General features: G+C 72.3%; 49 protein-coding genes. 30 read left to right on the forward strand and 19 right to left on the reverse strand.

All coding sequences use genetic code 11. From position 1 onward, the window contains the following. Window positions 1-160: 160 nt before the first annotated feature. Both ACIBO1_RS11330 and ACIBO1_RS11335 read right to left on the reverse strand, forming a co-directional pair. Complete coding sequence (locus ACIBO1_RS11330) at window positions 161-715, reverse strand: methylated-DNA--[protein]-cysteine S-methyltransferase (RefSeq protein WP_396744201.1); 555 nt, start codon at window positions 713-715, stop codon at window positions 161-163. Next, on the reverse strand, window positions 712-2,196 hold the full coding sequence (locus ACIBO1_RS11335) for a DNA-3-methyladenine glycosylase 2 family protein (RefSeq protein WP_396744203.1): 1,485 nt from the start codon (window positions 2,194-2,196) through the stop codon (window positions 712-714). The genes ACIBO1_RS11330 and ACIBO1_RS11335 overlap by 4 nt, the downstream gene beginning before the upstream one ends. Window positions 2,197-2,428: 232 nt before the next feature. On the opposite strand from ACIBO1_RS11335, the gene ACIBO1_RS11340 reads away from it, so the two are divergent. The 4 genes from ACIBO1_RS11340 to ACIBO1_RS11355 all read left to right on the forward strand — a co-directional run bounded on the left by ACIBO1_RS11340 (window position 2,429) and on the right by ACIBO1_RS11355 (window position 5,775). Next, window positions 2,429-2,914, forward strand: a complete 486-nt coding sequence (locus tag ACIBO1_RS11340) for a hypothetical protein (RefSeq protein WP_396744205.1) — start codon at window positions 2,429-2,431, stop codon at window positions 2,912-2,914. A gap of 47 nt (window positions 2,915-2,961) precedes the next feature. After that, window positions 2,962-4,047: a redox-regulated ATPase YchF gene (ychF, locus tag ACIBO1_RS11345; RefSeq protein WP_396744208.1), complete on the forward strand. Its 1,086-nt coding sequence runs from the start codon at window positions 2,962-2,964 to the stop codon at window positions 4,045-4,047. Between the two features lie 35 nt (window positions 4,048-4,082). Further along, window positions 4,083-4,694, forward strand: a complete 612-nt coding sequence (locus ACIBO1_RS11350; protein ID WP_396744211.1) for a hypothetical protein — start codon at window positions 4,083-4,085, stop codon at window positions 4,692-4,694. Window positions 4,695-4,836: 142 nt separating this feature from the next. Continuing rightward, window positions 4,837-5,775 carry a hypothetical protein gene (locus ACIBO1_RS11355; RefSeq protein WP_396744214.1) on the forward strand — a complete coding sequence of 313 codons (939 nt, stop codon included), beginning with the start codon at window positions 4,837-4,839 and terminating at the stop codon, window positions 5,773-5,775. A gap of 35 nt (window positions 5,776-5,810) precedes the next feature. Here the strand turns inward: ACIBO1_RS11355 and ACIBO1_RS11360 are convergent, their stop codons facing one another. The 3 genes from ACIBO1_RS11360 to ACIBO1_RS11370 form a co-directional block, all read right to left on the reverse strand. Then, complete coding sequence (locus tag ACIBO1_RS11360; RefSeq protein ID WP_396744217.1) at window positions 5,811-6,533, reverse strand: vancomycin high temperature exclusion protein; 723 nt, start codon at window positions 6,531-6,533, stop codon at window positions 5,811-5,813. A gap of 637 nt (window positions 6,534-7,170) precedes the next feature. Beyond that, window positions 7,171-7,908 carry a methyltransferase domain-containing protein gene (locus ACIBO1_RS11365; protein ID WP_396744220.1) on the reverse strand — a complete coding sequence of 246 codons (738 nt, stop codon included), beginning with the start codon at window positions 7,906-7,908 and terminating at the stop codon, window positions 7,171-7,173. 504 nt (window positions 7,909-8,412) lie between these two features. Then, window positions 8,413-8,829, reverse strand: coding sequence for a GntR family transcriptional regulator (locus ACIBO1_RS11370; protein ID WP_396744222.1), 417 nt, complete (start codon window positions 8,827-8,829; stop codon window positions 8,413-8,415). 329 nt (window positions 8,830-9,158) lie between these two features. On the opposite strand from ACIBO1_RS11370, the gene ACIBO1_RS11375 reads away from it, so the two are divergent. The 3 genes from ACIBO1_RS11375 to ACIBO1_RS11385 are packed head-to-tail and all read left to right on the forward strand — an operon-like array spanning window position 9,159 to window position 11,742. After that, the gene (locus ACIBO1_RS11375) at window positions 9,159-9,452 is read left to right on the forward strand and encodes a DivIVA domain-containing protein (RefSeq protein ID WP_396744775.1); all 294 of its coding nucleotides are present in this window, start codon (window positions 9,159-9,161) and stop codon (window positions 9,450-9,452) included. After that, window positions 9,452-9,703 (forward strand): hypothetical protein, encoded by a 252-nt coding sequence (locus ACIBO1_RS11380; RefSeq protein WP_396744225.1) that lies wholly within the window; start codon window positions 9,452-9,454, stop codon window positions 9,701-9,703. Before ACIBO1_RS11375 ends, ACIBO1_RS11380 begins: the two co-directional genes overlap by 1 nt. Further along, window positions 9,700-11,742, forward strand: a complete 2,043-nt coding sequence (locus ACIBO1_RS11385) for a hypothetical protein (RefSeq protein ID WP_396744228.1) — start codon at window positions 9,700-9,702, stop codon at window positions 11,740-11,742. The genes ACIBO1_RS11380 and ACIBO1_RS11385 overlap by 4 nt, the downstream gene beginning before the upstream one ends. On the opposite strand, the gene ACIBO1_RS11390 is transcribed toward ACIBO1_RS11385, so the two are convergent. Both ACIBO1_RS11390 and ACIBO1_RS11395 read right to left on the reverse strand, forming a co-directional pair. Further along, complete coding sequence (locus ACIBO1_RS11390) at window positions 11,735-12,097, reverse strand: PH domain-containing protein (RefSeq protein ID WP_117226445.1); 363 nt, start codon at window positions 12,095-12,097, stop codon at window positions 11,735-11,737. The genes ACIBO1_RS11385 and ACIBO1_RS11390 overlap by 8 nt on opposite strands. Window positions 12,098-12,142: 45 nt before the next feature. Continuing rightward, on the reverse strand, window positions 12,143-13,039 hold the full coding sequence (locus ACIBO1_RS11395; protein ID WP_396744231.1) for a LysR family transcriptional regulator: 897 nt from the start codon (window positions 13,037-13,039) through the stop codon (window positions 12,143-12,145). An 87-nt stretch (window positions 13,040-13,126) separates the two neighbouring features. Between ACIBO1_RS11395 and ACIBO1_RS11400 the strand changes: the two genes are divergently transcribed. Continuing rightward, entirely contained in the window at window positions 13,127-13,558 is a 432-nt protein-coding gene (locus ACIBO1_RS11400) for a VOC family protein (RefSeq protein WP_396744234.1), read from the forward strand. 22 nt (window positions 13,559-13,580) lie between these two features. Here ACIBO1_RS11400 and ACIBO1_RS11405 read toward each other — a convergent pair whose 3' ends face one another. Then, window positions 13,581-13,904: a 4a-hydroxytetrahydrobiopterin dehydratase gene (locus tag ACIBO1_RS11405; protein ID WP_131052714.1), complete on the reverse strand. Its 324-nt coding sequence runs from the start codon at window positions 13,902-13,904 to the stop codon at window positions 13,581-13,583. 182 nt (window positions 13,905-14,086) lie between these two features. On the opposite strand from ACIBO1_RS11405, the gene ACIBO1_RS11410 reads away from it, so the two are divergent. Both ACIBO1_RS11410 and ACIBO1_RS11415 read left to right on the forward strand, forming a co-directional pair. Next, window positions 14,087-14,560: a (deoxy)nucleoside triphosphate pyrophosphohydrolase gene (locus ACIBO1_RS11410; RefSeq protein ID WP_396744237.1), complete on the forward strand. Its 474-nt coding sequence runs from the start codon at window positions 14,087-14,089 to the stop codon at window positions 14,558-14,560. A gap of 102 nt (window positions 14,561-14,662) precedes the next feature. After that, window positions 14,663-15,943 carry an ATP-grasp domain-containing protein gene (locus tag ACIBO1_RS11415; protein ID WP_396744239.1) on the forward strand — a complete coding sequence of 427 codons (1,281 nt, stop codon included), beginning with the start codon at window positions 14,663-14,665 and terminating at the stop codon, window positions 15,941-15,943. A gap of 103 nt (window positions 15,944-16,046) precedes the next feature. On the opposite strand, the gene ACIBO1_RS11420 is transcribed toward ACIBO1_RS11415, so the two are convergent. The 5 genes from ACIBO1_RS11420 to ACIBO1_RS11440 all read right to left on the reverse strand — a co-directional run bounded on the left by ACIBO1_RS11420 (window position 16,047) and on the right by ACIBO1_RS11440 (window position 23,013). After that, window positions 16,047-17,117, reverse strand: a complete 1,071-nt coding sequence (locus ACIBO1_RS11420) for a succinate dehydrogenase/fumarate reductase iron-sulfur subunit (RefSeq protein WP_396744241.1) — start codon at window positions 17,115-17,117, stop codon at window positions 16,047-16,049. Window positions 17,118-17,120: 3 nt separating this feature from the next. Next, window positions 17,121-19,070, reverse strand: a complete 1,950-nt coding sequence (locus ACIBO1_RS11425; protein ID WP_396744244.1) for a fumarate reductase/succinate dehydrogenase flavoprotein subunit — start codon at window positions 19,068-19,070, stop codon at window positions 17,121-17,123. Window positions 19,071-19,081: 11 nt separating this feature from the next. Then, window positions 19,082-19,894 (reverse strand): hypothetical protein, encoded by an 813-nt coding sequence (locus ACIBO1_RS11430; RefSeq protein ID WP_396744247.1) that lies wholly within the window; start codon window positions 19,892-19,894, stop codon window positions 19,082-19,084. A gap of 270 nt (window positions 19,895-20,164) precedes the next feature. After that, window positions 20,165-21,580: a TldD/PmbA family protein gene (locus tag ACIBO1_RS11435; RefSeq protein ID WP_396744250.1), complete on the reverse strand. Its 1,416-nt coding sequence runs from the start codon at window positions 21,578-21,580 to the stop codon at window positions 20,165-20,167. Continuing rightward, window positions 21,577-23,013: a TldD/PmbA family protein gene (locus ACIBO1_RS11440; RefSeq protein WP_396744253.1), complete on the reverse strand. Its 1,437-nt coding sequence runs from the start codon at window positions 23,011-23,013 to the stop codon at window positions 21,577-21,579. The genes ACIBO1_RS11435 and ACIBO1_RS11440 overlap by 4 nt, the downstream gene beginning before the upstream one ends. Window positions 23,014-23,172: 159 nt before the next feature. Here ACIBO1_RS11440 and ACIBO1_RS11445 point away from each other — a divergent pair, with 159 nt between their 5' ends. The 5 genes from ACIBO1_RS11445 to ACIBO1_RS11465 are packed head-to-tail and all read left to right on the forward strand — an operon-like array spanning window position 23,173 to window position 28,951. Then, window positions 23,173-24,204, forward strand: a complete 1,032-nt coding sequence (locus ACIBO1_RS11445) for an ABC transporter ATP-binding protein (protein ID WP_396744256.1) — start codon at window positions 23,173-23,175, stop codon at window positions 24,202-24,204. After that, complete coding sequence (locus ACIBO1_RS11450) at window positions 24,201-25,223, forward strand: ABC transporter ATP-binding protein (protein ID WP_396744259.1); 1,023 nt, start codon at window positions 24,201-24,203, stop codon at window positions 25,221-25,223. The genes ACIBO1_RS11445 and ACIBO1_RS11450 overlap by 4 nt, the downstream gene beginning before the upstream one ends. After that, complete coding sequence (locus ACIBO1_RS11455; RefSeq protein WP_396744262.1) at window positions 25,220-26,158, forward strand: ABC transporter permease; 939 nt, start codon at window positions 25,220-25,222, stop codon at window positions 26,156-26,158. Before ACIBO1_RS11450 ends, ACIBO1_RS11455 begins: the two co-directional genes overlap by 4 nt. Before the next feature lie 14 nt (window positions 26,159-26,172). Continuing rightward, window positions 26,173-27,159, forward strand: coding sequence for an ABC transporter permease (locus tag ACIBO1_RS11460; protein ID WP_396744265.1), 987 nt, complete (start codon window positions 26,173-26,175; stop codon window positions 27,157-27,159). Between the two features lie 49 nt (window positions 27,160-27,208). Beyond that, window positions 27,209-28,951, forward strand: coding sequence for an ABC transporter substrate-binding protein (locus tag ACIBO1_RS11465; RefSeq protein ID WP_396744268.1), 1,743 nt, complete (start codon window positions 27,209-27,211; stop codon window positions 28,949-28,951). A 53-nt stretch (window positions 28,952-29,004) separates the two neighbouring features. Here the strand turns inward: ACIBO1_RS11465 and ACIBO1_RS11470 are convergent, their stop codons facing one another. Next, the gene (locus tag ACIBO1_RS11470) at window positions 29,005-31,152 is read right to left on the reverse strand and encodes a prolyl oligopeptidase family serine peptidase (protein WP_396744271.1); all 2,148 of its coding nucleotides are present in this window, start codon (window positions 31,150-31,152) and stop codon (window positions 29,005-29,007) included. Window positions 31,153-31,238: 86 nt separating this feature from the next. Between ACIBO1_RS11470 and mshB the strand changes: the two genes are divergently transcribed. From mshB to ACIBO1_RS11485, 3 genes are all read left to right on the forward strand, one after another. Next, window positions 31,239-32,165, forward strand: a complete 927-nt coding sequence (gene mshB, locus ACIBO1_RS11475) for an N-acetyl-1-D-myo-inositol-2-amino-2-deoxy-alpha-D-glucopyranoside deacetylase (protein WP_396744273.1) — start codon at window positions 31,239-31,241, stop codon at window positions 32,163-32,165. 14 nt (window positions 32,166-32,179) lie between these two features. After that, a complete protein-coding gene (locus ACIBO1_RS11480; protein WP_396744778.1) occupies window positions 32,180-32,617 on the forward strand; it encodes a hypothetical protein in 438 nt (145 codons plus the stop codon). A gap of 78 nt (window positions 32,618-32,695) precedes the next feature. Further along, window positions 32,696-33,160, forward strand: coding sequence for a hypothetical protein (locus tag ACIBO1_RS11485; RefSeq protein ID WP_396744276.1), 465 nt, complete (start codon window positions 32,696-32,698; stop codon window positions 33,158-33,160). A gap of 32 nt (window positions 33,161-33,192) precedes the next feature. Here the strand turns inward: ACIBO1_RS11485 and ACIBO1_RS11490 are convergent, their stop codons facing one another. Next, entirely contained in the window at window positions 33,193-34,164 is a 972-nt protein-coding gene (locus ACIBO1_RS11490) for a GNAT family N-acetyltransferase (RefSeq protein WP_396744279.1), read from the reverse strand. A 79-nt stretch (window positions 34,165-34,243) separates the two neighbouring features. Here ACIBO1_RS11490 and fdxA point away from each other — a divergent pair, with 79 nt between their 5' ends. The 5 genes from fdxA to ACIBO1_RS11515 all read left to right on the forward strand — a co-directional run bounded on the left by fdxA (window position 34,244) and on the right by ACIBO1_RS11515 (window position 38,026). Beyond that, window positions 34,244-34,570 carry a ferredoxin gene (fdxA, locus tag ACIBO1_RS11495; RefSeq protein WP_007464872.1) on the forward strand — a complete coding sequence of 109 codons (327 nt, stop codon included), beginning with the start codon at window positions 34,244-34,246 and terminating at the stop codon, window positions 34,568-34,570. Further along, a complete protein-coding gene (gene dapC / locus ACIBO1_RS11500; protein ID WP_396744781.1) occupies window positions 34,567-35,676 on the forward strand; it encodes a succinyldiaminopimelate transaminase in 1,110 nt (369 codons plus the stop codon). The genes fdxA and dapC overlap by 4 nt, the downstream gene beginning before the upstream one ends. Further along, window positions 35,676-36,668, forward strand: a complete 993-nt coding sequence (locus ACIBO1_RS11505; protein ID WP_396744282.1) for a prephenate dehydrogenase — start codon at window positions 35,676-35,678, stop codon at window positions 36,666-36,668. The genes dapC and ACIBO1_RS11505 overlap by 1 nt, the downstream gene beginning before the upstream one ends. A 66-nt stretch (window positions 36,669-36,734) precedes the next feature. Further along, window positions 36,735-37,379: an SIMPL domain-containing protein gene (locus ACIBO1_RS11510; protein ID WP_396744285.1), complete on the forward strand. Its 645-nt coding sequence runs from the start codon at window positions 36,735-36,737 to the stop codon at window positions 37,377-37,379. Then, window positions 37,379-38,026, forward strand: coding sequence for a nucleoside/nucleotide kinase family protein (locus ACIBO1_RS11515; RefSeq protein ID WP_396744288.1), 648 nt, complete (start codon window positions 37,379-37,381; stop codon window positions 38,024-38,026). Before ACIBO1_RS11510 ends, ACIBO1_RS11515 begins: the two co-directional genes overlap by 1 nt. Here ACIBO1_RS11515 and ACIBO1_RS11520 read toward each other — a convergent pair. Next, window positions 38,003-40,630, reverse strand: a complete 2,628-nt coding sequence (locus ACIBO1_RS11520; protein WP_396744291.1) for a hypothetical protein — start codon at window positions 40,628-40,630, stop codon at window positions 38,003-38,005. The two genes, ACIBO1_RS11515 and ACIBO1_RS11520, sit on opposite strands and share 24 nt — an antisense overlap. 140 nt (window positions 40,631-40,770) lie before the next feature. Next, on the reverse strand, window positions 40,771-41,331 hold the full coding sequence (locus tag ACIBO1_RS11525; RefSeq protein WP_396744294.1) for a sugar O-acetyltransferase: 561 nt from the start codon (window positions 41,329-41,331) through the stop codon (window positions 40,771-40,773). Window positions 41,332-41,471: 140 nt separating this feature from the next. Here ACIBO1_RS11525 and ACIBO1_RS11530 point away from each other — a divergent pair, with 140 nt between their 5' ends. After that, window positions 41,472-44,798, forward strand: a complete 3,327-nt coding sequence (locus tag ACIBO1_RS11530) for a S8 family serine peptidase (RefSeq protein ID WP_396744297.1) — start codon at window positions 41,472-41,474, stop codon at window positions 44,796-44,798. Between the two features lie 128 nt (window positions 44,799-44,926). Here ACIBO1_RS11530 and dapD read toward each other — a convergent pair whose 3' ends face one another. Continuing rightward, on the reverse strand, window positions 44,927-45,886 hold the full coding sequence (gene dapD / locus ACIBO1_RS11535; RefSeq protein ID WP_396744300.1) for a 2,3,4,5-tetrahydropyridine-2,6-dicarboxylate N-succinyltransferase: 960 nt from the start codon (window positions 45,884-45,886) through the stop codon (window positions 44,927-44,929). 137 nt (window positions 45,887-46,023) lie between these two features. Here dapD and dapE point away from each other — a divergent pair, with 137 nt between their 5' ends. Beyond that, window positions 46,024-47,097 (forward strand): succinyl-diaminopimelate desuccinylase, encoded by a 1,074-nt coding sequence (gene dapE / locus ACIBO1_RS11540; RefSeq protein WP_396744303.1) that lies wholly within the window; start codon window positions 46,024-46,026, stop codon window positions 47,095-47,097. 107 nt (window positions 47,098-47,204) lie between these two features. Here dapE and ACIBO1_RS11545 read toward each other — a convergent pair whose 3' ends face one another. Continuing rightward, the gene (locus tag ACIBO1_RS11545) at window positions 47,205-47,357 is read right to left on the reverse strand and encodes a hypothetical protein (RefSeq protein WP_350692631.1); all 153 of its coding nucleotides are present in this window, start codon (window positions 47,355-47,357) and stop codon (window positions 47,205-47,207) included. A 138-nt stretch (window positions 47,358-47,495) separates the two neighbouring features. Here ACIBO1_RS11545 and ACIBO1_RS11550 point away from each other — a divergent pair, with 138 nt between their 5' ends. The 5 genes from ACIBO1_RS11550 (at window position 47,496) to ACIBO1_RS11570 (ending at window position 56,720) form a co-directional block, all read left to right on the forward strand. Beyond that, complete coding sequence (locus ACIBO1_RS11550; RefSeq protein WP_396744306.1) at window positions 47,496-48,350, forward strand: TIGR00730 family Rossman fold protein; 855 nt, start codon at window positions 47,496-47,498, stop codon at window positions 48,348-48,350. Window position 48,351: 1 nt separating this feature from the next. Beyond that, the gene (locus tag ACIBO1_RS11555; protein WP_396744309.1) at window positions 48,352-48,897 is read left to right on the forward strand and encodes a TIGR00730 family Rossman fold protein; all 546 of its coding nucleotides are present in this window, start codon (window positions 48,352-48,354) and stop codon (window positions 48,895-48,897) included. Between the two features lie 443 nt (window positions 48,898-49,340). Continuing rightward, complete coding sequence (locus ACIBO1_RS11560; RefSeq protein ID WP_396744312.1) at window positions 49,341-52,910, forward strand: ATP-dependent helicase; 3,570 nt, start codon at window positions 49,341-49,343, stop codon at window positions 52,908-52,910. A 25-nt stretch (window positions 52,911-52,935) separates the two neighbouring features. After that, window positions 52,936-56,295, forward strand: a complete 3,360-nt coding sequence (locus ACIBO1_RS11565) for an ATP-dependent helicase (RefSeq protein ID WP_396744314.1) — start codon at window positions 52,936-52,938, stop codon at window positions 56,293-56,295. Between the two features lie 221 nt (window positions 56,296-56,516). Beyond that, entirely contained in the window at window positions 56,517-56,720 is a 204-nt protein-coding gene (locus ACIBO1_RS11570; RefSeq protein ID WP_013735772.1) for a cold-shock protein, read from the forward strand. Window positions 56,721-56,899 lie beyond the last annotated feature (179 nt).

The raw sequence follows: 56,899 nt of genomic DNA on the forward strand, positions 1-56,899 counted from the left end.
CTGCACGCGATGCTTCGCACCGCGACGCCTTACCAGCACAAACCTGCAGAAAAGCTGGCCCTCGCCGCTTGACGGAACCCATAGGGACACCCCCCGTCCCGGTGCCCCCGCGGCCCCCGTCCCGGTGCGGCTCGCGTCGAAGCGGGTCGGGCTCTGCGCCTCAACGGCCTGCCTCGTGCGCGAGCAGCAGCTCCTTCACCGGCAGCCCCCAGCGGTAGCCGCCCAGCGTGCCGTCGGTGCGTAGCACCCGGTGACACGGCACGAAGAGGGCGGCGGCGTTGCGGGCACAGGCCGCTGCGGCGGCACGGATCGCGGCCGGGCGTCCGGCCAGGCCCGCGTACGCGGTGTAGGTGACCGGCTCACCCGGCTTCACCTCGCGCAGCACCTGCCAGGCGTGCGCCATGAACGCCCCGTCGGTGTGCTGCTCGACCGGCACCGGGTCGATCGCGGCCAGGTCGCCGTCGAAGTACCGGGTGACGGCGTCGCTGACCGGGCCGAGTTCCCGACGCTGCCGGAGCGTGCCCCGCAGACGTGGATGGATCAGCGGCAGCAGGGCATCCGGGTCGGCGGTGAAACCGGCGGCCCGCACCGCACCGTCCGGACCGGTGAGGACGGTGAGCGGGCCGGCGGGAGTGTCCGTCGTGGCGTAGTCGACGGTCGAGGTGTTCGGGCTCTGCGAGGTGCGGTTCACACTGTCCTCCAAGGTCGGATTCATGCTGCTCTCCACAGCCGGATCACCGCGTACGAGCGCCAGGGGCGCCACGCGGTGGCGTACGCGTCGAGGGTCGTCGGGTCGTCCGGCAGGCCGAGGGCGGCGGCACCCCGACGGACCGCGAGGTCGGTGGGGAGGAACGCGTCCGGGTCGCCGAGCGCCCGCATCGCCAGGTAGCCCGCCGTCCACGGGCCGATGCCCGACGTCGCCGTCAACCGCCGTGCGGTCTCCTGCCGGTCACCGCCGGGTGCCAGGTCGAGCCCGCCGTCGACGACCGCCCGGGCCACCCGCCGGATCGTCTCCCGCCGGCCCACCGGCATCCGGAATCCGGCGTCCGGCACCCGCAGGACCTCCTCGGCCGAGGGGAACCCGCGCAGCCAGCCCTGCCGATCGCGTAGGCGCTCGACGGCGGGATCGCCGTCGCCCGCGCCGGCCGTGCCGTCGGGCGGGGCGTCGGGGATCGCGGCGAGCAGCCGGGTCAACGTGGTGCGGGCCGAGGCGAGCGAGACCTGCTGGGTGGCGATGGCCCGGACGACCGTCTCGAAGCCGTCCACCGCGCGCGGGACACGGATGCCGGGCTCGGCAGCGACCGCGCCGGCCAGGGCCGGATCGGCACCCAGGGTCTGGTCGACGGCGATCGGGTCGGCGTCGAGGTCGAACAGGTGCCGGCAACGGGCCACCGCCGGGGCGAGGTCCCGCAGGTCGGTCAGCCGCAGGGTGGCCAGGACGTGCCCGTCCGTCGGGGTCAGGACGGCTTCGCCGGGGCCGTGGGGCAGCCGCAACCCCCGGCGGTACGTCCCGTCGCGTACCTCGTCCACCCCGGGCAGCGTGCGGTGGGCCAGGAAGTCGAGCAGCGCGGTGGCGTGCAGCGGTGGACGGTACGCCAACCGCACGGTGACCGTTCCCGCCCCGCCCGTGTCGGGCCGGCGGGCACTGCGCAACTGGGACGGGGGTACCCCGAAGACGTCGCGGACCGTGTCGTTGAACTGCCGTACGCTGCCGAATCCGGCGGCGAAGGCGATCTCGGCCAGGCCCAGTCCGGTGGTCTCGATCAGCGTCCGGGCGGTCTGGGCCCGCTGCGCCCGGGCCAGCGCCAGCGGTCCCGCGCCGAGTTCCGCCCGGAGCATCCGGTGCAGGTGCCGTTCGGTGTACCCGAGCCGGGCCGCCAACCCCGGTACGCCGTCGCGGTTGACCACGCCGTCGGCGATCAACCGCATCGCCCGGCCCACCACGTCGGCGCGGACGTCCCACTGCGGCGAGCCGGGGGAGGCGTCCGGCCGACACCGCCGGCAGGCGCGCAGACCGGCCCGCTGGGCGGCCGCCGACGACGGGAAGAACCGGACGTTGCGCCGTTTCGGGGTCACCGCCGGACAGGACGGCCGGCAGTAGATCCCGGTCGAGGTCACGCCGGTGTAGAACCAGCCGTCGAACCGCTGGTCGCGGCTGTCGACAGCCCGGTAGCACCGCTCGAAGTCCAGATCCACGTCACCGATGATGCGCCTACCCGCCGACCTCCGGCTGGCGGAATTCGGACCCGCATGTAAGGAGGGGTCCCCTACTAACGCCTCGTGTATAGGAAGGGTCCCCTCCTTACATCCGCACCCGGCGCGAGCTGCGGTGAGTGGCGGATGGGGGTGCTGGGCGCGGTGGGGCGGCGGGGAAAGTGTCGGTTGTGGTCGGTAGCGTGCGGCCACCAACTCAAGAAGGGGCGCGGTGATGGCGAGCGTGGCGGGTCGGGCGTCGGCGTCGAGGCAGGGGCACCCCCCGCTGGACGAGTCCGTCGTCCAACGCTTCTACGAGCGGATGCGCCTGGTCGCCCCGGCGGCGGTCGGCGCCATCGAGCGGGACCGCGCCGACGACCCGGCGCGCGCCTTCGGCGACACCGCCTGCGGTCGCCTGGTGCGGTCGCTGGACCGTGACGGCGTACGTGCCCTGGGCATGTGGGTACACCACTGGTGCATGCGTTTCTACGACGACGACACCCGTGCCGCGCTGCGGCTGCTCCGGGAGATCGCCACCCGGCCGGCGCTGGGCTGGACGGCCGACGAGGTGCACTGGATGCTCGGCGAGTCACACGGCGCCGAGCCGACCGCCGACGCCCGGTTCACGCTGCCGCTGGCCGCCGAGGCCGAGCTGGCCCCGGGTTCGCTGCGGGTCGACATGCTGGTGCCCCGGCAGGCCGGCCCGAGCCGGCGAAGCTGACCCACCGCTGACCGTGGTCGGCGGGTAACGGCGTAAGCTGGCTCGTCGTGAGTCTCACCATCGGCATCGTCGGCCTGCCCAACGTCGGCAAGAGCACCCTGTTCAACGCGCTGACCAAGAACGACGTGCTCGCCGCGAACTACCCGTTCGCGACGATCGAGCCCAACGTCGGCGTGGTCGGGCTGCCGGACGAGCGGCTGGTCAAGCTCGCCGAGATCTTCAACTCGCAGAAGGTGCTCCCCGCCCCGGTGTCGTTCGTCGACATCGCCGGCCTGGTGCGGGGCGCCTCCAAGGGCCAGGGGCGGGGCAACGCCTTCCTCGCCAACATCCGCGACGCCTCCGCGATCTGCCAGGTGGTGCGGGCCTTCTCCGACCCGAACGTCGTGCACGTCGACGGCAAGGTCTCACCGGCCGACGACATCGAGACGATCAACACCGAGCTGATCCTCGCCGACCTGCAGACCCTGGAGAAGGCGCTGCCCCGGTTGGAAAAGGAGGCCAAGCTCCGCAAGGACCGGGCCGCCGCGGTGACCGCCGCGAAGCAGGCCGTCGAGGTCCTGGACGGCGGCACCACCCTCTACGCGGGCGCGGCGGCAGCCAAGATCGAGCTGGAGCACCTGCGGGAGCTGCACCTGCTCACCACGAAGCCGTTCCTCTACGTCTTCAACGTCGACGAGGCCGAGCTCAACAACGCCGAGTTCCTCGACGAGTTGCGGGCGCTGGTCGCTCCGGCCGAGGCGGTCTTCATGGACGCCAAGATCGAGTCGGAGCTGGTGGATCTGCCCGAGGAGGAGGCGCGCGAGCTGCTGGAGTCGATCGGGCAGTCCGAGCCGGGGCTGGACCAGCTGGTCCGCGTCGGGTTCCGCACGCTCGGCCTCCAGACGTACCTCACCGCCGGCCCCAAGGAGGCACGGGCCTGGACCGTCCCGGTCGGCGCGACCGCGCCGGAGGCCGCCGGGGTGATCCACTCCGACTTCCAGCGCGGTTTCATCAAGGCCGAGGTGGTCTCCTACACCGACCTGGTCGAGGCCGGTTCGATGGCGGCGGCGAAGTCGGCGGGCAAGGTCCGCATCGAGGGCAAGGAGTACGTGATGCAGGACGGCGACGTGGTGGAGTTCCGCTTCAACGTCTGACCCTGGTCTCACGTCTGCCGCCTAGGCTTCGCCTCATGGTGAAGCTGCGGGCGGTGGCTGTGCGTTGGCACTCGGACGACTTTCCCGGCTGGGTCGAGGTGTCCGTTCGCGGCGCCCGAGGGCGTCACCATCGCATCGTCGCGAAGGTGCCCGTCCTCACGACACTCAAGGTGAGGGCAAAGTCGCATTTCCCGATCGAGTTCTGGATCGAGGCAGGGGCGGAGAGTGTCGACGGCGGCGAGATGGTCGTGCTACTGCCAGACGGGATCGAAACTGCCGAGGTCAAGCAGAGCCTGGTGATCACCCTGGCCGACGACGACCAGGCCCGCTACCGCCATGACCGCGAGTGGCTTGACTACGTCATTCACGAACTTCCGGTCGGGGTGCTGTGGGGTGCCGATGGCGCGACGCCCGCGCAGTGCGCCGAGATGATGAACGGCTTGGACGATTTCGCTGGGACATGTGCCCGCCTCGGACTGGACGACCACACCGATTTCATTGAGGACTGCCGGTGGCATTTCGACCACTACCCGCACTACTTGGGTCGTCGCCGCCACTTCTCGGACTACGCGACGTACATCCGCGACCGACGCGGGCCGTTGCGAGTCTCGGTGCCGCCAGTTCCGAGCTGGATGCGGCGTCGCTGACCCGGGACCGTGGCAGTGCAGCTGCTCCAGGCCTGGCGTGTCGAACAGCCACACTGTCACGCTGAGGAAGCGTGACGGTCCGTCAGTCTGCTTCGCGATTGAGCTGTGACAGAGCGTGATCGGTCGGCCTAGGGTCGCGGATATGCAACCGACCCCAGGCACCCTTCAGGGACTCCCGCCCGCACACCCGGGGCTGACCGCGCGACTCACCCAGCTGTCCGCGACCGATCAGATCGTCGCCGCCGCCGTGGCGTCACTCGATGCCGGTCAGCCCACGCCGCTGTGCGTCGGGCTGCTCGACACCCCGGTCGGCAGCGACTACCTGCCGGCCGCCAACATGATCGTCCTCTCCGCCAAGTACGCCGGTCCGGCGCTCGGCGTCATCGCCGACAAGTTGATCCTCTACCGGCTGGCGGCCCGCCTCGACCAGCTGCCCGTGGACGTGGCCGATCCGGTCGCGCTCCAGGCGTTCAACACGCGACAGGAACACCTGTGGCGGTCGGCGAATCCGGCACCGGCTCCGGCAGCTCCGGGGATGCTCCGGTTCTACCAGGGCACCAACCGGGAGAACTTCTACTCCGGGCCCGGCAGCATCTCGGTCGTCGGACTCGATCCGGGCAAGGCCGGTGGCGGTATCGGCTGCAAGCGGTGGGAGAAGCACATGGTGGCCGCGGAGCACAAGGACCAGGGTTGGCACACCGTCACGCTCAGCTTCGAGGTGGCGCTCTCCTATGCGCGGCAGCACACCGAGTGGACCATGGGAATGAAGGAACACGAGCCCGCCCTCCGGGACGTGGCGGAGTGCGGCGGCCTCGTCCTCAGCTTCGACGTGCCGCAGGCGAGCGTCGCCGGTAACGACCGGTGGCGCCAGGACAAGAGCGGTGACAGCAACAACTTCCAGACCATGGACGCGATCCCGCCGGGCCAGATCCAGGTGGTCGAGGAACTTGCCGTGCCCGGACCGTTGACGAAGGTCGCTCCGCCGCCGATGGTCGCCCAGGTCCCGGGGGTGCAGCGACAGGCGACCGCCGCCCAGCAGACCGGAGCCAAGCGGCGGGTCTACCCGACGAACTTCTCCTGAGGCAGCGGTGCGGAATCTTCTCGGGCGGCGGAGTGTCAGCTGGTGCGGAGGGCCTCTTCGACACCGGTCTCGCGCTCGCCCAGGTGCACCGGGTCGCGGCCGGAGAGCACGTCCACCGCTGCCTTCAGACCGGCGCCGTACTCGCGGGTCGAACTGATCCGCCAGGTCCGGTTGTTCAGCTCCCGCATCGTCTCGTCGCCCACCCCGTTGGCGTCGACGCCCAGGTGGCGGCAGACCGTCACGGCCCGGGCCAGGTGGAACGACTGGGTGACCACGGTCGCCCGGTCCACACCGAAGACCCGCTTGGCGCGGGCGCAGGAGTCGTACGTGTCGAAGCCCGCGTGGTCGAGCACCACCTTGTCGGCGGGGACTCCCCGGTCGACGAGCCAGCGTTGCATCGCCTCCGGCTCGTTGTACTCGTGGTGCATGTTGTCGCCGGAGACGAGGATCGCCCGCACCTTGCCGGTGGCGTACAGCTCGCGGGCGATCTCCAGCCGGGCGCTGAGGAACGGCGACGGGGTGCCGTCCGGCTGGACCCGGGTGCCCAGCACCAGCGCGACGGGGGCCTCCGGCACCGCCTCGGCGGTGTAGGTGTGCCCGTCGGCACCGGAGCGGATCCAGCCGGTGCTGGCCCAGGCCCCACCGGTCACCAGCACCACGCCGGCCGTGCCGGCGAGCACCGCGCGGCGCAGCCAGCGGCCCCGGCCGTTCTCCCTGACCCGGCGCAGCCCGGCTGACACGGCGGTACGGATCGGCATGTGATCGAGTATCCCAGCCCGTGGCGAGGCCACTCCCCGCGCCGGTGCTGGTGCCCGTGGCGTCGTGGCCCGGACGTGCGTGGCCGGGACGTGAGTGGCCGGGACGTGAGTGGTCGGGACGTGAGTGGTCGGCATGCGGATGGCCGGTACGTGGACGGCCGGTACGTGGATGTTCGGCACCTGGACGGCTGGTGCGGAGCGCGGCTGGTGCAGGGGGATGGCCGCGCCGAGGGGTGTGGGCGCTGTCGAGCTGATGGCGCAAACGGATCACCGACCGGCCCGCTCGGTGCGAGTCCCCAGCCTGGGTGATGAGCTGAACGGTTCAGCTCGACAGGGGCCGCAGGCGGTGACTTGCCGGGCCCGGCACCGCGCTGGCCCCGCATGGAACACAGGCACCGGGTCGCGTCGGCATCTGGCCGCATAGATTGCCGGCACCGGGCCGCGTCGGCATCTGGCCGTATGGATCGCCGGGCCGTAAAGATCGCCGGACCGTATCGCCGCCGGGCCGTATGAATCGCCGGGCCGTATGGATCGCGGGCCGTGTCGGCACCGGGTCGGCCTCAGTGGTACCCGTTCGGGTCGGTGGGTGGTGCGGGCACGACGCGGCATGATGGCCGTTCCGTGCCCGCACCGGTCGTCAGCCGAGCCGGTAGACGGAGACGTGCGAGGTGCTGTCCACCCCGAACGCCGAGCGGTCCCAGTCGGCGTACCGGTCGGCCAGGTGGAACCCGGCCTGTGCCGCCATCTCGTCGATCTGCTCCGGCCACATGTACCGCATGGCGAACGGGTGCAGGTGCACCCCGGTGCCGTCGAAGGTGACGGTCTGCCGGAGGAACGTCTGCGCCGCACGGTCGTACCGGTGCAGCCGGATGGCGACCGAGTCCTCGGTCACCTCCCAGGGCCGGACCTGTTCGTCCCGGTCGATGTCCGCCGGGTCCGGCACGTACGTCTCGATGACGAACGCCCCACCCGGCTCCAGCACCCGCGCGACGTTGCGGAAGCAGTCCGCCTGCCGCTCCTCGCGGGTGAGGTTGAACAGCGTGTTGAAGACCAGGAACACCAGCCGGTACGGCCCGGTGACCCCGGGTACGTCCGCCATGTCGCCGATGACGACGGGGAGGTCCGCGCCGCCCGGCTTGTCGCGCAGTTTCGCGACCATCTCGGGTGACCCCTCCACCCCCTCGACGGCACAGCCGTGCGCGGCGAGCGGGAGGGCCACCCGACCGGTGCCGATGGCGAGCTCCAACGCCCGACCGTCACCGGCCAGGTCGGCGAGGAACGCTGCGGCCGGCATCGGGTCGGGCAGGCCGCCGGGCAGGTCGTAGGTGCCGGCCCAGAACCGGCCGAAGTGCCCCGGGTCGTCGAAGACCGACATCAGCGGCCTCCGGTGGTGCTAGTGGCGCCGTGCGGCACCTCGATCGTGGGAAACCACGTACTCACGAAGCCTCGTTTCGACGGAGTCGGTGACTGTGGGTCGCTGAACGTGCGTCGTGGCGTACCTCATGTCGGTCGCTCCCTTCGATCGGCTGAGGTTCAGCCAACAGGCGTCGATGCGACGCGGCAACAGGTTTTCCACGAAGAGTTTCGAGGGCATCTCGGGGCTGGTCTTGCTCCCTTGCCCCAAGGCGGCCGACACATGGTGTCCGCTCAGGCCGGCTGGGAGCTTCCGCTCGATCCTGGATCGAGTGGTTGACATCGCGCTTGGATGCCACTCGATCCTGGATCGAGCGTGATCTTGCACTGGCCCGCCTCGATTTTGTTCATCGCGGCGCGTTTCAGGTGTACGTCAGTGAATTTCTCGGGGTCCAGGTCAGGCCGCTGTGACCGGATTGTCGAGGATTGGGTCCCGTCTGATCGCGTGGGCCGGTGGGAGGTGGGGTCAGCGAGGTTTGGGGCGGGTCACAATGACCTCGTCACCTGGCATGACTTCCACGCCGCCTTCTGCATCGCGCACTTCGAGGACCGGCACGCCCTCGTCCATGCTGAGTGACCGTCGCTCCGCGCCCGTCGGCATGCGGGTGATCACGGAAGCGCCGGGCGGTAGTTCCATCTCGCGGCGCTCTTGTGTCTCCCGAACCCGGGTGCCGAACGGTCGGCTGGTGGTGACGAGTCCTTCCGATCGAAGTAGAGCTATCGCCATCCGGACGGCGTCCCGTCCGATCCCGTGCTCCTGGCTCAGCCGGGCCTCGCTGCCGATGCTCGATCCCGGTGCCAGCGTGCCGGCCTCGATCTGCCCTCGGATCAGGTCCGCGAGCTGGACGTATACCGGCGTGTGCGAGCGCGGATCGATCGTCATGAGACAAGCCTCATGCCCCCGTGGCTACGACCAAATAGGGCCATGTTGCAACGATGGGTTGTTTGAATGTGGCCATATTGCTAGGTTGCTTGTTGCGAGAAGCGACCGAGGGGACACGGAGGGTCCGTCACTCCTTGGTGTGACGCGGTGAGCTGCTCTGCTGTCGTACTGCCATGGGGCTGCGGTGGTGGGGCGGTGGGCACCCGCCTGCCCGGGTTGGCGGGTGCCCGCCTTGTCCAGGGGATACGCGACCAAAGGGAGTACGGGGCGTGGGCTTCTTCCGACGCAGAAGATGGTCCGAGCAGGTCGGGCGCGATGCGGGGACCGGAGTGGCCGGTCCGGTCGGTCTGGACCAGGGGACCGGCTGCTACCGGTCGGCGGCGAGTCCGCCGTTGCGACCGTGGCAGGTGCGGGAACGGCGGTTCCGGACGACCCGGTTCGGGCGGCGTGGGCTCGACCCGGACGACGTGCAGGAGTTCCTGGACCGGGTGGCCGACGACCTGGCCGCCGTCCACGACGCGCTGGGCAACAGTGTGCGGGAGGCGGTGCGGTTCCGGGACGCGCTGCGGCAGTGGCAGTCCGAGCAGGCTCGCCGGGCGAATCCGGTGGGCGGGCGGTACTGATGGGGCAGCGTTTCGTCATTCACGTTCCGGTGGTCGCTGGTGACCTGGGTGTCGCCGTCCGGCTGGCTCGGGTGGTGGCCCGGTGGTCGAGTGTGCTGGCCGCGACCGACCCCGGCGAGACCACCGTGTCGGCTGAGGACGAGCAGGGCGTACGCCATCGGGTCTTCTGTGACCTGAGGCTGTCCGGCGACCGGCGCTGCCTGCTGCGGACCGGCCACGACGGGCCGTGTGCCGGGCGTGTGCCGCGATGAGTGCGGACGCGGACCGGCCGCCGCTCGACCCACCGGCCGCACCGGTGGTCGGGTGTGCCACTTGCGGCGGGGCGGGAAACGTGACCGAGGCGTGCGGCTGCACCGACGGTGGCGACCGGTTGCTGGTGGGCTGGCGGGACGAGGTCGGTCGGGCGTACCGGGACTGCCGGCTCTGCGGCGGAGCGGGACGTGTGGTCCGGGACTGTATGGACTGCGGGCGGACCGGCCGGTGGCGGGCGCAGTTGGTGCTCACCGTGGCCGACCTCGACACCGGGGCGGTGGCCTCCGCGAACGTCGTACCGGGAAGCGTCGAGCCGACCCTGGCGGACCGGGGTGGCTGGTGCCTCGACCTGACCGCGCTGGTCCGCGAGCAGAGGGCGATCATCGAAACGACCGGTGCCGCCGAGCCGCCGGGCGGGGATCCGCTGCGCGAACGGAACCGGCCGTGGGAGGCGGCCACCCTGGTCGTGCCGCTGCATCGGCGGTGGTATCCGGGACTGCCGGCGCAGCAGCGACGCGAGATGGAGGCCGAGGCGATCGTCCGGTACGTGCACCGGCCGTGGTGGCTGTGGCTGACCCGATCGGCAGCGCCGCCCGCCGAGGAGCCGGACGCCCGGCTGGCCCGGCTCTGCGAGGTGGCCGACCTGCTTCGGCTGGATCTGGTGGTCGAGGCGCGTCGACACCGGCGGGGGAGACCGACGTGGCACGTGCGGTACGAGGTGCCCGGCGGTGAGGTGCCCGCGCACATCCCGGCCCACTGGCCCGACCTGGCCACGGCGGTCGCCGCCACCACGGTTGCCGATGCGCTGTTCGGGCTGGGGGAGCGCGGGGCGGCGGCACCCGCGTACACGATGGTGCCCGGCGACGGGACGCAGGCCGTACGGCCGGTGGTCGACCTGGCGCGGCTCGGCGGGCTGGTTCTCGCCGACATCGGGCAGGCACCCGGTGCCCAGGCGGTCTGGCGCGACCGGCGCTGGTGGCACCTGCGACTCGCCGAGGACGGCGACACGGTGGTCCTGGCCGAGCGGGACACCGGGCAGGTCGCCCGGCAGTCGATCACCCTGCTGCGGCGGGTCGTCGAGCCGACCGCGCCGACGTGGCAGGGCGTGCCGGTGCCGTGGAGTCCCTGCCCCGACTGCGTGCCGGGGGGCCGGCTGGTGTCGTGCTACTGCCGGATCGACGGGGGAGCGGCCGAGCCGGGATGCCGGGTCTGCGGCGGTGCCGGGTTCGCGCCGGTGACCGGCGGCTGCCCGTACTGCCGGGGCAGCCGCCGCCGGTACGCCGCGCTCACCGTGACGGTGACCGACCTGGTCGACCGGGCCGAGCACCAACTGTGGCTGCCGGGCGACGGGCCCGAGGTGTCGCCCGGCTACCGGCTCGACGGCCCCTACCGGCTCGCCGACCAGGCCAGCCGTCTCGGCGTACGCCCCGAACACCTCACCGACGCCGACGGCGGCCGAACGCTCGACGTGGCGCTGCGGGACGGCCTGGTGCTGGCCGGTGGGCCGGACCCGGAGCGACGGTTCGTGTCCTCCGCCGCCGCCGGGCGACCCGGCGCGAGGCTGATCGTGGTCGCCCGCCGTCCGGACGTGCCGCCTCTGGCGGACCTGGTGCGCCTGGCCTACGGACTGTCGCTGACGCTGCGGGTGGGGGTGTGCGACGAACGGCCCGCCGGGATGGCGCTGCGCTGGTCGGTGTCGCTCGTGCGGTGCGGCGCGGCCCGCGAGCGGCCGATTCAGCCCACCGTGGAGGCGGCGATCGACTTCTGCCTGCGCTACCTCGACCACGCGGTCCGGGACGCGGTGCCCACCGATCCCGGCGTCCCGATCCACGTGCCGCAGGCCCTGGCCACGGCTCGGCTGCCCGACCCGCTGCCGGGGATTCTGGCGCTGGCCGCACACCACGCGGGTGCGGAGGCGTCGGTGGAGTTCGGCCGCGACGGCTGCCGGATCGACCTGCTGCTCCCGGAGGGCTGGCGGCTGATCGCCCGGGCGGCGTCGTTCGGCGACGCCCTGCGCGGGCTGGGACTGGTCAACTGATGTAGTGCAGGATCACGTTGTGCACGTGGTGACTCTTCTGGTCGCCCCGGAACTCCACCTCGTAGGTGTGCGTGCCGACGTGGATGGCGATGGCGCCGGTGGAGAAGAACGAGCCGCCCCAGGACTTGTTGCTGACCACGCTCACGCTGGTGATCTTCGAGTACGGGATGCTGGTGATCGCGTACTTCTTGCCGATGAACGAACGGTCCTGGATGATCACGCGTCGATCCGTCAGCCCGATGAACCCGGTGCCGGTGCCGACGGCGTCGTAGACGGCGATGATCTGTTCCCCGTCGAGCAGGCCACTCTGGATCTGCTGGAACTGCTCCTTGCGGTCGTACGTCGCGTTCGTCATGTACTCCACGGTAGGTGGCCGACGCCAACCACAAGATCCGCCAGGTCAGCCCGGCGGGGCGTCCCGGTTGGCGTCGTCGGCGGCGCGGACGAACTCGCGGACCCGGGTGGTGGTGTTGCTCTCCAGCCAGACCAGTCCGCGCAGGATCGGTGGTGCGTCGACGATCGGCACGTACGCCACGTCGGGCCGGGGGTAGTAGCGCCGGGTGTGCTCGCCCACCGGCAGCACGCCCTGGCCCATCGCCACCAGGGTCAACATCTCGGAGAAGGTGGCGCCGGACGGCCCCTTCGGCACCGGGCGACCGGCCGGGGTGTGCTCCGGCGTACGGTCGCGCTTGAACGCCGCCGACGTCACCGCCGGGTACTGGACGACCGGGTGGTCGGCCAGCACCTCGACGGAGACGGACCCGGCACCCGCCAGTGGGTGGGGCGCGGCCACCGCGAGCAGCCGGGACTCGGTGAGCAGTGGCGGTCCGCAGGCCATCCCGTCGAACGGGTACGCGGCGACGAGGATGTCGATCGAGCCGTCCAGCAGGCTCTGCCGGGAGTTGTGCAGTTGCACCTCGCGTACCTCGACCCGGCACTCCGGGTGTCGTCCGGTGAACACCTCGACCGCCCTGAGCAGGACGGGCGCGGTCCACTCGCCGAGGAACGCGACCGTCAGCCGACCACTCGTGCCGCGTCCCGACTCGGTGGCCCGGCGTACCGCCTCATCCATGCCGGCGACCAGCGGCGTCAGGTCCTCGGCGAGCCGCCGGCCGATCGGGGTGAGTCGCACGACCCGGCTGGTACGGGCGAACAGCGGCGCGCCGATCCGGTGCTCCAGCTTCTTGACCACGTGGCTGACCCGACCGGTGCTGATCCGTAGGCGTTCGGCCGTCCGGCCGAAGTGCAGCTCCTCGGCGAGGGTCAGGAAGGTCTCGATCTCGTACCGCTCCAGCACGTCCAATTCCCATCGTTGACCAGGACGCAACGATGGTATTCCGATCGGCTCTTGGTCGGTCTCGCCGGTCGGCGCATCGTGAAGGGCATGAACACGACTTCTTCCCCCTCGGCCGGCACCATCACGCACCAGGTACGGGTCACCGGCTTCGACCATCTGGTGCTCAACGTGGCCGACGTCGAGCGCTCCCTCGACTTCTACTGCGGGATGCTCGGTCTGGCCCCGGTCCGGGTCACGCAGTGGCGGGCCGGGCAGGTGCCGTTCCCATCCGTCCGGATCAGCCCGGAGACCATCATCGACCTGGTCCGACGGGATCGGGGCAGCGCCAACGTCGATCACTTCTGCCTGGTCGTGGCTCCGCTGGACTGGCAGCGGATGATCGACTCCGGCGTCTTCACGATTCTCGAAGGCCCGGTCGGGCGCTTCGGTGCGCGCGGCGACGCGGTATCGGTCTACGTCCGTGATCCGGACGGCAACTCGGTCGAGCTGCGGACGTACCCGCAGGATGCCGAGGTCTGAGCGGGGTGTCGGGGGCCGCCGGTCAACCCAGGCGGTCCTCGCCCGGCTCCGCCACCGCCCGGTAGGCGTCCTCGATCCGGGCGGCCAGCAGCACCTCACCCTCGGTGAGCGGCTCGTCGTGGTGCCCGACCCGGATCTGGGTGTGGTCGGCCCGTCGGCTGATCTCCGGTCGTAGGTGCAGCGCGTCCGCGACCACCTTGACCCGTTCGGTCAGGGCCGCGTGTTGCGTGTCGTCTATGACCAGAGTGCGCCGAATCTGGTCGCCCTCGCGCGTCCACCCGTTGAGTAGGGTGAGGGCGTCGCTGAGGTAGTCGTGCTTTGCTCGACCGCCGAACAGCGCACGCATCACCGCACCTCCCAGGCTTCGTTGCCGGCTTGTGGCCAAATCGTCGCCGCCCCGTGTCTTGTCGGTGCCTCTAGTCTTACGTCACTCGGATGGTGTGTCCACGCCCACACTTCTTGGGATTCCTGCCCTGACGGTCGACCAAGCTACCCAAACCGCCGATTGATCTGGCACGCTGGACGCCCGTGCGGACCGAACGGGCTAATGGTGGCGGGCAGGCAGCCCGCAGGGACCCGAAGGTGATCGTCGGGGCGGCCATCATCGAGGACGGGCGAGTGCTGGCCTGTGCCCGGTCGGCTCCACCCGAGGTCGCCGGCATGTGGGAGTTCCCCGGCGGCAAGGTGGAGCCGGGGGAGAGCGAGACGGCGGCGTTGGCCCGGGAGTGCGCCGAGGAACTGGGCGTACGCGTCGAGATCGGCGACCGGGTCGGCCGCAGCGTCCGGATGGCGCACGGCCGTTCGGTGCTCAAGGTGTACGCGGCCCGCCTGCTGCACGGTGATCGACCGCAGGCGCTGGAACACTCCGGGATGCGCTGGCTCTCCGCCGCCGAGCTGGACACCGTCACCTGGCTGCCCGCCGACGCTCCCATCGTCGCCGCACTCCGCCCGTTGCTCGAGTCGGCCGGCGCCCCGCCCGACGGGCCGACGCCCGACAGGTAACCCGCCGTACGCGTCGCGTGTTACCGATGGACAGACGATGGTGCCGAACGGTGCCAGTGAGGAGACTGTGACTCCCGGTAGCCGAGAGCATGCGGAGCAGTGATGAGCGGACGACCCTCTCATGTCCTCCTGGTGGGTGGCGGCAACGGCGCGTTCCTGGCGCACCGTCCGGAGACCCGTACGACGTTCGTCACCTCCCGTGAACTCCTGACCTGGTTCGGCAGCCTCGGACACCACGCGCGCGTCCTCGCGATCCAGGGTGACGAGCCCGACGACCTGGTCGTCGAGATGGTCCGGACCATCCACGCGGTCGACCCGTTCGACGCCGTCGCCTGCCTCGGTGAACCGCTCACCGTGCTGGCGGCGCGCATCGCCACGGCACTCGACCTGCCCGGTGTACCGCCGCTCTCGGTGGTCCGGCGCATCGTGGACAAGGAGTCGATGCGGACGCATCTGGCCGAGGTCGGTGTCGAGACGGTCCGGGCACGCACCGTGGAGAGCCCCGCCGAGTTGGCCGCGATCGTGGGCGCGGGGCACCCGGAAGCCGCCTGGATCGTGAAGCCGGCCGCCGGTTGCGGAAGCCTGGGCGTGTCGAAGGTGACCCGGGACAGTGACCTGGAAGCGGCGCTACGACGGGCGTCCGACCAGGAGTCACCGATCGATCCCGATCGCGCCAACCGCCGCGTGATCGTGGAGCCCTTTCTGTCCGGGCCGCAGTTCAGCGTCGAGTCGATCAGTCAGCACGGAGTCACCTCGGTGCTCGCGATCACGCAGAAGTTCTCCCACCCGGAGACGTTCGTCGAGCTCGGGCACGTGGTGCCGGCGCAGATCCCCGACGCGGAGGCCGAGGTGGTCCGCACGTACGTGGTCCGGATGCTCGACGCTCTCGGCTTCACCGACGGACCCGCCCACACCGAGGTCGTCCTGACCTCGGACGGGCCCCGGATCGTAGAGGTCAACGCCCGTCTCGGCGGTGACGACATCGGGCAGATGGCGTCGATCGTCAGCGGGGTGGACCTGTCGGCGGCCTCGATCGACCTGGTGCTCGGCGAACCGGTGCAGGAGCGGCTGCGCAACGCCGCGCCGAGCGGCACCAGCGAGGCGATCTGGTTCGTGACCGCGCCGGAGGCGGGGATCTTCGCCGGGCTGGACGGGGTCGAGGACGCCCGGGCTCTGGGGCCGTCGGTCGAGGTCACCGCGCTGGTCCAGGTCGGTGCCCCGGTGGAGTTGCTCTCCGACTCGGGTTCCCGGGTCGCACAGGTGCGGGCGAGCGCCGCCAGCGCCGAGGAGGCGGTGAGCCTGGCCCAGCGGGCCGCGTGGAAGCTGAACCTGCGGATAGCGAAGCGCGTTCCGGCCGAGGTCGGCGCCGAGCACGCGATCTGACCCGCCTCCGGGCCCCGGCCGTCGACGCGGCTATCCGCAGCGCCCGGGCGGGAAACGAACCGGGGGCCGTGGCGGATGCCACGGCCCCCGGTCGAAACGGGTGTCAGTGCTTCTTGTCGTCCTGCTCCGGGTGCGCGAAGTTGAGGTGCTCCGGGGGCAGCGGGAAGGTCACGTCGTCGCCGAAGGGCGAGGGGGCCGCCGCCCGGTCGAAGGTGAGCTCCGTCAGCGGCAGCTTGCCGCTCGCGTCGACCGCCGGGGCGGTCGGCCGGGGCACCTCACGGTGCCAGTTGACGCCCTGCTGGGCCTGCACCTCGGCGTCGGCGTCGTGGGAGCCGCCCGCGTGCGAGTGCACGCCGTGGCCGCCGGCGCTGGAGCGCACGGCGCCCGGGGTGTGTTCGCTGGTCACGCTGGTCTGAGGCACCTGACCCCTCCGGAAGATCTTGCTACCGAGCCATACAAGTGGATCGTACCTGCGGTCGACGACCCGTTCCTTCATGGGGATGATCCCATTGTCGGTGATCTTGATGTGCTCGGGGCAGACCTCGGTGCAGCACTTGGTGATGTTGCAGAATCCGAGACCCTGTTCCGCCTGCGCGTACTCCTTGCGGTCGGTCTTGGCGTCCAGCGGGTGCATGTCCAGTTCGGCGGCCCGGATGAAGTACCGCGGACCGGAGAACGCCGGCTTGTTCTCGTCGTGGTCACGGATCACGTGGCAGACGTTCTGGCACAGGAAGCACTCGATGCACTTGCGGAACTCCTGCGAGCGCTCCACGTCGACCTGCTGCATCCGGTAGTCGCCGGGGGCCAGGTCGGCCGGGGGAGCGAAGGCCGGGGTCTCCCGCGCCTTCTCGTAGTTGAACGACACGTCGGTGACCAGGTCCCGGATCACCGGGAAGGTGCGCAGCGGCGTCACCGTGACCGTCTCGTTCTCCTCGAACGTCGACATCCGGGTCATGCAGCTGAGCTTCGGCATCCCGTTGATCTCCATCGAACAGGAGCCGCACTTGCCCGCCTTGCAGTTCCACCGGCACGCCAGGTCGGGCGCGTCGGTCGCCTGCAACCGGTGGAGCACGTCGAGGACCACCTCGCCCTCGTTCACCTCCACGGCGTAGTCCGTAAGGTCGCCCCCGTCGGCGTCACCCCGCCAGATCCGGAAGTTGCGCTTCGTACCCATCTCTCAGCTCTCCTTCCCGGCAGTGTCAGCGGCGGCGACGGCGTCGAACTCGGCCAACTCCTCGTCGGTCAGGTACTTGGCCAGTTCGGTGCGGTCGAAGAGGCCGAGCAGCTCGGTCCGCATCTTCGGCAGCGGCTTGCGCTCCAGGCGGACGGTGTCGCCCTCCAACGAGCAGACCAGGTTGACCCGTCGCCACTGCGGATCCATGGTCGGGTGGTCCTCACGGGTGTGGCCGCCGCGCGACTCCCGGCGCTCCAGCGCCGCCTTGGCGGTGCACTCCGACACGACCAGCATGTTGCGCAGGTCCAGTGCGAGGTGCCAGCCGGGGTTGTAACGCCGGCCGCCGACGGCGCTGACCTTCGCCACCCGCTCGCGCAGCTCGGCCAGCCTGCTCAAGGCGTCTTCCAGCTCGCTTTGCCGGCGGATGATTCCGACTAAATCTCCCATCACCGCCTGGAGGTCCTGCTGCAGGGTGTACGGGTTCTCGCCGGTGTCCCGCTGGAGCGGGGCCAGGGCGGTCTCCACCGCGGTCTCCACCGCCTCCACGGCCACCCGGGGTCGCCCGCCGAGCTGGTCCACGTAGGTGGCCGCGTGACCACCCGCGCGCTTGCCGAAGACCAGCAGGTCGGAGAGGGAGTTGCCGCCCAGCCGGTTCGAGCCGTGCATGCCGCCGGAGACCTCACCGGCGGCGAAGAGGCCCCGCACCGAGCCGTACGCGGCACCGCTGTCCGGGTCGACCTCGATGCCGCCCATCACGTAGTGGCAGGTCGGGCCGACCTCCATCGGCTCCTTGGTGATGTCGACGTCGGCCAGTCCCTTGAACTGGTGGTGCATCGACGGCAGACGGCGACGGATCTCCTCGGCCGGCAACCGGGAGGCGATGTCCAGATAGACGCCGCCGGCCGGGGTGCCCCGACCCTCCTTGACCTCGGTGTTGATCGCCCGGGCCACCTCGTCGCGGGGTAGCAGCTCCGGCGGACGCCGATTGTTGTCCGGGTCGTCGTACCAGCGGTCCGCCTCCTCCTCGGTCTCCGCGTACTGCTTGCGGAAGACGTCGGGGACGTAGTTGAACATGAACCGCTTGCCCTCGGAGTTCTTGAGCACGCCACCGTCACCGCGTACCGACTCGGTGACCAGGATGCCCTTGACCGAGACCGGCCAGACCATGCCGGTGGGGTGGAACTGGAGGAACTCCATGTTGATCAGGGTCGCCCCGGCCCGTAGCGCCAGCGCGTGACCGTCCCCGGTGTACTCCCACGAGTTCGAGGTGACCTTGTAGGAGCGACCGACGCCGCCGGTGGCGAGCACCACGGCGGGCGCCTCGAAGAGGACGAACTCCCCGGACTCCCGGTAGTAGCCGAACGCGCCGGCGACCCGGTCACCGTCGAGCAGCAGCTCGGTGATCGTGGTCTCGGCGAAGACCTTGATCCGGGCGTCGTACGAGCCGTGGTCGCGCTTGTCCTCCTGCTGTAGGGAGACGATCTTCTGCTGGAGGGTGCGGATCAGCTCCAGGCCGGTCCGGTCGCCGACGTGCGCCAACCGGGGGTACTCGTGGCCGCCGAAGTTGCGCTGCGAGATCTTGCCGTCCTTCGTACGGTCGAACAACGCCCCGTACGTCTCCAACTCCCAGATCCGCTGCGGCGACTCCTTCGCGTGCAGCTCCGCCATCCGGAAGTTGTTCAGGAACTTGCCGCCGCGCATGGTGTCCCGGAAGTGCACCTGCCAGTTGTCCCGGCTGTTCACGTTCCCCATGGCCGCCGCGGCGCCGCCCTCGGCCATCACCGTGTGCGCCTTGCCGAACAGCGACTTGGAGATGATGGCGGTCTTCTTGCCGGCCAGCCGCGCCTCGATCGCCGCGCGCAGGCCGGCGCCGCCGGCCCCGATCACGACGACGTCGTAGTGGTGTCGCTCGATGCGGGTGGTGGTGCTCGGTCCGTGCTGAGGATTGGTCATGTCGGGGGCCCTTAGTTGATGAACCGCAGGTCGGAGATCCACCCGGCGGCGATCGACATGACGTAGAAGTCGGTCAGCGCCAACGTGCCGAGGGTGATCCAGGCGAGCTGCATGTGCCGGACGTTCAGCCAGGAGACGAAGCCCCAGGCCCGGTAGCGGACCGGATGCTTGGAGAAGTGCTTGAGCCGTCCGCCGATGATGTGCCGGCAGGAGTGGCAGGAGATGGTGTACGCCCAGAGCATCACCACGTTGCCGACCAGGATCAGGTTGCCCAGGCCGAAGCCGAAGCCGTCGGGACTACGGAAGGCGGCGATCGCGTCCCAGGTGTTGATCAACGAGATGATCGCGGCGAAGTAGAAGAAGTACCGGTGCGAGTTCTGCACGATCAGCGGGAACCGGGTCTCGCCGCCGTAGCTGGCGTGACCGTCGGGCACCGCGCAGGCCGGCGGCGAGAGCCAGAACGACCGGTAGTACGCCTTGCGGTAGTAGTAGCAGGTGAGCCGGAACAGCAGCAGGAACGGCAGGGTGAACGCGGCGTCCGGAATGATCCACCAGCCGGGCAGGTACTGCCCGAAGTGCGACGCCTCGGGAATGCACCGGTCGGTCACGCAAGGGGAGTAGAACGGGGTGAGGTAGTGGTACTCCTCGACCCAGTACCACCGGTGCATGAAGACCCGGACCGTCGCGTACGTGATCCACGCACCGAGCCCGATGACGGTGATCAGTGGCGCGAGCCACCAACGGTCCGTACGCAACGTCTTCGCCGCGATGGCGGCACGTGCCCGCGCCCCCCGCGGTTTCGGTTTCGTTGCCGATGATGTCATTCGCGTCGTCTCCCTGACGGGGCCCTGTCACGGGCGGCGGAACACTTCCGGTCGGCAGGCGGACCGGTCATCCCGCGCCCACGTGCCACGTCATGCGCACACCAACGACCGCACCGGGTTTGTCGGCGCAGCTAAGTGACACACGTTACGCCGATCTAGGCGGGCCGTCCGCGCAAGGCAGTGTCCCGTGTGTCCCGAACTTTGGAAAGTCTCTCGCCATGATCAATATGTGAGCGTCCGAAAAAGATCGACAAACGGTCGATGAGCTGGTCAGCCGGACGCCCCGCCGGTGAAGTTCCACGCGGCCAGTCGCAGCGACGGCGCCTCCCACCAGACACCGTCGTACCGGTCCGGCTGGCGTACCGCCCGGCGGCCCACCTCCAGCACCCCGCCCGGTGCCAGCGCCCGGGGATACGACTCGGTGAAGCGCAGGTCGCGGACCGCGCGGGTGACCTGCCCGTCTTCGACCAGCCAGAGTCCGTTGCGGGTCAGCCCGGTCACCACGAGACTCTTCGGATCGAGCACCCGGGTGTACCAGAGGTCGCTGACCAGCAGCCCACGTCCCATCCGGGAGACCAGAGCCGCGGTGTCGGCGTCCACCACCGCCCCGCTCGGCGTCGTCGCCCCGACCGCCGCCACCGCCTCGGCCCGCCCGGACGGGACCAGCCGCAGGTTGCGCGGCATCGGGCCGAAGGTGGCGCTGCCGGGCGCGGCGTGACCGGTCGAGGTGGTGCCCGACTCGGCGGCACTGCGCCGGTCGTGCGCCACCGCCGTGGTGGTGCCCGCGTCCACCAGGGTCATCGCCCCGGTCGGCGTGCCCTCCAGGTCGAACGGCAACGCGGTGGCACCGAGCGGATCGTCGACGAGCGTCACCGCCGGGTCGAGCTGGGCGGCTCCGGGCTCGGCGAACGACTGTCGCTCGGCGTACCGCTTGCCGTTGAAGCCGTACCAGGCGAGGTTCTGCAGCAGGTCCGCCACCGCGGCCGGCTCCAACACCACCGGGTAGCGCCCCGGTGCCAACTCGATCGGGTCGACGGCCGCCCGGGCCTTCGCGGCGGCGTGTCGTCCGAGAGCGGCGCCGTCGAGGTCGGCGATCCGCTCGACGCTGTTCCTGGCCACCCCGTCCGCACCACCGGCCCGGGCGATCCCGTCCATCGCGGCCTCGGCCGTGCGGCCCTGCGCCGAGTGCCCGGCGGAGTTGGCGAACGCCACCGACCGGGACGTGGTGCGGCAGTAGCCGGCCGTCTCCAACCCGTCGGCCGCGTCGACGAAGGCCCGCACCAGGGCGGCCCGCTCGTCCGGACCGGCGTCGGCGGTGGCGACGTCCCAGAGCGCCGGTGGCGGCATCTCGGTCGGCGGAGTCAGCCCGGGCCAACCCCGGTCGGGCGGGGTGAAACGGGTCGCCGCCACCACCCGCTCCACCAGCGCGCGGAGCCCGTCGGCGCTGACCGCGCTGCCCACCCCGGTGGCGGTACGCCCACCCAGGTGCAGCTGCAGCCGGACCTCCACGGCGGACTCGGCGACGTTCTGGTGGATCGCCGAGTTGGCGAACCGGGTCAACGCCAGCTCGCCCCGGGTCACCGTCACCTCGGCCTGGGCGTCCGCCCCGCCCAGCCGGGCGACCAGCTCCACCACCCGCCCGGCCAGCTCCACCTCACTGACGACTCGCTCGCTGCGCTCGCTCATGCGCGCACACCTACCCGGACGCCGCGGAATCGGGCCGGTGCCGCCGGATGGCCGGTGTGGCCGATCTGGCCCGGCTGGCCCTTGCCGCAGTTCGGCGTGCCCCACGAGACAATCTCCGAGGAGAGCATGTCCATCGAGCGCCAGAACTGCGGCCCGATGCCGGTGTACGTGGGGTTGCGGACCATCCGCCCGCGTCGGCCGTTGCGGATCTCCCAGCCGATCTCGCAGCCGAACTGGAAGTTCAGCCGCTTGTCGTCGATGGACCAGGAGCGGTTGATGTCCATCAGCACTCCCTCGTCGGTGGCGGCGACGATCTCCTCCAGGGTGTGCGGGCCGGGCTCCAGGCCCACGTTGGTCATCCGCACCATCGGCAGCCGGGCCCAGCCGTCGGCGCGTACGCTGCCGCCGTAGTCCAGGCCCGCGACGGCGGCCGAGTCGCGGCCGGCCAGCACGCCCACCCACCGTCCCTCGCGGACCGCGTCCCGCCGGACCGCCGGTGAGCCCTCGTCGTCGTAGCCGAAGCTGCCCAGCGCGCCGGGGATGGTCGGGTCGATGGTGATGTTCATTAGGTCGGAGCCGTACCGCAGCGAGCCGAGCAGGTCGAGGTCCAGCCAGGACGTGCCGGCGAAGGCCGCCTCCCAGCCGAGGATGCGGTCCAGCTCGATGGCGTGCCCGACCGACTCGTGGATCTGGAGCGCCAACTGCTCGCCGCCGAGGATCAGGTCGGTCTCGCCGGCCGGGCAGAGCGGCGCGGTCAGCAGCGCCCGGGACTCCTCCGCGATGCGGGCCGCGTGGGCGGTCAACTCCAGCGAGTCGACCAGCTCCCAGCCGGTGGTGCCGTACTGCCCGCGATAGCTCGGCCAGGACCGGCGTTGCGTCTCGCCGTCGCCGATGGAGGTGGCCGAGATGCCCGCGCCGCACTCACGGATGTGCTGGTCGATGCGGTGGCCCTCGCTGGACACGAACCACTTCGAGGTGTCCCAGACCTGATAGAGGCCCTCGGTCAGGTCGGCGCCGTGGTCGGCCATCGTGCGGGTCGCGGCCACCAGCAGGTCGCCCTTGTCGGCCAGCGAGACGCCGAGCGGATCCACCTCGCAGGGCGAGGCCCAGCTCGCCGTCGTCGGCGTCGACGGCACCAGGTCCACCGGGGGACCGGGCACCCGGGCGCTCGCCGCGGCGATCCGCGCCGCCCGTCGGCCGGCGTCGCGGGCGGTCGCGTCGGAGACGTCGGGTACGGCGTGGAAGCCCCAGCTCGACCCGACCAGCGCGCGTAAGCCCAGCCCGATGCTCTCGTCCTGGGTCAGTGCCTCCACCTCGCCGTTGCGGGCCGTCATCGACTCGTAGCGCCGGTGCATCACGCGGGCGTCCGCGTACCGGGCGCCCGCGTCCAGCGCTGCCTGCACGGCGACCTCGGCCGCGTCGAACTCGGTCATCCCCGCACTCCGTCGTGCTCGCTCATGGACCGACCCTAGGCCAGCCGGCCGACATCCGTCGGACGGACGGCACCTGCCGGACCGGTGGACCGTGGAGCTTACTTTCACTGTCGTACGTCTGCTGTAGTTTCCCTCCGGCGGATGCGGAGGGAGGCGGTCGTGGACCCTTACCTGCGAGTGGACGACCTGCGCGTCAGCTTCACCGCCACGGACGGTGTGGTGCGCGCCGTCGACGGGGTCTCCCTCTCGGTCGCGCGCGGACGCACGCTCGCCGTCGTCGGTGAGTCCGGCTCGGGCAAGAGCGCCGCCGCGCTGGCGGTCCTCGGACTGCATGACCCGAGACGGTCCACCGTCACCGGTCGGATTACCGTCGGTGGGCGCCCGCTCGTCGGCCGTCCGGAGACGGAGGTACGCCGGCTGCGCGGCCGGGACATGGCGGTGGTCTTCCAGGACCCGCTCTCCGCACTGCATCCCTACCAGCGGGTGGGCCGCCAGATCGCCGAGGCGTACCGGGTGCACCACCCCCGGGCCGGGCGCGCCGAGACGCGGCGGCGGGTGGTGGAGATGCTCGACCGGGTCGGCATCGCGCAACCGGAGCGGCGGTTCGACCAGTACCCGCACGAGTTCTCCGGCGGGATGCGGCAGCGGGCGATGATCGCGATGGCGCTGGTGAACGAGCCCGCCCTGCTCGTCGCCGACGAACCGACAAGCGCGCTGGACGTCACCGTGCAGGCGCAGATCCTGGAGCTGCTGGCCGACCTTCAGGCCGAGTCCGGCACCGCGATCCTTCTGATCACCCATGACCTCGGCGTGGTCGCCCAGATCGCCGACGAGGTGCTGGTGATGTATGCCGGCCGCGCCGTCGAGCAGGGCGCCGTCGAGCAGGTGCTGGGCCGGCCGAGGCACCCGTACACCTGGGGGTTGCTCGGCGGCGTGCCGTCGTTGCACGGCGACGCGGACGCGGACCTGACCCCCGTCCCGGGTCATCCGCCGAGCCTGGTCGACGTGCCGCCCGGCTGTCCCTTCCACCCGCGCTGCGGTCACGCCGCGCGGGTCGGCGAGCGGTGCCGCACCGAGCGGCCCGAGCCACGTCCCGAGGCCGCCGGCCACCGGTCGGCCTGTCACCTGAGCGACGAGGAGCGCGCCCGCCACCACGCCGAGCACGCCGTCCGGACGGGGCCGATCCGGTGACGCGGGCGGTCGCCGCCGACGACCCGTTGCTGCGGGTACGCGGCCTGACCAAGCACTTCCCGGTGCGCGGCGGCCTCCGTCGGGCCGGTGTGGTGCGGGCGGTGGACGGGCTGGACTTCGAGGTACGCCCCGGCGAGACGCTCGGCCTGGTGGGCGAGTCCGGCTGCGGCAAGACGACCACCGGTCGGATGCTGGTGCGGTTGCTGGAGCCGACCGGCGGGCGCATCGAGTTCGCCGGTCGGGACATCACCCACGCCTCGCGACGTGATCTGCGTCCGCTGCGTCCCCACCTTCAGATCATCTTCCAGGACCCGTACGCGTCGTTGAACCCCCGTCACCCGGTCGGGCGGATCATCGCGACGCCGTTGCAGGTCAACGGCATCGTTCCGCCCGGCGGGACCGACGCCCGGGTCCGCGAACTGATGGAGTTGGTGGGGCTCGACCCCGTGCACCGTCACCGGTATCCGCACGAGTTCTCCGGCGGCCAGCGGCAGCGGGTCGGCATCGCCCGGGCCCTGGCCACCGCTCCCCGGCTGGTGGTCGCCGACGAGCCGGTCTCGGCGCTGGACGTCTCGATCCAGGCCCAGGTGGTCAACCTGCTCCGGGACCTGCGGCGCGAGCTGGGGCTGGCCTTCGTCCTCATCGCCCACGACCTGGCCGTGGTCCGGCACCTCTGCCAACGGGTCGCGGTGATGTACCTGGGCCGGATCGTCGAGATCGGCGACCGGGACGACGTCTACCGGCGGCCCCGGCACCCGTACACCCGGGCGTTGCTGTCGGCGGTGCCGGACCCGACCCGCCTCGGCCCGACCCGCCTCGGCCCGACCCGGCTCGGTCCGGCCACACGTGTTCGGCTCACCGGTGAGCTGCCCACATCGCTCGACCCGCCCTCCGGCTGCCGGTTCCGCACCCGCTGCCCCACGGCCCGGGACCGCTGCGCCGTGGAGGACCCGGCCCTGGTCCGGCGCGACGGCGCTCCCCAGGCCGTCGCCTGCCACTTTCCGGACCACGCGACATGACCACGGGGATCGTCGGCCGGTCGCCGGGGCGGTTGGCCGCGTGGCGGCTGCGCCGGGACCGCACCGCGCTGGCCAGCGGCGCTCTGCTGGTCCTGTTCGTGCTGGTGGCGCTCGGCGCACCGGCCATCGAGTCGGTCTACGGGATCGGCCCGCGCGACCAGTTCCAGCACAAGCTGGACGGGTACGGGATGCCGCTCGGCTGCGCCGGTGGGGTCTCCGGCGACCACTTCTTCGGCCTGGAACCCGGGTTGGGGCGGGACGTCTTCATCCGCCTGGTGTACGGCCTGCGTACCTCGCTGCTCGTCGCCGTCATGGCGGCGACGCTCACCTCCGTGGTCGGCGTGGTGCTCGGCGCGCTCGCCGGATATCTCGGCGGGTGGCTGGACGCGCTCGTCGGGTGGTTCACGGACCTGACGCTGGCGATGCCCTTCCTGGTCGTCGCGCTCGCCCTGGCCCCGACGCTGACGCTGCGGTTCTACGGGCCACGGGAGGCGGTGCCGCCGGCCTTCGGGGTGGCGATGCTGATCGGGATCTTCGCCGCCTTCGGCTGGACCACCACCGCACGGCTGGTACGCGGGCAGGTGGTCGCGTTGCGCGAGCGGGAGTTCGTGGCGGCGGCCCGGGTCAGCGGGGCGGGGCTGGGGCACATGCTGTTCCGGCAGTTGCTGCCGAACACCTGGGCGCCGATCCTGGTGTCGTTCTCGCTCGCCGTGCCGCAGTTCGTCACCGGTGAGGCGGCGCTGTCCTTCATCGGGGTGGGACTGACCGAGGAGACGCCGAGCTTCGGTCGGATGATCTACCAGAGCCTGGACTACCTGCAGACCGATCCGGCGTTCGTCTTCTTCCCCGGCGTCACGATCTTCGCGCTCGTACTCGCCTTCAACCTGTTCGGGGACGCGCTGCGTGACGCGCTCGACCCGAGGTCGGCGCGGTAGGGGAACCCCTCGCGATGCTGAGATTCCTGGTCGGGCGGGTCCTCTCCGCGGTGTTCACCCTCTTCGCGGTCAGCGTGCTGACGTTCCTGATGTTCTTCGCCCTGCCCCGCGACCCGGTCGCCGGCATGTGCCCGAAGAACTGCGACCCGGAGCGGCTGGAGCGGGTGCGGCAGGAGTGGGGCCTGCGCGACCCGCTGGTCAGCCAGTACGCGGGATACGTGAAGGGCGTCTTCGTCGGTCGCGATCTGGGCGACGCCCAGGGCGGTCGGTGTGACGCACCCTGCCTGGGCTGGTCGTACGTGAACAACGAGGCGGTGACCGACACCATCGCGCGGGTGCTGCCGGTGACGGTGAGCATCGTCGTCCCGGCGGCGGTGCTGTGGCTGCTGCTCGGGGTGGGCCTGGGTCTGCTCTCCGCACTTCGTCGGGGCACCTGGCTGGACCGGGCCGCCATCGGCTTCGCGCTGGCCGGTGCCTCGACGCAGGTGTACTTCGTCGGCGCGGTGCTGTTGCTGGTCTTCGTCTACACGCTGGGTTGGCTGCCGGTGCCCGGCTACACGTCGCCGTTCGACGATCCGGTGCGCTGGGCCGGTGGGCTGGTGCTCGCCTGGGCGTCGTTGGCCTTCCTGTTCGCCGCGATCTATGCCCGACTGTTCCGCGCCCAGATGGTGGAGACGTTGGGCGAGGACTTCGTCCGCACCGCGCGGGCCAAGGGACTGAGCCGGACGCGGGTGTACGGGCGGCACGCGTTCCGCGCGGCGATCACCCCGGTGGTGACCGTCGCCGGCCTGGACGTGGGCGCGGCGCTCGGCGGCACGGTGATCACCGAGACGACCTTCGGCATCCACGGGCTCGGCCGGACGGCGGTCGAGGCGGTCCGCGCCGGCGACCTTCCGATGATCATGGCCACCGTGTTGATCTCGGCGGTCTTCGTGGTGCTGGCGAACGTGCTGGTGGACCTGATCTATGCGGCCATCGACCCACGGGTCCGGCTGGGCTGAGCCGTGCACCACCGCCGAGCGGACCCGTCCACAACCGAGGAGGTAGCAGATGAGAGCACGTACGGCGGTCGCGGCGGTCGGCGCGATCGCACTGGTGGTGACGCTGGGCGCGTGCACCGAGAACACCGGCGGCGGCCCGTCGGTGGACACCGGGCGGCAGCACACCGGGATCATCGCCACGGATCCGGCGGACTCGACGGGGCCCGCCCCGGCGGTGGAGGGCGCGCAACGCGGGGGGACCTTCACCGTCATCCGGGAGACCCCGATCTCGCACCTGGACCCGCAGCGGACGTACTCGTTCGCCGGCCTGATGGCCGCACCCCTGTTCGCGCGTTCGTTGACCACCTGGAAGGACGACGGCCAGGGCAACCTCGTCCTGGTCGGTGACCTCGCCGAGACGCCGGGCCGCGACGTCGACGGCGACTGCACGGTGTGGGAGTTCACCGTCAAGGACGGGGTCAGGTTCGAGGACGGGCGACCGGTCACCGCGAAGGAGATCGGGTACGGCATCGCCCGCTCGTTCGACCCGGCCCTCACCGGCGGCCCCACCTACCTCCAGGAGTGGCTGGCCGACACGCCGCAGTACGACACCAGGTGGCGCTTCGAGCCCGGCCGGTACGCGTTGCCGCCCGGCCTGACCACGCCGGACGAGAGGACGCTGCGGTTCGAGTTCGCCAGGGCGCGCTGCGATCTGCCGTACGCGGTGTCGTTGCCGAGCAGCGCCCCGCTGCCGCCGGACCGGGACACCGGGATCCACCTCGGCGCCGCACCGTTCTCGTCCGGGCCGTACAAGGTGACCCGCTTCCGGGCCGGCGTCGAGATCGTGATGGAGCGCAACCCGCACTGGGACCCGGCCACCGACCCGGTACGCCACCAGTACCCGGACCGGTTCGTCTGGACCTTCGGCCCGTCCCCGGACGCGGCGACCAACCGGGTGATCGCCGACAACGGCGCCGACCGCAGCGCGCTGTCCTGGAACTACGTGCCGCCCTCGCTGGTGTCCCGGGTGGCCGGTGACGCCGCGCTGCGGTCCCGGACCCTGTTGTCCCCGACGCCCAGCGCCAACCAGTTGGTCATCAACAACCAGCGGGTCACCGACCTGCGGGTCCGTCAGGCGCTCAACTACGCCGTCGACCGCGAGGGCGTGGTGAAGGTGCTCGGCGGGGCGCACGTGGCGTCGCCGGCCACCACGTTGATGCCGCCGGCCACCATCGGCCACCGGCGGTACGACGCCTATCCGGGTGGACCCACCGGCGACCCGGACAAGGCACGGGAGCTGCTCGCCGGGCAGAGCCCGGAACTGGTCCTCGGTGTCGCCGACAGCGCTCAGGAACAGCAGGTGGCGACGCAGCTCAAGGGCAACCTGGAACGCGCCGGGTTCCGGATCGTCATCCGCACCATCCCGGACGACGCCAAGCTCGACGAGATCAAGAAGCGGGACAACCCCTGGGACCTGTACCTGGGCTCGTGGGCGGCGGACTGGCCCAGTGGCGCGTCGATCCTGCCGGTGCTCTACGACGGCCGCAGCATCCGGGCGGCGGGCAACAGCAACCAGTCGTACTTCCACCATCCCACGATCAACGCCGAGTTCGACCGGATCCTCGCGCTGCCCCCGCCCGCGCAGGGGCCCGAGTGGGCGAAGCTCGACGAGCGGATCATGCGGGAGCACGCGCCGGTGGTGCCGCTCTACGTCGACGTGGCGTACCTGGTGCACGGCTCGAAGGTGGGCGGCGTCTTCGTCTCCAGCGTGTTCGGGTACCCCTCGTTCGTCACGGCCCACGTCAAGCCCTGAGGTGTAAGGAGGGGTCCCCTGCTATGCCCGAGGCGTTAGCAGGGGACCCCTCCTTACACCGACAGGTGCGTGCGGAGGAAGTCGAGTTCCAGGCGCAGGAGGCGTTCGGCGAGTCCACCGGCGGCCATGTGCGTCGCGCCGGTCAGCGGCAGCACCGAGTGCGGTCGGCCGGCGGCCAGCAGCGCGGCCGAGAACCGCAGCGTGTGCGCGGCCACCACGTTGTCGTCCACCATGCCGTGCACCAGCAGCAGCGGCCGGGCCTGCGCCGGGTCGGTGGGCGGCTCGGCGGCCGCCTCCACCAGCGAGTGGTGGGCGTACACGTCCGGGCCGTCGTCGGGCAGGCCGAGATAGCGCTCGGTGTACGCGGTGTCGTAGAGGGCCCAGTCGGTCACCGGCGCCCCGGCGATCCCGCACCGGAACAGCTCCGGGTGACGCAGCACCGCCAACCCGGCCAGCCAACCGCCGAACGACCAGCCGCGCACCCCGACCCGGGACAGGTCCAGGTCCGGGTGCTTGTCGGCGAGCGCGGTCAACGCCTCCACCTGGTCGAGCAGGATCACGTCGGCGACCCGCCGGTGGATGGCCTTCTCGAACGACGGCGCGATGCCGGGCGTACCTCGGTTGTCGACCACCACCACCGCGAAGCCGGCGTCGGCCCACCACTGCCGTTCCAGCCAGGCCGCGCGGGCGGCGACCACCTCCTGGTGCCCCGGCCCGCCGTACACGTCGAGCAGCACCGGCAGCCGTCGGCCGGTGACGTGGTTGTCCGGATAGAGCACGGCCGACGGCAGGTGCCGGTCGGTGACCCGTTCCAGCAGCGGCAGCGGGGAGTAGCGGGGGGTGGCCGCCAACGACCGGAGCACGGCCACCTCGCGGTCGCCCTGCCGGACCGTCCACCGCACGCCCGCGTGGTCGAGCGAGGCGACGCCGACGACCAGCACGTCCCCGCCGACCGCGCCGTGGTGCCAACCCGCGTCGCTGGTCAGTCGACGGGCGTCGACCCCGCCGCCGATGCTGGTGCGGACCCGGAACAGGTGCTGCTCGCTCGGCTCGCCGTCGCTCGCCTCGACCAGCAGGTCCGCCGGTCCGGTGCCGGTGGCCAGCCGGCCCACCACCCGCCGGACGTAGAGCGAGGGCGGGGTGAGCAGGGTGCCGTCGGCGAAGAGGCACCGCGCGTCGTACCCGTCGTGGGCGAGTTCGCCGCCGACCAGCACCCGCCCGTCCGGCAGGTGCGCGGGCGTACCGGCGATCGGCTCCACCCAGCGCGGGTCGGCCAGTTCGGCGTGCACCTGGGTCTCGCCGGTGCGCGGGTCGACGGCGAGCACCAGCCCGTGCTGCTGCGCGCGGCGCAGCACGGTGATCAGCGGAGCGCCCTCGGCCCAGTGCACCGCGGTCAGGTACGGGTAGGTCTCCCGGTCCCAGTGCACGTCCACCCAGCCGCCGTCCAGGTCGAGCAGGTGCAGACTGACCTCGGCGTTGGGTCCACCGGCCACCGGGTACGCGACGCTGACCGGCGGGCTCGCCGGCTGCGCCGGGTCGTGCAGGTGCCAGCGGGGCAGCCGGGACTCGTCGACCCGGGCGGCCAGCACCGAGCGGCCGTCCGGTGCCCACCAGTAGCCCCGGTGCCGGTCGAACTCCTCCGCCGCGATGTGCTCGGCCAGCCCCCACAGCACCCCGGAGTCCTCACCGGCCAGGATCGTGTCGGTGCCGTCGACGTCGACGATCCGCAGTTCGCCCCGGCGTACCCCCTCGGCGGCGTCGGTGACGTACGCGAGGCGTTGGCCGCTCGGGTCCGGCCGGGGGTCGAGGACCGGGCCGGCGGCCGGGACCTCGATCACGTCGCCGTGCACCAGGTCGGCCCGGAACAGGCGGCCGGCCAGCGCGAAGACCGCCACCCGGCCGGCGGCGTCCAGGGCGTACGCGCCGATGCCGGCGGCGGAGAGCCGCAGCCGTTCCCGTCGGGCCCGTTCGCCGGGGCTCAGCGCGGCCGGGTCGGCGTCCTCGCCGAGCAGCGTGGCCGGGTCGGCGACCAGCCGTTCCTCGCCGCTCGCCACGTCCAGTTGCCAGAGCGCGTCGGCCGGGTCCTCCGGTCCCGCGGAACGCAGGAAGACCACCCGGGCCCCGTCGTCGGCCACGGAGACGGCGCGTGGCGCCCCGTGGCTGAACCGGCGGGTGCGGGCGGCCAGCTCGGGAAAGTCCACAGGCCAGATCGTATGCGGCGGCCGAGCGTGATGTGCCGGACCCGAGCGGACGCGTCAGGACTGATCGGGGAGAACCGCCGGTTAGAGTGACCCTCGTGACGACGCTGCCCGACCGCCGCCTGTTGCTGGTCCACGCGCACCCCGACGACGAGTCCATCGGCACCGGTTCGACCATGGCGCACTACGCCGCCACCGGCGCCCACGTCACCCTGGTCACCTGCACACTCGGCGAGGAGGGTGAGATCCACGTGCCGGAGCTGTCCGGCCTCGCCGCCGCCGAGGCCGACCAGCTCGGCGGGTACCGGATCGCCGAGCTGGCCACCGCCTGTGCCGAGCTCGGCGTGGCCGACCACCGTTTCCTCGGTGGCGCCGGACGCTACCGCGACTCGGGCATGATGGGCCTTTCCACCAACGACCACCCGCGCGCCTTCTGGCAGGCCGACCTGGACGAGGCCGCCGGCCACCTGCTGGAGGTGGTCCGGGAGGTACGCCCCCAGGTGGTGATCACCTACGACGAGAACGGCTTCTACGGTCACCCCGACCACATCCAGGCGCACCGGGTGGCGATGCGCGCCGTCGAGCTGGCCGCCGCCGAGGGAATCGCCCCGGCGAAGGTCTACTGGACGGCGATGCCGCAGAGCGTCCTGGAGGCCGGGATGACGCACTTCGAGGAGTCGTCGGACAACCCGTTCGCCGGCATCGAAAACGCCACCGACCTGCCCTTCTGCACGCCGGACAAGGACATCGCGGCGCGGATCGACGCGACCGAGCAGCACGCCGCGAAGGAGGCGGCGATGCGGGCGCACGCCACCCAGATCCCGGCCACCTCCTGGCTCTACTCGATCGCCGGCAACTTCGGTGCCGAGTTCATGGGCGTGGAGTACTTCACGCTCGCGGTGGGGGCCAAGGGGGCGGGCAGCGGCCCGTACGGCTGGGAGTCGGACCTGTTCGCCGGGCTGGAGACCGCCGACGACCCGGATCGCACACCGGTCGGTACGGCCGGTCTCCGGTGACCGTACCCGCCGCGATGTCGGTCGCCCCGCCCGAACAGCAGTCGCCACCGCCCGCACGGGCCTGGCGGCGGCCGGTCGACATCGGCCTGCGGGCGCTCGGCGGGCTGGTCGCCCTGGCCGCCGGCGCGGTGACGGCGGTGCTGGAGCTGCTGCTCGCCCCGCTGCGGGTCGGCGGGCACCTGGTCGGGGCGGCGGTGCTGGTGGCCGTGCTCGCGAACATCGCGCTGAGCTGGTTCGCGATGGAGACGGTGGGGTCCCGGTGGGCGGTGCTGCTGCCGGCGCTGCCGTGGGTCGTGATCATGGTGGCCGCCGCCGACCGGACCACCGAGGGCGACGTGCTGCTGGTCGGCAACTGGGTGGGGCTCATCCTGGTGGTGGCCGGGTCGATGACCTTCGCGGTGATGGCGTTCCGGTCCATCCTCGCGCCGAACCCGCCGTCCAGGCGGTACTGACGCCACCCCGCCCCGGGTGATAGACATTCCTGCCAGGAGGCCCGCCACCGGGGCGGGCGGTACGGCGGGAGGCGTGCGATGGGGCAGCGGTGGCGCGCGATCGGAGTGCTCGCGATCGCGTTGTTCGCGGTCAACGTGGTCGCCCGACTGGTGATCCGGTTCGGCTTCGACGGCGACGAGGCCGCCGCCGACCGGGTGACCCTCGGGATGTTCGCGGTGATCGGGTTGATCCTGGCCGGGGTCGCCTACTCCTGGGGCCGGTCGCGTCCGGTGGCCCAGTGGGGCGCCGAGGTGGCCGGTGCGATCGGCATCGCGCTCGCGCTGACCATGTTCGTCGGACCGCTGCTGGTCGGCCGCAGCCCGTTCGCCGACGGCAGCGCCACCTTCTTCTGGCAGGTCGTGCTCTACCTCGTCGCGACCACCGTCGGCACGATCCTGGGCTACCTGCTGCTCACCACGTTGGGCCGCGACCACCGGTCGCAGAGCCTCCAGGAGCACGCCGAGAGCGGCGCCGGCAAGCCGCGCCGCACCGTTCGTCGCTGACCGGTACGTCCGGCCCGGGTCGCGCCGTCAGCTCAGGGCGCGATCCGGCTCCGGTAGGTGTGGTGCGTGGTGAAGCCCAGCGTGCGATAGAGCGTCACGGCAGCCGCGTTGTGCTGCTCGACCTGGAGGAACACGTCGGTGGCGCCGGCCGTGCCGGCCCACTCGGCGAGCGCGCCGATCACGGCGACGGCCACCCCTCGGCGGCGGGCCTCGGGCAGCACCTCGATCAGGGACAGTCCGAGCCAGCGGCCCGCGCCGGTGACCGTGCCCCGGCCGACCCCGACCAGCGTGTCCCCGTCGTACGCGTGCGCGAAGCGGACCTGTCCCACGGCGGTGAGCACGTGCCGGGCGGCGTCGGGCAGCCCGCCCTTGCGGCCGGCGGCCACCGTGAGCCAGTCGTCCGACGGCGCGGCGGTCAGCTCGACGGCGGGCGCGGTGGCCGTGGCGGCGCGGGCCACCCGGCCGCCGGGTGCGGTGAGGTCGGCCAGCGGCACGGTCTGCACCAGCACCAGCGGGCGACTCTCCCAGCCGCGCAGGTCGAGTTCCGCGCCGACCGGCGCGGCCAGCGGCAGCGGCGTGTTGACGATCGCCGGTCGGCCCCGTTCGGCGTACCAGCGTTCGACCGCGTCCAGCGCGGCCGGCAGCGGCCGGTCCGGGTCGCCGACCGGCAGCGCGGAGTTGGCCCGGCCGGTCCAGCCGTCGGCGGAGCGCAGCAGCCAGTCGCCGAGCCGGCCGCGCACGGGCGCCGGCCACGCCTCGTCGGCCGCGAGTTCCAGCTCGACCACGGCGTCGGCGGTGGGTCGGCGGGTCGGCGGCACCCGCTTGGCGCGGTGCACCTCGGCGATCGGCACGCGCAGCCGCCCCTGCCGGGTGGTCATCTCCAGGTGGGTCTCGGTCAGCTCGACCAGCTCGCCGAGGGCGTCGGAGAACACCGGCCGACCGGCGCGTGAGCCCACGATTCGCCGGACCACGATCCGGTGTCCCACATCCTGCTCTCGGAGCACGATCGACCTCCTCCCCGGCGAGATACTAGGCTCTTACCGTCGCGGGTGATCGCGACGAGTCTTGCGGAGGAGAAGACCGGTGACCTACATCATCGCCGAGCCGTGCGTGGATGTGCTCGACAAGGCATGCATCGAGGAATGCCCGGTCGACTGCATTTACGAGGGCAACCGGATGCTCTACATCCACCCCGACGAGTGCGTCGACTGTGGTGCCTGTGAGCCGGTGTGCCCGGTCGAGGCGATCTTCTACGAGGACGACGTCCCCGAGCAGTGGAAGGACTACACCGGCGCCAACTACGAGTTCTTCGAGGACCTGGGCTCGCCCGGGGGTGCCTCCAAGATCGGCAAGGTGGAGAAGGACGCGACCTTCGTCGCCGCGCAGCCGCCGCGCGGCGAGGGGCACTGAACGCCCCCGCGCCGGTCTCGTCGCGGCTGCCCGAGTTCACCTGGGACACGCTGGACGCCGCGGCGACCCTTGCTGCGGCGCATCCGGACGGCCTGATCAACCTCTCCATGGGTACGCCGGTCGATCCGGTGCCCGAGGTGATCCGGCGTGCCCTGGCCGACGCGTCGGACGCACCGGGGTACCCGCTCACCGCCGGTACCCCGGACCTGCGTGCGGCGATCACGGCCTGGGTGGCCCGGTCCTGCGGGGCCGGCGTCGACGGGCTCGGGGTGCTGCCGACGATCGGGTCGAAGGAGCTGGTCGCCTGGTTGCCGACCCTGCTGGGGGTCGGGCCGGGTGACGTCGTGGTGGTGCCGTCGGTGGCCTATCCCACCTACGAGGACGGGGCCCGCCTGGCCGGAGCCACCACGGTCCGCGCCGACTCGCTGACCGCGGTCGGTCCGACCTCCCGGGTACGCCTGGTCTGGGTCAACTCGCCGGGCAACCCGACCGGCCGGGTGCTGCCCGCCGCCCACCTGCGCAAGGTGGTGGACTGGGCGCGGGAACGTGGCGCGGTGGTCGCCAGTGACGAGTGCTACCTGCCGCTGGGGTGGGAGGCCGAGCCGGTCTCGGTGCTCTCGCCGGAGGTCTGCGGCGGCTCGTACGACTCGGTGCTGGCCGTGCACTCGCTCTCCAAGCGGTCCAACCTCGCCGGATACCGGGCGGGGTTCGTGGCCGGTGACCCCGCCCTGGTGGCCGAGCTGCTCAAGATCCGTAAGCACGCGGGGATGATCGTGCCCAAACCGGTGCAGGCGGCGATGGTGGCCGCGCTGCACGACGAGGAGCACGCCATCGCGCAGCGGGAGCGGTACCGGGCACGCCGCGAGGCCCTGCGGGCCGCGTTCACCGGGGCCGGGTTCACCATCACGCACTCCGAGGCGGGGCTCTATCTCTGGCTGACCCGGGGCGAGGACTGCTGGGACACGGTCGACTGGTTGGCCCGGCGCGGCATCCTGGTCGCCGCCGGTGTCTTCTACGGGCCCACCGCCGGGCAGTACGTCCGGGTGGCGCTGACCGAGTCCGACGAGCGGGTCGCCGCCGTCGCCGCCCGCCTCGCCGGACCCTGATGCGCGCGGCGGTGGTCGGCACCGGCCTGATCGGCGGTTCGGTGCTGCTCCGGCTGCACGCCGCCGGGGTAGACGTGACGGGCTGGGACCCGGACGACGCGACCCGCCGCCAGGCCCGGCTGGCCGGCGTACCCACCGCCGACCGGCTGGCCGACGCGGTGGCCGACCGGGACGTGGTGTTCCTCGGTGGGCCGCTGCCGACCCTGCCGGCGACCCTGGTCGAGGTGGCCGCGGCGACCGAGCCGGGCTGCGTGCTCACCGACGTGGGCAGCACCAAGGCCGAGCTGGCCGCATTCGCCGCGACCCGGGGCCTGACCCACCGCTTCGTGCCCGGTCATCCGATGGCCGGCACCGACCGGGCCGGTCTCGGTGCGGCCCGGCCCGAGCTGTTCGCGGGCGCTGCCTGGGTGCTCTGTCCCGCGCCGGACGGGCTGGGCGCGTTCCGCCGGCTGGCCGCCCTGGTCACCGAGGTGATCGGGGCCCGGGTGGTGCCGATGGCGGCGGACCGGCACGACGCCGTGGTCGCGCTCTCCTCGCACGTGCCGCACCTGCTCGCCGGTGCACTGGCCGGAGCCGCCCAGCGCTCGCCGCTGCGCGACGCCGTGCTCACCCTGGCCGCCGGCAGCTTCCGGGACGGCACCCGGGTCGCCGGCACCCCGGCCCCGCGCACCGCGAACATGCTGCGCGGCAACCGCGACCAGGTGCTGGCCGCCCTGACCGAGGTGACCGCATACCTCGACGAGTTGACCGAGGCGCTGCGGGCCGGTGACGGCGACACGCTCACCGCCCGCTATGCCGAGGCGGGCGCCGCCCGGGTGGCGCTCGGCGGTCGGCCTTACCAGCCGACGGTCCGTCCGTTCCCGGTCGACGGTGCGGCGGCCGACGAGGTCTCCTGGCTGACCGGGCTGGGTGCGGCGGGCGGTCATCTCAGCGGGTGCCGGGTCGTCGACGAGGTGGTCTCGTACACTGCCCAGCTCCCGCAGGCGGGCTGAGGCGTCGATTCGTCGACCGGTACGCATCGGTGGGCGCGGTACCGGAGCCGCCGCTAGGGTGAGGGCATGGTGGACGGACCGGTGGTGACCGTACGCGGTGAGGCGTACCGGGAAGTCGCTCCGGAGGAGGCCCGGTTCACGGTGACCGCGCTCGCGCGCGACCGGGAGCGCGAGCCCACGCTGACCCGGCTGGCCGAGCGGGCCGCCGCGATCCGGGTGCTGCTCGACTCGTACGGTCCGACTGTCGATCGCCGGGAGACCGGCGACCTGCGGGTGCGGCCCGAGACGCGGCGCTCCGGCGAGCGGGTGGTGGCCTGGCACGGCTCGGTGGTGACCACGGTGACGGTCAGCGACTTCACCGCGCTCGGCGAACTGATGCTGCGCCTGGCCGACCAGGACCAGGTGGCGGTCGCCGGGCCCTGGTGGTCGCTGCGCCCGGACAGCCCGGCCTTCCGGGAGGCGCGGCATGCCGCGATCGCGGATGCCCTGCTGCGGGCCCGCGAGTACGCCGAGGCGCTCCAGGCCCAGGTCACCGATCTGATCGAGCTCGCCGACGAGGGCGGTGGACAGCCGATGATGGCCCGGATGGCGTTCGACGCCGGTGGGGTCGAGTCGACCACCCCGCCGGAGCTGGAGCTGGACCCGCAACCACAGTCGGTGCACGCGGCGGTGCGGGCCCGGTTCGCGATCAGCCGACCGGTCCTGTCCTGATGACCGAGGCCCGGGTGCTGCCCGTCGACGAGCTGCTGCGGCGGGCCCGCGCCCTGGCCGACGCGGGCCCCCGGCAACTGCTCGGCATCACCGGCGCACCCGGTGCGGGCAAGTCCACGCTCGCCGCCGAGGTGGTCGCGGCGGTCGGCCCGACCGCGCGGCTGGTGCCGATGGACGGGTTCCATCTGGCCCAGGCCGAGCTGCACCGGCTGGGCCGCGCCGCCCGCAAGGGGTCGATCGACACGTTCGACGCCAACGGGTACGTCTCGCTGATGCGCCGCCTGCGGCGCAAGGAGCCGACGTCGGTCTGGGTGCCGGAGTTCCGCCGGGAACTGGAGGAACCGATCGCGGGTGCGATCGAGGTGCCGCCGGAGGTCCGGCTGGTGGTGACCGAGGGCAACTACCTGCTCGTGCCGGACTGGCCCTGGGACGAGATGCGGGCGTTGCTGCACGAGGCGTGGTTCCTGGATCTCGACGGCGACCTGCGACGGCGTCGGCTCGTCGCGCGGCACGTCGCGTACGGCCGGTCGGCGGAGGAGGCGCGCGCGTGGGCGCTGGGCAGTGACGAGGTCAACGCGGCGCTGGTGGCCGAGACCGCTTCCCGGGCCGACCTGGTGGTCCGGCTAGCCGACCCCCCGCCGGGGTGACGGCACGGAGCGACGCAGCATCCACGCCACCCGGGACCGTTCCCGCTGGAACTCGGCCGCCTCCGGGTAGCCGCTGTGGCTGCGGATCGGCGGGTCGGCGACTTCGCCGTCGCTCGGGTGCAGGGCCTCCGGGTCGGTGACCGCGATGTCGCGTTCCCCGGCGGTGACCGGCCAGCCGAGCGGGTCGGTGTCCCGCCAGAAGTTCGTCCACCGGGTCCCGGCCGAGGAGCGGGTCAGTGCCCGGGTCAGCACCGGCAGCCGGTCCGGCCCGAAGTACGCCGGGAAGATCCGGCCGTAGAGCCGGGTGAGCTGGCACCCGTAGGAGAAGAACCAGATCCGTTGCCGCCAGCGCTGCGGTAGCTGGAGGATGACGGCGGTGCAGATGACGGTGCCCTGGCTGTGTCCGGAGAGGATGATGCCGTCCACTCGGCGGGTGTCGTGTTCGGTCAGGGCGAGTAGCCCGGCGGTGCGGGTGAGCAGTTCCGGCACGGCCCGTTCGGCGTAGCTCGGTGGGGCGAGCGGGTGCGCGGCGCGCGGCCAGAACGTGCCGACGTCCCAGACCACGCCGACCGACCGCCGGACCGTGTCGTTGCGGTAGACCAGCAGACCGATCGCGGCGATCGCCAGTGGCAGCCAGCCGAGCAGCCGGTCACCGACGTCGGCGACGACCGCGATGACGGTGCCGGTGGTGCCCGAGGTGAGGTCGTGCGGGCGGGCGGGGGAGAGGACGATCATGCACCCGAGCGCGGCCAGTGTCCCGGCGGTGCCCGCGTACCAGCCGACCAGGCGCAGCGCGTGCTCGCCGACCAGGCGGTGCAGGGCCTGGTGGGTGCTCACGTCCCGGGCGCGGCGCAGGTCGTGCGCGGAGAGGCCGCCGCGTGCCCGCAGTTCGGCGTACTCCTGTCGGCGCAGTCGGCGGAACAGCACGGCGGCCCGGATCGCGACCAGGGCGAGCAGCAGCAGGGCCATGCCGAAGACCAGACCGGACCAGGTCACCGGGGTGGGCGGCACCACCGGCGGACGCCCGCTGACGGTGGCGTCGCGGTTCAGTAGGTCGCTGACCCAGTAGAGCAGGCCGGTGCTGTACGCGAGGCAGAGCAGCCACCCGAATCCGGCGATCACGGCCGGACCCCGCCCACGCCAGGCCAGGTCGGTGTAGGGCCCGAGGGGCTGTGTCACGTCGCTGGGGCGGGTACGCGGTAGCAGCAGGCCGCCTGCGGCGAGGAGCAGCAGTACCGGGACGACCTGCCACACCGCGAGGGGTGCCGGCGGCAGGAACGGCAGCCAGCCGTGGCACCAGGCGGCGCCCACGGCGATCAGCACCGTGGCGGCGGCCGGTGCGGCGCCACCGCGCCGGCCGGAGCGGGCGGTCCCGCCGATGGCGATGAGCAGCAGCAGTTGGCCGGTGCCGAGCCAGGCGAGGACCCGGTCGAAGCCGGGAAGGGAGCGGTCCTCCAGGCAGCCCGGAAGTGACGACACGTCGCCGCAGCCGGCAGGTGGGCGGAGGGTGGCCAACTGCGCCGCGCCGCCCGCGCTGTCCGGCAGCATCAACACCAGGACGGTGCCGACCAGCCCGAGGCCGGTGAGGACGATGACGGTGACGCTCCACGGGCCGAGTGGGCTCGCCCCGTCGCGTCGGGTGAGGAACGGCCGGCCGATGGCCACCACCGTGATCACGAGGACCGCGACGATCAGCGCCACGGTGGGCCAGGCGATGGCCGCCCGGGCTCCGTGCGGTGGGTGGAGCGCGAGGGTGGTGCCGAGCGGTACGGCGGCGGCGGCCACCGTGCCGGTGCACAGGTGCAGGACCGCGGCGCGGCGGAGCTGTCCCTCGCCCCACCAGAAGGTCGGATCTTCGAGTGGGTTGGCGAGCGGGCCCCGGGGTGGCTCGGGTGGCGACGGCGGCTCCTGTTCCGGCTGGCCCTCGGGCAGGTCGGCGTCGGCCTCGCCGGGTGCCTGGCGGACCGGCGGGTCGGTCGGGTCGGCGGGCATCACCGCCTCGTACTGGTAGGTCCGCCAGGCGACCAGGCCGAGCACCACGATCAGGGCGAGCGGCACGAGCAGTCCGACCGCGAGCGCCCGGCTGCCCCGCTGCCACCAGGGGTCGGCGAGGAACTGCCAGGGCCCCGGGATCCGGTTCAGGCAGCTCTCGTCGACGCACTGCCAGCCGATCAGGTCGACGCCGACGCCGGTCAGCGCCAACACGGGCGTGGCGGTCAGCGTCAGGCAGAACAGCCGGATCAGCCAGGCGGTGATCCCGGACCGGCTGGCGAATCGTTCGCTGGTCGGGTCGGCGGGAATGCCGGGCCGGGCGTGCAGCGCCACGTTGGCCAGGGTGAAGGGCAGCAGCAGCGTCCACAGCGCCCGTTCCACGTCGCGGGCGGTCCGTGCGCCCGAGGTCAACTGCCCCCAGCTGTACGCCTCGACCACGATCGGGTCGCCCGTCGAGGTGCCGGGGGAGCGGTAGAAGCCGGTGACCGGACCACCGGCGACCAGTCGCGGCGGAACGGGTTCGGTGCCCGGCTCGGTCGGCACGCCCAGGGTCTCGGCCGGCGGCGTGTTCGACACGCCGTGTACGCGCAGTTCGAGGATCCGACCGCTCATGGCACGCCTCCCGGTGACGACTCTGTAACCCAGAGTGCCTGAACCGTGGAGAGAGTGCCATCCACCGCGAGGATGTTTCCGCAGGTAGAAACGTTTTCGCGGAGGTTGGTCCGGTCTGGATGGTGACCGAGTGTGTGCGGCTATTGGTCCAGTTGGCGTACCGGGCGGGCCGGGTTGCCGACGGCGACGACGTTGGCCGGCAGGTCCTTGGTCACCACGGCGCCGGCGCCGACCACCGTGTTCTCCCCGACGGTGACGCCGGCCAGGACGATCGCCCCGCCGCCCAGCCAGACGTTGTCGCCGATGGTGATCGGCTTGGCCGCCTCCCACTTCGCCCGGCGCTGCTCCGGGTCCACCGGATGCGTCGGGGTGAGTAGTTGCACGTTCGGGCCCACCTGCACGTCCGCGCCGATCGTGATCGGCGCGACGTCGAGGAAGACCGCGTTGAAGTTCACGAAGCTGCGTGGCCCGATCCGGATGTGGTAGCCGTAGTCGCAGTAGAACGGTGGACGGATCCAGGTGTCGTCACCGAGTTCGCCGAGCAGTTCCCGCAGGGCGGCGTGGCGGGCGTCGGTGTCGTCGGCGGGGCTGGTGTTGACGCGTTCCATCAGTCGGGCGGCGCGCTGGAGGTCGGCGAGGATCTCCGGCCCCTCGGCGAGATACGGCTCCCCGGCCAACATGCGTTCCTTCATGGATCTCACCTGTCCGATCATGCCGTCATCCCCGATCCGGCGGTATCGACTTCGTCGAATTCTTGACTCCTTTGTGCATACTCGGTATGCAATCCTGACAGGTGTCGATGTGAACCACATCGATAAGACAACCCAGGAGGAGGGTTCGGTTGCCTCGCAGAAGCAAACTGACCGCCATCGGGCTGGTGCTGGGCCTCGTGCTCGGCGTACCGGGCACGGCCACCGCCGGTCCGTCCCCAGCCGCCGCGCCGGGGTCCACCCCGTCGTCCGACGCCCGTCCGGCGTCGGCCGGACACACCACCGTCACCCTGATCACGGGTGACCGCGTCACGGTGAGCCCCTCCGGCGGGGCGAGCGTCCGCCCGGCCGAGGGCCGCACCGGGATCCGCTTCCTCACCCAACGACAGCAGGACCACCTCTGGGTCGTGCCGCAGGACGCCCTGTCGCTGATCCAGTCGGGCCGGGTCGACCGGCGTCTCTTCGACGTGACCGGGCTGATCGCCGCCGGCTACGACGACCGTCACCGCGCCGACCTGCCGCTGCTGATGACCTACCCGGAGGGCACGGCGCGGCGTACCGGTGCGCCCGACGGGGTGACCGTCACCCGCGACCTGGCCGCCATCGGCGGCGTCGCGGCCACCCTGGACAAGCAGGAGTCGGGCCGACTCTGGGCCACCCTGGCCGGTGGCAGTGCGCGGATCGACGCGGCGGGGGGTGTCGAGCGGCTCTGGCTCGACGGCAGGCGGCAGCTGACCCTGGAGCACAGCGTGCCGCAGATCGGTGCGCCCGCCGCCCATCAGGCCGGCTACACCGGTCGGGGCGTACGGGTGGCGGTGCTGGACACCGGTGTCGACGCCGCGCATCCCGACCTGGTCGGGCGGGTCGGCGCGGCGGTGAACTTCACCGAGGAGGAGAACCCCGGCGACATCGTCGGGCACGGGACCCACGTCGCCTCGATCATCGCCGGCAGCGGCGCCGCGTCCGGGGGCCGTAACCGAGGGGTCGCCCCGGAGGCGACGCTGCTCGACGGCAAGGTCTGCGAGGAGTACGGCTGCCCCGACTCCGCCATCCTGGCCGGGATGCAGTGGGCCGCCGTCGACCAGCAGGCCGACGTGATCAACCTGAGCCTGGGCGGGACGGACAGCCCGCAGGTCGACCCGCTGGAACTGGCGGTCGACACGCTGACCGCGCAGACCGGTGCACTCTTCGTGATCTCGGCCGGCAACAGCGGCCGGGCCGGTTCGGTCGGCTCACCGGCCAGCGCGGACGCGGCCCTCGCGGTCGGCGCCGTCGACCGGGACGACGAACTCGCCTTCTTCTCCAGCCAGGGTCCGCGGGTCGGCGACGACGCGCTCAAGCCGGACATCACCGCGCCGGGGGTGGACATCGTCGCCGCCCGGGGCGAGGGCACGCTGCTCGGCGATCCGGTCGGCGAGCAGTACGTCTCGCTCTCCGGCACCTCGATGTCCGCGCCGCACGTCGCCGGTGCGGCGGCGCTGCTCGCCCAGCAGCGCGGTGACGCCACGGCAGCCCAGCTCAAGGCCACCCTGATGTCCTCCGCCGCGCCGCATCCGGAGCTGACCGCCTACCAGCAGGGCGCCGGTCGGGTCGACGTGGCGAGGGCGATCACCCAGCAGGTGACCAGCGAGCCGGCGAGCGTGTCGTTCGGTCGGACGTTCTGGCCGCACGACGACGACGATCCCATCACCCGCGAGGTGAGCTGGCACAACACCGGCAGCACCGCGCTCACCCTGGATCTCGCCCTCGACATCACCGGCCCGGGCGGGACGTCGGCCCCGGCCGGCATGTTCGCGCTGAGCACGAGCAGCGTCGTGGTGCCCGCAGGGGGCACCGCGTCGGCCACCGTCACGACCGACACCAGCGTCGACGGCCCGGACGGTCACTACACCGGCCGGATCGTGGCCCGTGCCGGCGACACCGTGGCCCTCACCCCGCTGGCAGTCCACAAGGAGGTGGAGAGCTACACCGTAGCGTTGCGGCACCTCGGTTCCGACGGTACGGCGGCGGAGGACTACAGCACCTCACTGCTCAACCTGGACGACTTCGCCGACTACTTCGCGTACGACCCGTCCGGCACCGCCGAGATCCGGGTGCCCAAGGGCCGGTACGGATTGAACAGCTACCTGTTCGACATGGAGACCGAGGAGTCCGCGTTCCTCGTCCAGCCGGAGCTGACCGTCACGAAGGACACCACGATCACCGTCGACGCCCGCCGGGCCAAGCCGGTCCGGATGACCGTGCCGCAACGATCGGCGACGCCGGCCCTGGTGGACATCGGCGCGAACTTCATCCTGGAGGACGGCGGCGCTGGCTACGGTCTGCTCTCCTTCGACTTCACCGGCATCAGCATCGGACAGCTCGGCCGACCCGTCTCGCCGAAGAGGTTCCTCGGCACGGTCAGCAGCCAGTGGGCGGACCTGGAGGCGGAGAACAGCCCCTACCTCTACGCCCTGTCGGAGAGCAGCCCCGGCCGGATGCCGACCGGGTTGATCCGGCACTACCGCAGCGGTGACCTGGCCACCGTCACGCAGAAGTTCCGCAGCGGGTACCCGGACACCGTCGCCGAACGGGCCGTCTATCCGGTCCACGAGGTGAACGTCGGCGGCTGGGCGATCGTTCTGCCCACCGAGGCCCCCGGCAGCCGGGTCGAGTACTACAGCACCGAGGGCATCCGCTGGAACGGTGACCTGACCTTCGGCGTACCGTCCGACGACGGGTGGCCGGTCGGGGTGGCCTTCCTCTTCTCGGACCCGACGGCCTACCGTCCGGGGAAGAAGTACCAGGACACCTGGAACAGCGCTCCCTACGGGCCGTCGTTCGCGGTGCCGCAGTGGCCGGGGGAGGGGCTCACCCGGCAGGGTGACGTGATCAGCCTGGCAGTGCCGCTGCACGGGGACGCCGCGGGGCACCACGGGGCTTCGGTGGCGGACACCTCGCGTACCGCGCTCTACCGCAACGGCAAGCTGGTCGGCGAGAGCCCGGACAACGGCTGGGGCGACTTCGAGGTGCCGGCCGGGACGGCGACGTACCGGATGGAGACCTCGGTGAAGCGCAGCTTCACGGATCTGAGCACGGAGGTCGCCGCCACCTGGACCTTCCGGTCCCGGCACGTCCGGGGCGACGATCCGGTGGCGTTGCCCGCCGCGGCGATCAGGTTCACGCCTCGGCTCGACGGGGCGCACACGGCCCCGGCCGGTCGGTCCTTCGTGATCCCGGTCCAGGTGCAGCGGCAGCCCGGTGCGCCGTCGGCGCGGACCACCTCGGTGGCCGTCGAGGTCTCCTACGACGGTGGCCGGACCTGGCAGCGGGCCCGGGTGACGAAGACCGGTAGCGGGTGGCAGGCCACCGTGAAGCACCCGAAGGGCACCGGCCACGTGTCCCTGCGGGGCACCGCCCGGGACAGCGACGGCAGCACGGTGACCCAGCGGATCATCCAGGCCTACCGCCTGAAGTGATCCACCCGGTGGGGCCGACGCCGACGCCCGGCCCCACCCGCTCCGCACAGATGTAAGGAAGGGTCCCTTGCTATGCACCAGGCGTTAGTAGGGGACCCTTCCTTACACACAGACCGCTACGCAGAACCTCAGTCGTTCGCGTGCAGGGCGGCGTTCAGGGTGATGCCCTGACCGGTACGCGGCCGGGCCTCCAGCCCACCGGTGATCGAGTTGCGCCAGAACAGCAGCCCGTCGACCCCGGACAGCTCGCGGGCCTTGACCACCCGGCCGTCCGGCAGAGCGAGCTTCGAGGCGGCGGTGATGTAGCACCCCGCCTCGACCACGCAGTCGTCGCCCAGCGAGATGCCGACACCCGCGTTCGCCCCGATCAGGCTGCGCTCGCCGATGCGTACCTTGTCGGTGCCGCCGCCGGACAGCGTGCCCATGATGGAGGCGCCGCCGCCGATGTCGGAGCCGTCGCCGACGACCACGCCCTGCACGATCCGGCCCTCGACCATGGAGGTGCCGAGCGTGCCGGCGTTGAAGTTGACGAAGCCCTCGTGCATCACGGTGGTGCCGGAGGCGAGGTGGGCGCCGAGGCGTACCCGGTCGGCGTCGGCGATCCGGACGCCCGAGGGCACCACGTAGTCGGTCATCCGGGGGAACTTGTCCACCCCGTACACGGCCAGGTGCCGGCCGGCGGCCCGCTCGATGACGCGCAGCTCGTCGACCCGCTCCGGCGGGCACGGCCCGGCGGAGGTCCAGGCCACGTTGGCCAGCTTGCCGAAGACGCCGTCGAGGTTGAGCTCGTTGGGCCGCACCAGGCGGTGGGAGAGCAGATGCAGTCGCAGGTACGCGTCACTGGCGTCCTTGATCGGGTCGTCCAGCGAGCCGATCACGGTGATCACCTGGACGGTACGCAGACCCGGCAGGGCCCGGTCGCCGATCGCGCCCGGCGGAAGGTCCAGCACGTCGGCCTGGTCCTCGCCGGGGACCAGCGGCAGCTCGCCGAGGCCCAGCTTGCCGGTCGGATACCAGGTGTCGAGCACCTGGTCGTCGGCGGTCACGGTGGCCAGGCCGATGCCCCACGCGGATTCTGTGGACGTCACTTACTCACCTCTCGCTCGCATGCTGCGCTGGCTGCTGCTCGCGACTGCGGGGTGGGCGAGCTCACTCCTCGCGCTTCGGCGAAGGGCTCGCGGGCTCGCGTCTCGCGGTCGCCGGTTGTGACGGTACCGTGCGGACCATGGAGAACCCGCTTACCCCCGAGGTCCTCGCCGATCCGGTGGCGTTGACCCGCGCTCTGGTCGACATCGAGTCGGTCTCGCTCAACGAGAAGGCCATCGCCGACTGCGTCGAAGAGGTGCTGCGGAAGCTGCCCCACCTGGCCACCTACCGGCACGGCAACACGGTGATGGCGCGTACCGACCTGGGGCGGGCGTCCCGGGTGGTGTTGGCCGGTCACCTGGACACCGTGCCGTTGAACAACAACTTCCCGTCCACGCTGCGCGGCGACCTGATGTACGGCTGCGGCACCTCGGACATGAAGTCCGGGGTCGCCTACGCGCTGCACCTCGCGGCCACCCTGCCCGAGCCGCGTTACGACGTGACGTACTTCTTCTACGAGGCCGAGGAGATCGAGTCCCAGTACAACGGCCTGCGGCTGGTGGCCGAGGCGTACCCGGAGTGGTTGACGGCCGACTTCGCCCTGCTGCTCGAACCGACGTACGGGATCGTCGAGGCGGGCTGCCAGGGCACCATGCGGGCGAGGGTGGTCACCACCGGCGTACGGGCTCACTCCGCGCGCGCCTGGCACGGCGTCAACGCGATCCACGGTGCCGGTGAGGTGCTGCGGCGGCTGGCGGAGTACCAGGCGCGACGGGTGACCATCGACGGGTGCGACTACCGCGAGGGCATGAACGCGGTGCGGATCAACGGCGGGGTGGCCGGCAACGTGGTGCCGGACCGGTGCGAGATCGAGGTCAACTACCGGTTCGCGCCGGACCGTACGCCGGCCGAGGCGGAGGCGCACCTGCGCGAGGTGCTCGCCGGGTACGAGGTGACGGTGACCGACTGCGCGGCCGGCGCGCTGCCCGGTCTGGAGGCCCCGCCCGCCCAGGAGTTCCTGGCGGCGGTGGGTGCCGCGCCGATCGGCAAGCTGGGGTGGACCGACGTGGCCCGCTTCGCGGCGATGGGGATCCCGGCGCTCAACTTCGGTCCGGGCGATCCCAACCTCGCTCACCACCCGGACGAGCACGTCGAGATCGGCAAGATCCGTGACGGTGCCGCCACCCTGCACCGCTGGCTCGCCTCCGCCTGATCCGGCGGGCTCCCACGTCCGGTCGTGCGGGCGGCGGTGCGGCGACGCCCGCCCGACCGCGTGACCGGACGCGGGGGACAGGGCTCGGGGTGTGGCGGCGACGTGCTCTAGACGCGGGTGAGCGCCGCGTCGGGCGCGGACTCCGCAGGAGGCTCGGGTGGGTCTTCGAGCAGGCGGGTGCGGCGACGCTCGGCCACCACGTCGCGGATGCGCCGCTGCATCTGACGCCTCATCCGGATCCGTTCGTTGCTACTGATCACGCTGTCTCCTCCCCCGAAGCCTGCGCGCCGGGCATACCCGGTATGTGAATAGTAAGACGTACGGGAAAGCGAATTGGTTGCACAAGATCACGAAGTGTTTGCCGGGCACCCCGGCCGAACTCCACTACGGTTGCTCCCATGACTCAGAGCAACCGCCGCGAACCAGGACGGGAGCGGCACCGCGGCGCCGTCACACTGCGCCGCCAGGCGATCACCACCAGCACAGCGGACCAGGGACTGCTGGACTCCCGGACCCGCGCGGACTGGAAGACCAAGGACGCTTGGCGGGCGCTACGGATACTCTCCGAATTCGTCGAAGGCTTCGACACCCTCGCCGACCTGCCGCCCGCGGTCAGCGTCTTCGGTAGCGCCCGGAGCAAGCCGGACAGCCCGGAGTGCCAGCTCGCCGAGGCGCTCGGCGCGGCCCTGGCCCGCGCCGGCTACGCGGTGATCACCGGGGGTGGGCCCGGTGTGATGGAGGCGGCCAACCGGGGCGCGAGCGAGGCCGGTGGGCACTCCGTCGGCCTCGGCATCGAACTCCCCTTCGAGCAGGGCATCAACGAGTGGGTCGACCTGGCCATCGACTTCCGCTACTTCTTCGCCCGCAAGACCATGTTCGTCAAGTACGCCCAGGCGTTCGTCGTGCTGCCCGGCGGCTTCGGCACCATGGACGAGCTGTTCGAGGCGCTCACCCTGGTGCAGACCGGCAAGGTGACCCGATTCCCGGTGGTGCTGATGGGCACCGAGTACTGGCAGGGGCTGCTCGACTGGCTGCGCGACACGATGGCCGCCGAGGGCAAGATCGGCCCGGTCGACCTGGAGCTGATCTGCGTCACCGACGACGTCGCCGCGGCGGTCCGGCACATCGTGGAGGCCGAGGCCGCGCTCAACACCGAGCAGGAGGCGGTACGCGCGGACGCGGTTGCCCGTACCGCGGCGGACCAGCAGGCGGCGGCCGAACTGGCGGAGCAGGCCGAGCAGGCGGAGCGCTGAGGTGGCCGCGATCTGCGTGTTCTGCGCCTCGTCCCGCACCCTCGACCAACGGTGGCTCGACCTGGCCGAGGCCACCGGCGCGGAACTCGCCCGACGAGGGCACACGCTGGTCAGCGGCGGTGGTTGCGTCGGCATGATGGGCGCCCTGGTCGAGGGGGCTCGTGCGGCCGGCGGCCGGACCGTCGGGATCATCCCGCAGGTGCTGGTCGACCTGGAGGTGGCCGACGTCGCCTCCGACGAACTGGTGATCACCGACTCGATGGCCAGCCGCAAGGTCCTCATGGTCGAGAAGTCGGACGCGTTCCTCACCCTGCCCGGCGGGTTGGGCACCCTCGACGAACTCTTCGAGGTCTGGACCACCGCCACCCTGGCCCTGCACCGCAAGCCGACGGTGGTGGTGGACACCGACGGCTTCTACACCCCGTTGCTGGACTGGTTGCGCGCGGTCACCGACCAGAACTTCCTCAAGCCCGCCGGCTTCGACCTCGTGCAGGTCGCCGACACCGTTCCCACCGCCCTCGACGTCATCGAGGCAGCCCTCACCTGATCGCGCTGCCGCGTTCACCAGGTCACGGCGTCTCGGGCTGAGCCGGCCGGTCTGGGATCCGTCTGCTCGCCGCCTTTGCTCTGCTTTACCGCACGCAGCAGAAGTTCGTCCGAACCATTGCGTCGGGTGAAGCAGAGCAAAGGGCACTCAGGGGGTGTCGGTCGGGGGCAGTAGGCGACCAGGGGAGGTGCCGGTTGCGGCGGTGGCACCCGAACGTCGCACTCCACTGCCCGGGGCGGGCGGTTCACGGGCGGGCGGGGAAGGGACGCCACTCGAACGGCCGGCGCGATCACCATCGGGTGGCTCAGGGCGGGCGGGGACGGGCGGCCGGGAGCGGCGGGTGGCACGACGAGGACGGTGTGCGTGGGGACGCCGGTGTGCGCCGGTCCGCTGGTGGGTGTGGCGCGTCGGGGAGTGTCGCAGGGCCGTGATGGGATGGCGGGATGCAGGCGTACCGGTTGGTGCGTCGGCCCACCGGGCCGACCCAGGGCACAGCTCCGCCTGCGGGGCCGACCCAGGGCACAGCTCCGCCCGCCGGGCCGCCTGAGAACACGGTTCGGCACGCCGGCCTGCCTGAGGACACGAATCAGGCCGAGGTCGTGGCGCACACCGACGGGCCGATGCTCGTCCTCGGTGGACCGGGCACCGGGAAGACCCGCACCCTCGTCGAGGCGGTGGCCGCCCGGGTCGAGGAGGGGGTGGATCCGGAGCGGATCCTGGTGCTCACCTTCAGTCGCCGGGGCGCCGTCGACCTGCGGCACCGGATCGAGGCGCGGATCGCCGCGAACGGCCGGCGGGTGGTGCGTGAGCCGCTGGTGCGGACGTTCCCGGCGTACGCGTTCGGGTTGCTGCGGCGGGCCGCCGCCGAGCGGGGCGAGCCGTCGCCTCGGCTGCTCACCGGGCCGGAACAGGATCTGATCATCCGCGAGTTGTTGGACGTGGTCGGTGAGGAGCCCGGCGACGAACCGGTCGGCTGGCCGGAGGAGTTGCGCCCGGCACTGCGTACCCGGGCGTTCGCCGCCCAGCTCCGTGACCTGCTGATGCGGGCGGCGGAGCGGGGCGTCGGCCCGGTCGAGCTGGCCCGGCTCGGCGAGCGGCTGGGCCGCGCGGACTGGCCGGCCGCCGCCCGCTTCCTACGCGAGTACGTGGCGGTGCTGGCGCTGCGGGACGTCGCCAACCGGGGCTCGGTCGCGTACGACCCGGCGGAGCTGGTCCGGGCGGCCACCGGTCTGCTGCGCGACGACGCCGAGGTGCTGGCGTCCGAGCGACGTCGCCTGGCGTACGTCTACGTCGACGAGTTGGCCGACACCGATCCCGCCCAGCTCGACCTGTTGGACACGGTCGCCGGGGGTGGCACGCCGCTGGTCGCCTTCGCCGATCCCGACTCCTCCACGTACGCCTTCCGGGGCACCGATCCGGCCGGTGTGACGACGTTCCCGCACCGCTTCCGCACCGCCTCCGGCGCGCCGGCCGCACAGGTGCTGCTCAGCACCAGCTACCGCGCGGGGGAGCGGCTGTTGGCCGCCGCGTCCCGGCTCGGCCGGCGGTTGCGTGGTCCGGCGGCGCACCGCCGGCTGCATCCGTTGCCCGACGCGCCACCGGGCAGCGTCGAGGTACGCACCTTCCGGTCGGCCACCAGCGAGGCGGCCTGGCTGGCACATGCGCTGCGGGAGGCACACCTGCTCGGCGGCGTCCCGTGGGCCCGGATGGCGGTGCTGGTCCGCTCCACCGGTCGGCAACTGCCCGGGCTGCGTCGGGCGTTGCACGCGGCCGGCGTACCGACCGTGGTGCACGGTGAGGACCTGCCGTTGCACCTGCAACCGGCGGTGGCGCCGCTGCTGCTGCTGTTGCGCTGCGCGTTGGAGCCGGAGCGGCTGGACGAGGAGGCGGCTGTCGCGCTGCTGCACTCGCCGCTCGGCGGTGCCGACCCGCTGGCGGAGCGTCGGCTGCGGCAGGGCCTCCGGGCGCTCGCCCTGGCCGGCGGTGACCGGCGGCCCTCCGGTGAGCTGATCGTCGAGGCGCTGCGCGACCCGGCCGAGCTGGCCGGGGTGGAGCGGCGCTGGGCCGAGCCGGCGCAGACGGTGGCCGGGCTGCTGGCGGTGGCCCGCGGGACGGCCGGTCGGCCGGGCGCCGGCGTCGAGGACGTGCTCTGGGCGGTTTGGCAGGCCAGCGGGCTGGCCGAGCTGTGGTCCGCCGCGCTGGCCCGGGGCCCGGCCGTGGCCGGCGAGGGGGACCTGGCCCGGCGGCGCCGGGCCGAGGCGGCCGACCGGGACCTGGACGCGGTGCTGGTGCTCTTCGACGCCGCCGCCCGGTTCACCGACCGGCTGCCGGGCGCGCGTACCGAGGTCTTCCTCGACCACGTGCTCGGCCAAGAGCTGCCCGCCGACACGCTCGCCTCCTCCGCCGACCGGGGCGACGCGGTACGGCTGCTCACCGCGCACGCCGCCAAGGGCCTGGAATGGGATCTGGTCGCCGTCGTCGGGGTGCAGGAGGGCGTCTGGCCGGACCTGCGGCTGCGCGGCAGTCTGCTCGGCTCGGAACGCCTGGTCGACGTGATGACCGGTCGGGCGGACGGTGCCGGTGAGGTCGCCACCCTGGTCGGACAGACCTCCGCGCTGCTCGACGAGGAACGCCGGCTGTTCCACGTCGCGGTGACCCGGGCCCGACGGCGACTGCTGGTCAGCGCGGTGGCCTCGGCGGCCGTCGGCGGCGACGACCACGAGGAGCAGCCCAGCCGATTCCTCTACGAACTCGGGCCGATCGACCCGTCCGGGGACGGGCCCGCCCCGACCCCGGAGGGGCCACCGCCGCCCGCTCCGCCGCAACCCTCGGTTCCCGGCTCGCCGCGCGGAGCGACGCAGATCGACGACCAGGACGAACCGCAGGGCCGGGACGAAGCGCAGGGCCAGGATGAAGCGCAGGGCCAGGATGAAGCGCAGGGCCGGGACGGGGACGATGCCCAGGAGCGGGGCGACCGGGCCGGGTCGCGGGCGCTGCCGTTGAGCCGTCCGCCCCGGGCGTTGACCCTGCCCGCGCTGGTGGCGGAGCTGCGTACCGCGGTGGCCGATCCGGCGGCGTCGACCGCCCGGCGGCGGGCGGCGGCGGCCGAACTGGCCCGACTGGCCGCCGCCGGGGTCGCGGGCGCGCACCCGGACGACTGGTGGGGGTTGCGACCGCTCTCCGACGACCGGCCCCTGGTGGACGAGGGGGATCCGGTCCGGGTGACCCCGTCGGCGATGGAGAGCGCGCTGCGGTGCAGCCTGCGCTGGCTGCTGGAACGGCACGGCGGGAGCCCACCGGCCAGCGCCGCGCAGGGCGTCGGCAACCTGGTGCACGCGGCGGCGATGCTCGCCGAGGACGCCAGCGCGGACCGGGGTGCGCTGCTGGACTACGTGGCCGCCCGGTTCGACGCGATCGAGCTGGCCGCGCGGTGGATGGTCGGGCCGGAGCGGACCCGTGCCGAGGCGATGGTGGACAAGCTGCTGCGCTGGCTGGCCGTCAATCCGCGCCGGTTGCTCGCGATCGAGCACGAGTTCGCGGTACGCCTGGACGACCCGCACCGGCCGATCGAGCTGGTCGGGCGGGTGGACCGGCTGGAGGTCGACGCGGACGGCCGGCTGGTGGTGGTGGACCTCAAGACCGGCAAGTCCACCGCCGTGACCGAGCGGGACCTGGCCGAGCATCCGCAGCTCGGCGCGTACCAGGCGGCGGTGGAGGCGGGGGCGTTCGCCGAGTACGGCGACGAGCCCGGCGGTGCGGCGCTGGTGCAGCTCGGCACCGGCGCGCGGGACGCCCGGGAACAGGCCCAGGCCGCCTCGACCGACGGACCCGAGGCCGGCTGGGCGACCGCGCTGGTCCGGCGGACCGCCGATACGATGGCCGCCGCCACCTTCGCCGCGGTCGCCAACTCGAAGTGCCGGGTCTGCCCGGTACGGACCAGCTGCCCGGTCTCCGGGCAGGGACGGCAGGTGGTCGAGCCACCGACGGTCCGGCGACCGGAACACCAGGAGTGAGCGTGCCAGCTCCGAAGAGGGCAGCATGACCCAGCCCGCGCTGTTCAACCCTGCGGCACCGGCGCCCCGGGCGGCCGCCGTCGGTCCCCGGTACACGCCGGTGGAGCTGGCCAAGCTGCTGCGGTTGCCGGCGCCGACCCGGGAACAGGCGGCGATCATCGCGGCGCCGGTGGAGCCGCTGCTGGTGGTCGCGGGAGCCGGCTCGGGAAAGACCGAGACGATGGCCGCCCGGGTGGTCTGGCTGGTGGCCAACTCGTACGTCCGGCCCGAGCAGGTGCTCGGTCTCACCTTCACCCGCAAGGCCGCCGGTGAGCTGGCGCACCGGGTGCGTACCCGGCTCGATCAGTTGGTGCGCCGGCTGGGGCGGCGCGGACGTGACCCGCTCGACGACCCCTTCGCGGGCGAGCCCACGATTTCCACCTACCACTCGTACGCCGGGCGGATCGTCACCGAGCACGGCCTGCGGGCCGGCTACGAGCCCTCCACCCGGCTGCTCACCGAGGCGTCCCGCTGGCAGCTCGTGGACCTGATCGTGCGTAACTACGACGGGGACATGTCCGAGGTGGACCGGATGCCGAGCACGGTCACCGACGCGGTGCTGGCGCTCTCCGGCGAGTTGGACGAGCACCTGGTCGACCCGGACGCCCTCGCCGCGTGGACCGGCCGGTTCTTCGCCGAGGTGCAGTCCCTTCCCGGACGCGTCTACGCCGACGTGCGCAAGGCGCTCGCGCTCCAGCAGACCCGCCTGAAGTTGCTGCCGCTGGTGCGCGCGTACGCCCGGCGCAAGGACGACTTCGAGGCGATGGACTTCGCCGACCAGCTCGCCCGGGCCGCGCGGGTGGCCCGGGACCATCCCGGCGTCGGCGAGATCGAGCGCGGGCGCTACCGGGTGGTGCTGCTCGACGAATACCAGGACACCAGCCACGCCCAGGTGGTGCTGCTCGGCGCGTTGTTCGGCGGCGGGCACCCGGTGACCGCGGTGGGTGACCCCTGTCAGTCCATCTACGGATGGCGGGGGGCCAGCGCCGGCACCCTGGACCGCTTCCCGACCGAGTTCGCCCGCACCGACGGGGAGCCCGCCCGGGTGCTCGGGCTGACCACCAGTTGGCGGAACCGGCCGGAGATCCTCGCGGTGGCGAACGCGCTCTCCACCCCGTTGCGGGCGGCCGGTGCCCAGGTGCCGGAGCTGCACGCGGCACTCAGCGTCCGCGACCCGATCCCGCACCGCAGCGCACGCGGCGCCGCCGCCGGCACCGTGCACTGCGCGTTGCTGGCGACGTACGCCGACGAGGCCGACTGGATCGCCGACAGTGTGCTGGCCGCCTGGCGGGGTGCGGCACGGATGCCGGGGGTGCTGCCCGAGCAGATTCCGGTGACCCGGCGCCCGACCACGGCGGTGCTGGTCCGGCTGCGCAGCCAGATCCCGGTGATCGCGGCGGCGCTGCGGGAGCGTGGTCTGCCGGTCGAGGTGGTGGGGCTGGGCGGACTGCTGGACACCCCGGAGATCCGCGACGTGGTGTGCACGCTGCGGGTGCTCGCCGACCCGACCGACGGTGCCGCGTTGTTGCGCCTGCTGACCGGTGCCCGGTGGCGGATCGGGCCACGGGATCTGGTCGCGCTGCACCGTCGGGCCAAGGCCATCGCGGCGGCCCGTCGCCAGCTCGCCGACGACGATACGGCCGAGATCATGCCGGACCGCCTGGACGAGGCGACGCTGATCGAGGCGCTGGCCGACCTCGGCCCGGCGCAGGCGTACTCGGCCGAGGGCTATCTGCGGCTGCGCGCGTACGCCCGGGAGTTGGGTCTGCTGCGGTATCGGCTGGACCAGTCGCTGCCGGAGCTGATCGCGGACGTGGAGCGGACCACCGGCCTGGACGTGGAGGTGGCGGTACGGGCCGGCGGCGAGGGCGCCGGTGACGCCGGCCTGGCGCGTAGTCACCTGGACGCGTTGGGTGACGTGGCCGCGCGGTTCAGCGGGGAGACGCCGGGCGCCACGCTCGCCGGTTTCCTGGCCTACCTGGCCGCCGCCGAGGACGAGGAGCGCGGCCTGGCGCCGGGCGAGGTGGAGGTGGTCGAGGGGGCGGTGCAGATCCTCACCGCGCACGCGGCCAAGGGGCTGGAGTGGGACGTCGTCGCGGTGGCCGGGCTGAGCCGGGGGGTGTGGCCGGGGCCGGTCCGCAACTCCGACCACTGGCTGGGCGGGCTGGGTGTGCTGCCGTTCCCGTTGCGCGGCGACGCGGACGGGCTGCCCGACCTGGCCCTGGCCGATCTGGACGACCAGCGTGGCGTGGCCCGGGCGGTGGAGGACTTCACCGACGCCTGGCGGGCGCACGACGAGCGGGAGGAACGCCGGTTGGCGTACGTCGCGGTGACCCGCCCGCGTCGCCTGCTGCTCTGTTCCGGCCACTGGTGGGGTGAGGGCACCAAACGTCCGCGCGGCCCGGCCGGGCTGCTGCGCGAGGTGCACGACGCCTGCCTGGACGCCGGGGCCGGTCACCTGGTGGACGAGTGGGCGCCCGAGCCGTCGCCGGACGCGGTGAACCCGACCACCGAGGTGGTGATCCGGGCCGAGTGGCCGGCCGACCCGCTGGGCGTACGCCGCTCCACGTTGACCGAGGCGGCGTCGCTGGTCCGCCGTCACCTGACCGACGACGTACCGGCCGCTCCGGAGGACGAGGCCCCGGATCCGGAGGTGGCCCGGTGGCGGCGGGAGGCCGATCTGCTGCTTGCCGAGCGGGCGGAGCTGAGCCGGCTGTCCGGTCCGATCGAGGTGACGCTGCCCGAGCACCTGTCGGTCACCCAACTGGTCGCGTTGCGTCGGGACCCGGCGGCACTGGCCCGGTCGCTGCGCCGGCCGTTGCCGACCGAGCCGAACCCGTACGCCCGCCGGGGCACCGCCTTCCACGCCTGGCTGGAGCAGCGCTTTGGCGCGGACCGGCTGCTGGACACCGACGAGTTGCCGGGTGCGGCGGACGCCGATGCGGCGCCGGACGAGGCGCTGGCGGAGCTGCAACGGCGGTTCCTGAGCAGCGAGTGGGCGGACCGTACGCCGGTCGAGGTGGAGGTGCCGTTCGCGACGGTGATCGGCGGCGTGGTGGTCCGCGGCCGGATGGATGCCGTGTTCCGCCGCCCCGGCGACCGGTTCGACGTGGTCGACTGGAAGACCGGTGCCCAGCCCTCGGGCGCGGCGGCCGAGGTGGCCTCGGTGCAGTTGGCGGTCTACCGGTTGGCCTGGGCCGAGCTGGCCGATGTCCCGGTCGACCGGGTCGGCGCGGCGTTCCACTACGTGCGGGACGGGGCGACCGTCCGTCCGGCGGACCTGCTCGACGTCGACGGCCTCACCACCCTGATCACCTCACTGCCAGAAAACGAGCTGGACGGGTAGCGCGGGCCCGAATCCGTGGTACTGTGCCCGCGTTGCAGTTTTGGTTCCAGCTCTGTTTGCGCCTGGCGGATTGTGGCCCCAGGCGCTCTTTGTTATGTCCGGACCTCTCCGGGCGGGGCGACCAGCAGCGACAGAAGTTCCGGGAACCGCCCGGAACTCTCCACTCTTTCGACCCCGTAACAGGTGCGGGTTCGACGTTCCGTCAAGGAGACGAAACAAGCATGGCTATTGGCACCGTCAAGTGGTTCAACGCTGACAAGGGCTTCGGCTTCATCACCCCGGACGGCGGCGGCGCCGACGTCTTCGCCCACTTCTCGGCCATCCAGAGCTCCGGCTACCGCAGCCTGGACGAGAACCAGCGCGTGGAGTTCGAGGTCGTCCAGGGCCAGAAGGGCCCGCAGGCGGAGAACATCCGCCCGCTCTGATCTGCCGGGTTCACCCGCGACGGCCGGGCCGCCTCCGCCACCCACTGGGACCGGAGGCGGCCCGGCCGTCCGCATTTCGGACGGCCGGTTTGGCGGAACCCTGAGTCGGTAATCAGCCGTCCTACCGTCGGGTGGACGACTGTCACCACCTCCCGGCTGGGGAACGCTGGGCGCGGGGG

It is taken from the genome of Micromonospora sp. NPDC049903, assembly GCF_044460945.1.
In the GTDB taxonomy this organism is placed as follows: domain Bacteria; phylum Actinomycetota; class Actinomycetes; order Mycobacteriales; family Micromonosporaceae; genus Micromonospora.

Excerpts from the sequence above, each read along its gene's own strand:
- ACIBO1_RS11515 (WP_396744288.1), top strand. The coding sequence starts at position 37,379 with ATGACCGAGGCCCGGGTGCTGCCCGTCGACGAGCTGCTGCGGCGGGCC.
- ACIBO1_RS11330 (WP_396744201.1), bottom strand. The coding sequence starts at position 715 with ATGAATCCGACCTTGGAGGACAGTGTGAACCGCACCTCGCAGAGCCCG.
- ACIBO1_RS11505 (WP_396744282.1), top strand. The coding sequence starts at position 35,676 with ATGCGCGCGGCGGTGGTCGGCACCGGCCTGATCGGCGGTTCGGTGCTG.
- ACIBO1_RS11365 (WP_396744220.1), bottom strand. The coding sequence starts at position 7,908 with ATGTCGGTCTTCGACGACCCGGGGCACTTCGGCCGGTTCTGGGCCGGC.
- ACIBO1_RS11400 (WP_396744234.1), top strand. The coding sequence starts at position 13,127 with ATGAACACGACTTCTTCCCCCTCGGCCGGCACCATCACGCACCAGGTA.
- ACIBO1_RS11435 (WP_396744250.1), bottom strand. The coding sequence starts at position 21,580 with ATGAGCGAGCGCAGCGAGCGAGTCGTCAGTGAGGTGGAGCTGGCCGGG.
- ACIBO1_RS11440 (WP_396744253.1), bottom strand. The coding sequence starts at position 23,013 with ATGACCGAGTTCGACGCGGCCGAGGTCGCCGTGCAGGCAGCGCTGGAC.
- ACIBO1_RS11485 (WP_396744276.1), top strand. The coding sequence starts at position 32,696 with ATGGGGCAGCGGTGGCGCGCGATCGGAGTGCTCGCGATCGCGTTGTTC.
- ACIBO1_RS11510 (WP_396744285.1), top strand. The coding sequence starts at position 36,735 with ATGGTGGACGGACCGGTGGTGACCGTACGCGGTGAGGCGTACCGGGAA.
- ACIBO1_RS11570 (WP_013735772.1), top strand. The coding sequence starts at position 56,517 with ATGGCTATTGGCACCGTCAAGTGGTTCAACGCTGACAAGGGCTTCGGC.
- ACIBO1_RS11430 (WP_396744247.1), bottom strand. The coding sequence starts at position 19,894 with ATGACATCATCGGCAACGAAACCGAAACCGCGGGGGGCGCGGGCACGT.
- ACIBO1_RS11405 (WP_131052714.1), bottom strand. The coding sequence starts at position 13,904 with ATGCGTGCGCTGTTCGGCGGTCGAGCAAAGCACGACTACCTCAGCGAC.
- ACIBO1_RS11350 (WP_396744211.1), top strand. The coding sequence starts at position 4,083 with ATGGTGAAGCTGCGGGCGGTGGCTGTGCGTTGGCACTCGGACGACTTT.
- dapE (WP_396744303.1), top strand. The coding sequence starts at position 46,024 with ATGGAGAACCCGCTTACCCCCGAGGTCCTCGCCGATCCGGTGGCGTTG.
- ACIBO1_RS11355 (WP_396744214.1), top strand. The coding sequence starts at position 4,837 with ATGCAACCGACCCCAGGCACCCTTCAGGGACTCCCGCCCGCACACCCG.
- ACIBO1_RS11455 (WP_396744262.1), top strand. The coding sequence starts at position 25,220 with ATGACCACGGGGATCGTCGGCCGGTCGCCGGGGCGGTTGGCCGCGTGG.
- ACIBO1_RS11480 (WP_396744778.1), top strand. The coding sequence starts at position 32,180 with ATGTCGGTCGCCCCGCCCGAACAGCAGTCGCCACCGCCCGCACGGGCC.
- ACIBO1_RS11520 (WP_396744291.1), bottom strand. The coding sequence starts at position 40,630 with ATGAGCGGTCGGATCCTCGAACTGCGCGTACACGGCGTGTCGAACACG.
- ACIBO1_RS11425 (WP_396744244.1), bottom strand. The coding sequence starts at position 19,070 with ATGACCAATCCTCAGCACGGACCGAGCACCACCACCCGCATCGAGCGA.
- ACIBO1_RS11550 (WP_396744306.1), top strand. The coding sequence starts at position 47,496 with ATGACTCAGAGCAACCGCCGCGAACCAGGACGGGAGCGGCACCGCGGC.
- ACIBO1_RS11560 (WP_396744312.1), top strand. The coding sequence starts at position 49,341 with ATGCAGGCGTACCGGTTGGTGCGTCGGCCCACCGGGCCGACCCAGGGC.
- ACIBO1_RS11465 (WP_396744268.1), top strand. The coding sequence starts at position 27,209 with ATGAGAGCACGTACGGCGGTCGCGGCGGTCGGCGCGATCGCACTGGTG.
- ACIBO1_RS11370 (WP_396744222.1), bottom strand. The coding sequence starts at position 8,829 with ATGACGATCGATCCGCGCTCGCACACGCCGGTATACGTCCAGCTCGCG.
- ACIBO1_RS11415 (WP_396744239.1), top strand. The coding sequence starts at position 14,663 with ATGAGCGGACGACCCTCTCATGTCCTCCTGGTGGGTGGCGGCAACGGC.
- ACIBO1_RS11380 (WP_396744225.1), top strand. The coding sequence starts at position 9,452 with ATGGGGCAGCGTTTCGTCATTCACGTTCCGGTGGTCGCTGGTGACCTG.
- ACIBO1_RS11340 (WP_396744205.1), top strand. The coding sequence starts at position 2,429 with ATGGCGAGCGTGGCGGGTCGGGCGTCGGCGTCGAGGCAGGGGCACCCC.
- ACIBO1_RS11385 (WP_396744228.1), top strand. The coding sequence starts at position 9,700 with ATGAGTGCGGACGCGGACCGGCCGCCGCTCGACCCACCGGCCGCACCG.
- ACIBO1_RS11460 (WP_396744265.1), top strand. The coding sequence starts at position 26,173 with ATGCTGAGATTCCTGGTCGGGCGGGTCCTCTCCGCGGTGTTCACCCTC.
- ACIBO1_RS11390 (WP_117226445.1), bottom strand. The coding sequence starts at position 12,097 with ATGACGAACGCGACGTACGACCGCAAGGAGCAGTTCCAGCAGATCCAG.
- ACIBO1_RS11360 (WP_396744217.1), bottom strand. The coding sequence starts at position 6,533 with ATGCCGATCCGTACCGCCGTGTCAGCCGGGCTGCGCCGGGTCAGGGAG.
- ACIBO1_RS11420 (WP_396744241.1), bottom strand. The coding sequence starts at position 17,117 with ATGGGTACGAAGCGCAACTTCCGGATCTGGCGGGGTGACGCCGACGGG.
- ACIBO1_RS11565 (WP_396744314.1), top strand. The coding sequence starts at position 52,936 with ATGACCCAGCCCGCGCTGTTCAACCCTGCGGCACCGGCGCCCCGGGCG.